45 protein-coding genes and 1 pseudogene are annotated in these 46884 nt (G+C 72.3%); 16 read left to right on the top strand and 30 right to left on the bottom strand.

From position 1 onward, the window contains the following. Positions 1-146: 146 nt before the first annotated feature. Positions 147-545, bottom strand: a complete 399-nt coding sequence (locus ACIRPX_RS41735) for a hypothetical protein (protein WP_404205326.1) — start codon at positions 543-545, stop codon at positions 147-149. Positions 546-726: 181 nt separating this feature from the next. On the opposite strand from ACIRPX_RS41735, the gene ACIRPX_RS41730 reads away from it, so the two are divergent. Next, a complete protein-coding gene (locus ACIRPX_RS41730) occupies positions 727-1971 on the top strand; it encodes a cytochrome P450 (RefSeq protein WP_404205323.1) in 1245 nt (414 codons plus the stop codon). Here the strand turns inward: ACIRPX_RS41730 and ACIRPX_RS41725 are convergent, their stop codons facing one another. Genes ACIRPX_RS41725 through ACIRPX_RS41705 form a run of 5 tightly spaced genes read right to left on the bottom strand, consistent with a single transcriptional unit; the run spans position 1972 to position 6109 of the window. Then, positions 1972-3330 (bottom strand): cytochrome P450, encoded by a 1359-nt coding sequence (locus ACIRPX_RS41725; protein WP_404205322.1) that lies wholly within the window; start codon positions 3328-3330, stop codon positions 1972-1974. It lies immediately after the preceding gene. Next, positions 3327-3965, bottom strand: a complete 639-nt coding sequence (locus ACIRPX_RS41720) for a GTP-binding protein (protein ID WP_404205321.1) — start codon at positions 3963-3965, stop codon at positions 3327-3329. Before ACIRPX_RS41720 ends, ACIRPX_RS41725 begins: the two co-directional genes overlap by 4 nt. Next, entirely contained in the window at positions 3943-4299 is a 357-nt protein-coding gene (locus ACIRPX_RS41715; protein ID WP_404205320.1) for a DUF742 domain-containing protein, read from the bottom strand. Before ACIRPX_RS41715 ends, ACIRPX_RS41720 begins: the two co-directional genes overlap by 23 nt. Next, positions 4296-4709, bottom strand: a complete 414-nt coding sequence (locus ACIRPX_RS41710) for a roadblock/LC7 domain-containing protein (protein ID WP_404205319.1) — start codon at positions 4707-4709, stop codon at positions 4296-4298. Before ACIRPX_RS41710 ends, ACIRPX_RS41715 begins: the two co-directional genes overlap by 4 nt. Further along, positions 4706-6109: an ATP-binding protein gene (locus tag ACIRPX_RS41705; RefSeq protein ID WP_404205318.1), complete on the bottom strand. Its 1404-nt coding sequence runs from the start codon at positions 6107-6109 to the stop codon at positions 4706-4708. Before ACIRPX_RS41705 ends, ACIRPX_RS41710 begins: the two co-directional genes overlap by 4 nt. 278 nt (positions 6110-6387) lie before the next feature. Between ACIRPX_RS41705 and ACIRPX_RS41700 the strand changes: the two genes are divergently transcribed. After that, positions 6388-7344 carry an AraC family transcriptional regulator gene (locus ACIRPX_RS41700; RefSeq protein WP_404205317.1) on the top strand — a complete coding sequence of 319 codons (957 nt, stop codon included), beginning with the start codon at positions 6388-6390 and terminating at the stop codon, positions 7342-7344. 25 nt (positions 7345-7369) lie between these two features. Here the strand turns inward: ACIRPX_RS41700 and ACIRPX_RS41695 are convergent, their stop codons facing one another. The 3 genes from ACIRPX_RS41695 to ACIRPX_RS41685 form a co-directional block, all read right to left on the bottom strand. Beyond that, the gene (locus ACIRPX_RS41695) at positions 7370-8029 is read right to left on the bottom strand and encodes a hypothetical protein (protein ID WP_404205316.1); all 660 of its coding nucleotides are present in this window, start codon (positions 8027-8029) and stop codon (positions 7370-7372) included. Positions 8030-8068: 39 nt separating this feature from the next. Further along, positions 8069-8428, bottom strand: coding sequence for a hypothetical protein (locus ACIRPX_RS41690; RefSeq protein ID WP_404205315.1), 360 nt, complete (start codon positions 8426-8428; stop codon positions 8069-8071). A 194-nt stretch (positions 8429-8622) separates the two neighbouring features. Continuing rightward, positions 8623-8922 carry an Lrp/AsnC family transcriptional regulator gene (locus ACIRPX_RS41685; RefSeq protein WP_404205314.1) on the bottom strand — a complete coding sequence of 100 codons (300 nt, stop codon included), beginning with the start codon at positions 8920-8922 and terminating at the stop codon, positions 8623-8625. 190 nt (positions 8923-9112) lie between these two features. On the opposite strand from ACIRPX_RS41685, the pseudogene ACIRPX_RS41680 reads away from it, so the two are divergent. Continuing rightward, a pseudogene (locus ACIRPX_RS41680) lies at positions 9113-9856 on the top strand (S1C family serine protease); the annotation flags it as partial. 118 nt (positions 9857-9974) lie between these two features. Here ACIRPX_RS41680 and ACIRPX_RS41675 read toward each other — a convergent pair. From ACIRPX_RS41675 to ACIRPX_RS41645, 7 genes are all read right to left on the bottom strand, one after another. Then, positions 9975-10241: a YrhK family protein gene (locus tag ACIRPX_RS41675; protein ID WP_404205313.1), complete on the bottom strand. Its 267-nt coding sequence runs from the start codon at positions 10239-10241 to the stop codon at positions 9975-9977. Between the two features lie 202 nt (positions 10242-10443). Further along, positions 10444-13371 (bottom strand): hypothetical protein, encoded by a 2928-nt coding sequence (locus ACIRPX_RS41670; protein ID WP_404205312.1) that lies wholly within the window; start codon positions 13369-13371, stop codon positions 10444-10446. A gap of 2 nt (positions 13372-13373) precedes the next feature. Continuing rightward, complete coding sequence (locus tag ACIRPX_RS41665) at positions 13374-15212, bottom strand: HSP90 family protein (protein ID WP_404205311.1); 1839 nt, start codon at positions 15210-15212, stop codon at positions 13374-13376. A 73-nt stretch (positions 15213-15285) separates the two neighbouring features. Further along, positions 15286-16269 carry a hypothetical protein gene (locus ACIRPX_RS41660; RefSeq protein ID WP_404205310.1) on the bottom strand — a complete coding sequence of 328 codons (984 nt, stop codon included), beginning with the start codon at positions 16267-16269 and terminating at the stop codon, positions 15286-15288. A gap of 171 nt (positions 16270-16440) precedes the next feature. Then, a complete protein-coding gene (locus ACIRPX_RS41655) occupies positions 16441-17361 on the bottom strand; it encodes an NADP-dependent oxidoreductase (RefSeq protein ID WP_404205325.1) in 921 nt (306 codons plus the stop codon). Positions 17362-17470: 109 nt separating this feature from the next. After that, positions 17471-18943, bottom strand: coding sequence for an MFS transporter (locus tag ACIRPX_RS41650; protein ID WP_404205309.1), 1473 nt, complete (start codon positions 18941-18943; stop codon positions 17471-17473). Between the two features lie 77 nt (positions 18944-19020). Further along, a complete protein-coding gene (locus tag ACIRPX_RS41645; protein WP_404205308.1) occupies positions 19021-20529 on the bottom strand; it encodes an MFS transporter in 1509 nt (502 codons plus the stop codon). Positions 20530-20989: 460 nt separating this feature from the next. On the opposite strand from ACIRPX_RS41645, the gene ACIRPX_RS41640 reads away from it, so the two are divergent. Next, positions 20990-22315: a lipase family protein gene (locus ACIRPX_RS41640; protein ID WP_404205307.1), complete on the top strand. Its 1326-nt coding sequence runs from the start codon at positions 20990-20992 to the stop codon at positions 22313-22315. A gap of 87 nt (positions 22316-22402) precedes the next feature. On the opposite strand, the gene ACIRPX_RS41635 is transcribed toward ACIRPX_RS41640, so the two are convergent. Beyond that, positions 22403-22651, bottom strand: a complete 249-nt coding sequence (locus ACIRPX_RS41635; protein ID WP_404205306.1) for a DUF5133 domain-containing protein — start codon at positions 22649-22651, stop codon at positions 22403-22405. Between the two features lie 414 nt (positions 22652-23065). Beyond that, entirely contained in the window at positions 23066-23671 is a 606-nt protein-coding gene (locus ACIRPX_RS41630; RefSeq protein ID WP_404205305.1) for a helix-turn-helix domain-containing protein, read from the bottom strand. Between the two features lie 115 nt (positions 23672-23786). Here ACIRPX_RS41630 and ACIRPX_RS41625 point away from each other — a divergent pair, with 115 nt between their 5' ends. Further along, positions 23787-25397: an MFS transporter gene (locus tag ACIRPX_RS41625; RefSeq protein ID WP_404205304.1), complete on the top strand. Its 1611-nt coding sequence runs from the start codon at positions 23787-23789 to the stop codon at positions 25395-25397. A gap of 117 nt (positions 25398-25514) precedes the next feature. Here the strand turns inward: ACIRPX_RS41625 and ACIRPX_RS41620 are convergent, their stop codons facing one another. Both ACIRPX_RS41620 and ACIRPX_RS41615 read right to left on the bottom strand, forming a co-directional pair. Continuing rightward, the gene (locus tag ACIRPX_RS41620; RefSeq protein ID WP_404205303.1) at positions 25515-26567 is read right to left on the bottom strand and encodes a DUF6745 domain-containing protein; all 1053 of its coding nucleotides are present in this window, start codon (positions 26565-26567) and stop codon (positions 25515-25517) included. A 42-nt stretch (positions 26568-26609) separates the two neighbouring features. Next, on the bottom strand, positions 26610-26936 hold the full coding sequence (locus ACIRPX_RS41615; RefSeq protein WP_404205302.1) for a hypothetical protein: 327 nt from the start codon (positions 26934-26936) through the stop codon (positions 26610-26612). Positions 26937-27106: 170 nt separating this feature from the next. Between ACIRPX_RS41615 and ACIRPX_RS41610 the strand changes: the two genes are divergently transcribed. The 6 genes from ACIRPX_RS41610 to ACIRPX_RS41585 are packed head-to-tail and all read left to right on the top strand — an operon-like array spanning position 27107 to position 32610. Further along, positions 27107-28066, top strand: a complete 960-nt coding sequence (locus ACIRPX_RS41610) for an STM4015 family protein (protein WP_404205301.1) — start codon at positions 27107-27109, stop codon at positions 28064-28066. Then, entirely contained in the window at positions 28063-29235 is a 1173-nt protein-coding gene (locus ACIRPX_RS41605; RefSeq protein ID WP_404205300.1) for an STM4014 family protein, read from the top strand. The genes ACIRPX_RS41610 and ACIRPX_RS41605 overlap by 4 nt, the downstream gene beginning before the upstream one ends. Further along, a complete protein-coding gene (locus ACIRPX_RS41600) occupies positions 29232-30047 on the top strand; it encodes an STM4013/SEN3800 family hydrolase (protein ID WP_404205324.1) in 816 nt (271 codons plus the stop codon). Before ACIRPX_RS41605 ends, ACIRPX_RS41600 begins: the two co-directional genes overlap by 4 nt. Next, a complete protein-coding gene (locus ACIRPX_RS41595) occupies positions 30044-31381 on the top strand; it encodes an STM4012 family radical SAM protein (protein WP_404205299.1) in 1338 nt (445 codons plus the stop codon). Before ACIRPX_RS41600 ends, ACIRPX_RS41595 begins: the two co-directional genes overlap by 4 nt. Before the next feature lie 10 nt (positions 31382-31391). Next, complete coding sequence (locus tag ACIRPX_RS41590) at positions 31392-32252, top strand: STM4011 family radical SAM protein (RefSeq protein WP_404205298.1); 861 nt, start codon at positions 31392-31394, stop codon at positions 32250-32252. Positions 32253-32256: 4 nt separating this feature from the next. Beyond that, positions 32257-32610 (top strand): VOC family protein, encoded by a 354-nt coding sequence (locus tag ACIRPX_RS41585; RefSeq protein WP_404205297.1) that lies wholly within the window; start codon positions 32257-32259, stop codon positions 32608-32610. Between the two features lie 123 nt (positions 32611-32733). Here ACIRPX_RS41585 and ACIRPX_RS41580 read toward each other — a convergent pair whose 3' ends face one another. The 4 genes from ACIRPX_RS41580 to ACIRPX_RS41565 form a co-directional block, all read right to left on the bottom strand. After that, positions 32734-33717 (bottom strand): Ig-like domain-containing protein, encoded by a 984-nt coding sequence (locus ACIRPX_RS41580; protein WP_404205296.1) that lies wholly within the window; start codon positions 33715-33717, stop codon positions 32734-32736. 139 nt (positions 33718-33856) lie between these two features. Next, the gene (locus ACIRPX_RS41575; protein ID WP_404205295.1) at positions 33857-34675 is read right to left on the bottom strand and encodes a class I SAM-dependent methyltransferase; all 819 of its coding nucleotides are present in this window, start codon (positions 34673-34675) and stop codon (positions 33857-33859) included. A 12-nt stretch (positions 34676-34687) separates the two neighbouring features. After that, positions 34688-34933: a hypothetical protein gene (locus ACIRPX_RS41570; protein WP_404205293.1), complete on the bottom strand. Its 246-nt coding sequence runs from the start codon at positions 34931-34933 to the stop codon at positions 34688-34690. A 111-nt stretch (positions 34934-35044) separates the two neighbouring features. Then, positions 35045-36013: a Dyp-type peroxidase gene (locus tag ACIRPX_RS41565; RefSeq protein WP_404205291.1), complete on the bottom strand. Its 969-nt coding sequence runs from the start codon at positions 36011-36013 to the stop codon at positions 35045-35047. A gap of 149 nt (positions 36014-36162) precedes the next feature. Between ACIRPX_RS41565 and ACIRPX_RS41560 the strand changes: the two genes are divergently transcribed. Further along, positions 36163-36609 (top strand): PfkB family carbohydrate kinase, encoded by a 447-nt coding sequence (locus tag ACIRPX_RS41560; RefSeq protein ID WP_404205289.1) that lies wholly within the window; start codon positions 36163-36165, stop codon positions 36607-36609. Between the two features lie 118 nt (positions 36610-36727). Beyond that, positions 36728-37165 carry a universal stress protein gene (locus ACIRPX_RS41555; protein ID WP_404205287.1) on the top strand — a complete coding sequence of 146 codons (438 nt, stop codon included), beginning with the start codon at positions 36728-36730 and terminating at the stop codon, positions 37163-37165. Between the two features lie 138 nt (positions 37166-37303). Here the strand turns inward: ACIRPX_RS41555 and ACIRPX_RS41550 are convergent, their stop codons facing one another. Beyond that, positions 37304-38737, bottom strand: coding sequence for a cellulose binding domain-containing protein (locus tag ACIRPX_RS41550; RefSeq protein WP_404205285.1), 1434 nt, complete (start codon positions 38735-38737; stop codon positions 37304-37306). A 53-nt stretch (positions 38738-38790) separates the two neighbouring features. Beyond that, on the bottom strand, positions 38791-40317 hold the full coding sequence (locus ACIRPX_RS41545; RefSeq protein WP_404205283.1) for a beta-N-acetylhexosaminidase: 1527 nt from the start codon (positions 40315-40317) through the stop codon (positions 38791-38793). A gap of 283 nt (positions 40318-40600) precedes the next feature. On the opposite strand from ACIRPX_RS41545, the gene ACIRPX_RS41540 reads away from it, so the two are divergent. After that, a complete protein-coding gene (locus tag ACIRPX_RS41540; protein WP_404205280.1) occupies positions 40601-41410 on the top strand; it encodes a GntR family transcriptional regulator in 810 nt (269 codons plus the stop codon). 22 nt (positions 41411-41432) lie between these two features. Here the strand turns inward: ACIRPX_RS41540 and ACIRPX_RS41535 are convergent, their stop codons facing one another. Continuing rightward, positions 41433-42161, bottom strand: a complete 729-nt coding sequence (locus ACIRPX_RS41535) for a TetR/AcrR family transcriptional regulator (protein ID WP_404205278.1) — start codon at positions 42159-42161, stop codon at positions 41433-41435. A 94-nt stretch (positions 42162-42255) separates the two neighbouring features. Between ACIRPX_RS41535 and ACIRPX_RS41530 the strand changes: the two genes are divergently transcribed. Beyond that, positions 42256-43701 carry an MFS transporter gene (locus ACIRPX_RS41530; RefSeq protein WP_404205276.1) on the top strand — a complete coding sequence of 482 codons (1446 nt, stop codon included), beginning with the start codon at positions 42256-42258 and terminating at the stop codon, positions 43699-43701. Between the two features lie 117 nt (positions 43702-43818). Continuing rightward, on the top strand, positions 43819-44517 hold the full coding sequence (locus ACIRPX_RS41525; RefSeq protein WP_404205274.1) for an NAD(P)-dependent oxidoreductase: 699 nt from the start codon (positions 43819-43821) through the stop codon (positions 44515-44517). Positions 44518-44636: 119 nt separating this feature from the next. Here ACIRPX_RS41525 and ACIRPX_RS41520 read toward each other — a convergent pair whose 3' ends face one another. The 3 genes from ACIRPX_RS41520 to ACIRPX_RS41510 form a co-directional block, all read right to left on the bottom strand. After that, positions 44637-45299, bottom strand: a complete 663-nt coding sequence (locus ACIRPX_RS41520) for a fasciclin domain-containing protein (protein ID WP_404205272.1) — start codon at positions 45297-45299, stop codon at positions 44637-44639. A 77-nt stretch (positions 45300-45376) separates the two neighbouring features. Then, positions 45377-45982, bottom strand: coding sequence for a hypothetical protein (locus ACIRPX_RS41515; RefSeq protein ID WP_404205270.1), 606 nt, complete (start codon positions 45980-45982; stop codon positions 45377-45379). A gap of 183 nt (positions 45983-46165) precedes the next feature. Beyond that, positions 46166-46884, bottom strand: a 719-nt coding sequence (locus ACIRPX_RS41510) for an anti-sigma factor domain-containing protein (protein ID WP_404205267.1), incomplete at its 5' end; no start/stop codon positions are given.

Below are 46884 nucleotides of genomic sequence, written 5' to 3'. Positions count from 1 at the left end.
AACGTACTGTGGGCCCTGATCCGTGACGGACGGCGCTACCAAGACGGACTCCCAGTCACATAGGCGGCTTGACAACGTCATTAGGAGGTGCGGGCGGCCGGGGCATACCCTGCCCCGGCTGGGCTCAGGGCAGCCGGGGCAGGTGTTCAGGGGAGGGGACACCGGTCGTGGGACAGGGAGGTGCGCAGGGCCGCGTGCAGGGCGGGCGCGCCGGTGCATTCGTGGCCGCGGGAGGGCGGGACGCGCCAGTGGGGGCCAGGGCCCGAGGTGAGGTGCGGCAGCGGGATCACCACATGGCATCCGGCGCCGAGCACCTGGACGCCGGGGAGCCGCCAGTCGGCCGCGGTGCCGGGCCGGATCAGCCAGTACATGATGCGGCCGTAACCGTCCGTGATGACGGCGCCGGTCTCGTCCCCGAGGTGGCGCATCGCGTGCGATCCGAGGTCGAGCGGTACGCGCACGGCGTCCCACCAGCGGCCGGCGGGCAGCAGTTGCGCTTCCGTACCGTCCGCCCGCATCCAGCGCGGAGACCAGCTGCCCGTCATCGCCCTCACCGGCCCTCCCGTCCGAGGCACCAAGCCTAGGGCGGGGCGGTGAGGCCGAATTGCGTTGACGCGCAAGGAAGTTGCGGCGATACGCAGCGGCCGTCGCGAGATCTCGTCCGGCGACGCTACGGCGAAGTAGCTTTACTGTTCGTATCCGGATTCGTACGACTGGGAGGCTGCGATGGGACACCCCGACCCCTTGGTGATCGACCCGACCGGCCACGACATCCACGGCGAGGCCGCCCGGCTCCGCGACCGCGGGCCGGTCACGCCCGTGGAACTCCCCGACGGAGTCGGGGCGTGGGCCGTCAGCGACCCCGATCTGCTCAGGCGCCTGCTCACCGACCCACGCGTCTCCAAGGACCCGCGCCGCCACTGGACCCGCTGGATCAACGGCGAAATAGCCCCGGAATGGCCGCTGTTCACCTGGGTGGCGGTGCAGAACATGTTCACCGCGTACGGCGGCGAGCACAAACGACTGCGCGCCCTGGTCTCCAAGGCGTTCACCGCACGCCGGACCGCCGCGCTGCGGCCCCGCGTCGAGGAGATCACCAGCGGTCTGCTGGACCGCGTCGAGGAGGCCGGACGTCAGGGGCGGGTCGTCGATCTGCGCGAGGGGTTCTGCTACCCGCTGCCGATCCGGGTGATCAGCGAGCTGTTCGGTCTGCCCGAGGACCAGGGCGCCGAGCTGCGCGCCGTGGTGGACAGCATCTTCCACACCTCCGCGACACCGGAGGAGGTGACCGACACCTACACCCGCTTCTACGCGGCGCTCGCCAAGCTCGTCGCCCTGAAGAGGGAGGCGCCCGGTGACGACCTGACCTCCGCCCTCATCGCGGCCCGCGACGACGAGGACGGCTCCCGTCTCAGCGAGCAGGAACTCCTCGACACCCTGGTGCTCATGGTCAGCGCGGGCCACGAGACCACCGTCAACCTCATCGACAACGCCATCCACGCGCTGCTCACCCACCCGGACCAGCTGGCGCTCGTCCGCGCCGGCCACGCCTCCTGGGGGGATGTGATCGAGGAGGCGCTGCGGGTCGAGGCGCCCGTCGCCAGCCTGCCGCTGCGGTACGCCGTGGAGGACCTGGCGATGGAAGAGTTCGGCGGTCCCGGCGGCGTCGTGATCGGCAAGGGCGAAGCCATCCTGGCCGCGTACGCGGCCGCCGGCCGCCACCCCGGGAGGTACGGCGACGACGCGGACCGCTTCGACATCACCCGCGTCGACAAGGAGCACCTCGCCTTCGGATACGGCGTGCACTTCTGTCTGGGCGCGCCGCTGGGGCGGCTGGAGGCACAGGTCGCGCTGCCGGCGCTCTTCGAGCGCTTCCCGGACCTCCGGCTCGCCGTGCCCCAGGAGGAGCTGAGGCCGGTGGACTCCTTCATCTCCAACGGCCACCGCTCCCTCCCGGCGCACCTTCGCTGATCACTCCCCGCGCCACCACGTCCGCACCCGGTCCCACCAGCCGCGCCGCCCCTGCGCCACGGCCGGGGCCGCGGCCGGCCGGGCCGGCACATCCGTGCGCGTCACGGGCGGTCCGCCGTCCGTGACGCGCCTGTCGACGGCGGCCGGCGGGAACGTCACGGGCAGTGCGGCCAGCGCCCGGTGGAAGGGACCCGGCCGCCACACCAGGTCCTCCACGGGCACGGAGAGTTCGATGTCGGGAAGGCGATCGAGGAGCTTCTCCACCGCCGCGGCCGCGATGAGCCGGGCCGGACTCTGTGCCGGGCAGGTGTGCGGCCCCGCACTCCACGCCAGGTGGGCGCGGTTTCCGGCCCGTTGGTCACTGGTGAGGGTGGGGTCGTTGTTCGCCGCGGCGAGCGAGACCACGATCGGGCGGCCCGGGTGCAGGGCGATCCCCTCGTACACGACGTCGTGCACCGCGTAGTGCACGGCGTAGTTGGCCATGGGCGGGTCGTTCCACAGCACCTCGTCGAGGGCGTCCTCCACCGGCAGGCTGCCGCCCGACAGGTCGCCGGCGAACCGGTCGTCGGACAGCAGCAGCCGCAGACTGTTCGCGATCAGGTTCTGCTGCGGCTCGGTGCCCGCGCCCATGAGCAGGACGAGGTTGTGCACCATCTCCTCGTCGGTGAGCTCGGCCGGGTGGGCCAGCAGCCAGGAGGTCACGTCCTGGCCGGGCTGCCCGCGCTTGAGCGTGACCAGGTCGAACAGGGTCGTGGCGAGCAGCTCGTTCGCCTTCTCGGCGTCGACGCCGTCGAAGATCCCGGACATGCCCTGCACGAGCCGTTCACCGTACTCGGCGGGGCAGCCGAAGAGGTGGTTGAACACCAGCAGGGGCAGCACCTGAGCGTACTCACCGAGGAGATCGGCCTTGCCCGCGGGCGCGAAGCGGTCGATGAGGGTGTCGGCGCTGGTCTCGACGTAGCCGCGCAGCGTGTTCGGCTCCACGCGGGCCAGGCTGTCGGTGATCGCGCCGCGCAGCCGGCGGTGCTCCGCGCCGTCGGTCCACAGGGCGTTCGGCCGGTACATCATCATCGGGACGACGGGGCTGTCGGCGGGGACGATGCCGTCGGACAGGTCCTGCCAGCGGCGGGGGTCCTTGGAGAAGGTCTCGGGGCTGCGCAGGACGTGCAGGGCGGCGTCGTAGCCGACGGCGAGCCAGGCCTGCACACCGGGTGCGAGCTCGACCGGGGCGATCGGGCCGGACCGGCGCAGCCGTGCGTAGACGGCGCCGGGGTCGGCGGCGAACTCGGTTCCGTAGAGGGCCTCGTGGGCGGGACAGCCCGGTGGCGGGCCGGCTGGCCGGGGTGGTTCGGGGGTCACGCGTGCTCCAGTTGGCCGGTGGGAGTTCCGCCGCTCGAGGGGCGGCGGTCGGGCGGGAGGGTCAGGAGGTACTCGACGAGGGCGATCAGCGCGTGGGTGGACGAGACGCGGTCGCGGGCGTCGCAGCGCACGAGGGGGGTCTCGGGCAGCAGGTCGAGGGCCTCGCGGACCTCGTCGAGCTCGTGCCGCGGCGCGTCCTCGAAGTCGTTGAGGGCGACGGCGTAGGGCAGTCCGAGTTCCTCCAGGACGCCCATGACCTCGAAGGACTGGTTCAGCCGCCGGGTGTCGGCCAGCACCAGCGCCCCGAGCGCGCCGCGTGTCATGTCCTGCCAGAGCTGGGTGAAGCGCTGCTGGCCGGGGGTGCCGAAGAGGTACAGGACCAGACGGTCGTTGAGGGTGAGGCGGCCGAAGTCGAGGGCGACGGTGGTGGTGGTCTTGTCCTTCATGCCGGACAGGTCGTCGACGAGGGCGCCCGCCTCGGTCATGACCTCCTCGGTGCGCAGCGGGCGGATCTCGGAGAGCGCGCCGACGTAGGTGGTCTTGCCGACCGCGAAGTGGCCGACGATCAGCAGCTTGACGGCGGTCTGCACGCCGGGCCGCAGATAGCGGTCGTCAGAGGCGGGCGCGGAGCCCATCGAGCACCTCCTGGAGGATTGTGACGTCGGACGGCCGGGCGGCCGGGATCGGTGCGCGGGTGACGATGTGGCCGCTGTCCATCAGGTCGGCGATCAGCACCCTGGCGACGCTGACCGGCAGCGCCAGATGGCCCGCGACCTCGGCGACGGACAGCGCCCCCGGCCGGCACAGCTCCATGAGCCGGCGCTTCTCCGGGCTCAGCCCGGTCAGCGGCAGATCGTCGGCGGCGATCAGCAGGGTGACCAGGTCCAGGGTGTTGCGCGTGGGATGGGCGCGGCCGTCCGTGACGACGTACGACCGCACCAGCCTGTCGGGGCGGCGCCGCGGGGTCATGCCGGGCTGCCGGCGTCCTGCCGCGCGGGGCTGGTCAGCTCCTTGCCGAGCCGGTCGACCAGCTTGTGCATGCGGTACGTGACCGCCTCCATGTCCACGTCCTCGCCGGTGGAGACCGCGAGGTAGGCCCCCTCACCGGCGGCCACGAGGAAGACGTAGCCGTGCGCGAACTCGATCAGGGTCTGCCGCCACGGGGTGTGCGGGCTGCCGCAGAACTCGGCGGTGCTGCGGCTGATCGACTGGACACCGGACAGGCCCGCGGCGAGCCGCTCGGCGTCGTCGCGGCCGATGTCCTGGGAGTGGGCGCGGAGCATGCCGTCGGCGGAGAGCAGGATCGCGTGGCGCGCCTCCGGCACCTTCAGCACCTCGTCCAGCATCCAGCCCAACTCGTTGTTGGTGGGCCCGGTCATTCGTCGCTGTTCCCTTCGTCTTCCTGGGGGGTGTGCTGGGCGGACCGGCCGTGCCGGGTGCCGCGCGCGAAGGCGCCCATGCGCCGGGCGTTCTCCTCGGCCGAGCGTCCGCCGACCTCCTCGGCCGGTACGTCGCTGTGCTCGGCGGTGCTCGGACGGGCGGACCGGCGGCGGCGCCTGGGCAGGCCGCCCGCCGTGGTCGGCCGGGCCTTGGCGCCGGCCTCCGTGTCGGCGCCGGCGTCGGCGGCCGGCGAGGTGCGGGGTGCCGCCTCGGGGGCGGACGCGGTGTGCGGCGTGTTGCCGGCCCGGGTCGCGGGGCCGGGAGCGGTCGCGTGCCCCGGGGTACGGGAGGTCGCGTCGGTGGGGTGCGAGGTCGGTGCGGCGGTGTGCTCCTGGTCCGGGCGTCGGTGCGTGAGCAGGGCGGACGGCAGGAACACCACGGCGCGTACGCCGCCGTACGGGGAGAGCGTGTCGGCGGACACGGTGAAGCCGTAGCGTTCGGCGAGCACCCCGATGACGGCGAAGCCGAACCGGGGCGGGTCGCCGAGCCGGGTGACGTCCACGGGCTGGGTGCCGGACAGCAGTTCGGCGGCGAGCTGCGTCGCCTGGCCGTCCATGCCGACGCCGGCGTCGTCGACCACCACGCAGGCACCGTTGTGCACCGTCTGGACGGTGACCTCGACCTTCGTGTTGGGCTGCGAGTGGCGTGCCGCGTTGTCGAGCAGTTCGGCGATGGTGAGGACCACCGGCTCCACGGCCCTGCTCTCCACCGCGATGTCGACCTCGCCGTTGATGCGGATGCGACGGTAGTCACGGATGCGGGAGGTGGCGCCGCGCACCACCTCGACGAGTGCGGAGGTGGCGCGCTGGCGGCCCGGCCACGAGCCGCAGAGCACGGCGATGGCCTGCGCGCGGCGGCCGAACTGGGCGTTGGTGTGGTCGATCTCGAGCAGGTCGCGCAGCACGTCGGGGTGGTCGTGCCGGTCCTGCATGTCGGAGATGGAGACCTGCTGTTCGTTGGCGAGGGCCTGGATGGAGCGCATGGACGCCTTGAGGGCGGCCTTCGCCGACTGGTCGGCACGTGACTGCGCGTGCTCGACCGCTTGGGAGAAGCGGTCGAGCACCGCGTCGAGGCACTTCGCGAAATCGGTTCCGGCGAGGCGGGACTCCAGCAGTCCGGCCGCCGGGACCGGTTGCGGAGTGACGTCCTCCAGGGCGGGCAGGCGGACCGAGACCAGGTGGCGCAGTTCCTCGTCCCGTGCCCGCAGGCCGTCCGACAGTTCGGCGTTCCGTCGGCGCTGCAGGGCGGTGATGCCGCGCTGCCGCACCAGCAGCACGGTGACGGCGCACAGGCCGAGGCCCAGGCACCAGATCACCGCCTCCGATATCTGATCGGTCATGGAGTCCTCTGTGGCGGGCGTGAGTTGACGGGTCGCTGACGGTAGTGATGCTCACGGTCGCGCACTTGCCCACGCGCGCAGAGAAGTTGTCGGTGGACGCATCGGCACCGGGCGTCACAGGGCGGACTCCGACTTCCCTTTGGCATATGCCGATGTCCTGCCGGAGGTGATGCGCGGCCGCTCCGTTGCACTAGGCTGCTGCGAGGTGACTCTCGGTGGCCCGGCCGGGCCCTGACACGACCGCAGGTTCTTCAGGACACGCCGCGATGGAGGGGACGGTGCCCGCGCGAAGCTATGTCGTGGAGGAGCAGACCACGACAGAGGTGGGCCCGCGCGAACGGGCCGACTTCTGGAGCGAGCACATCGCGTCCTACCAGTCCCGTATGGGGTACCGGTACACGCGACGCGACAACTTCGAGGGGGAGACGGTCCGTCAGCGCACGGGCACGTATCAGCTCGTGCGGTTCCACTCGGACGAGATCGAGTACCGGCGCACCGCCCAGCAGGTACGGCAGGACCCCGACGAGGACTACCGCCTTCTGGTCTCGCTGACCGGACGGCTGGTGCTGCGGCAGGACGAGGAGCAGGCGGAGCTCACGCCGGGGACCGGCGGGCTGGTGAGCTTCGGCGCTCCCTTCCAGTGCCTGCAGGACGCGTCCACCCGGGCGTTCATCCTCACCATCCCCGCGCGCGAGATCGACGGACGGCTGAACCGCACGTCGCCGCTGGCCGCAGGAGTGGACCTGACCCGGGGGCTGGGCCGCGTCGTGAGCTCCTTGCTGAACGATCTCTACGAGCAGCGATACGCCCTGACCGACCCGCAGTTCGACGCGGTGTCGGACCGCCTCGTGGATCTGCTCTGCATGCTCGTGGTCGGGGACGACCGCCCCGACTCCCCGGGCCATCTCGCCGAGGTCGAGGCGATGGTCCGCCGCCATGTGCGCGACCACGCGGCGGACGCCGGCCTCACCGGCACGTCCATGGCCCGCGACCTGGGCTGGTCCCTGCGCCAGATCCAGCTCGCCCTCCAGCGGGCCGGTACCACCCCCCGCGACCTGATCCGCGAGGAACGCCTGCGCCTGGTCCGCGACCGGCTCCAGTGCGACAGTTGCACGCATCTGACGATCACGGAACTCGCGTACGCCTCGGGGTTCTCCTCGGCGAGCGCGCTGAGCACGGCCTTCCGCCGCCGCTTCGGAGTGAGCCCGCGCGAGATGCGTGGGGGAACCCGCTGAGCCGAGGCACCCGGTGCGCCGCGGCTCACCGCAGATGAGCGGTGTCGACGATCGTGGACTCGCTGTCGGAACCGGTCACCAGGATGTAGCCGGGGTTGCCGTCGCGGTCCACGTAGCAGGTGAGCGCTCGCGTGGTGAGCACCGTCTGGCGGATTGGATGCTTGGCCACCGCCTCACGGCAGTCCGCCGCCGACGGGAGCTGCAGCGCGCTCCACTCGGCCAGCTTGCCGTTCGAGGAGACCAGGTAGCCGCCCGAGACGTAGACCGCGTCGGTGCTCGTGCCCGCCTTCGCGGGCGGGGTCCGGGAGAAGTCGTATCCGATCGGCGCACCCTGGCCGTTGTCCTGCAGGTGGAAACCGCGCACCAGGGCGGTCGACACCGAGGGCCGCGGATCCGACAGTGCGGCGTTGGCCGCGAGACCGCCGCCACCGAGGACCGCGAGGGCCGTCACGCCGGCCACCACGGGGTGCGCCGACGACATGGCCAGCAGCGGCCCGATCACGGGCACCGACAACCTCAGGTGCGTGTTCTTCTGGTTGACCGTGGAGTGGTCGCCCGTGGTGACGGTCGCCGAGGGGGCGTAGTCCCTGGAGTGATGTGCGCCTCGCTGCGGCGGGAGGTACGTGTTGTGCTGGACGTTGCCGTCGCCGGCCTGGGCGCCCCTGATCCGGCTGTTCTTCGTCATGTCGGTGCTTTCTTCGGCCCGTTGGGATCGCTCGGATGACTAACCGAATGTGTTGTGCTGGGTGTTGTCGTTCCCGGCCTGCACGCCCTGTGCGTGCCGCAGGTCGATCGGGCCTGCGCCGCGCGTGCCGGTCCCGTCGACGAGGGCCAGCAGGCGCCGCGCGTGCTCCACGACGTGCGGGTCGACCGCCCCGGTCACGGCGAGATCGTGGACCAGGTGCCCGGTCGGTGCTGTCGGCCGGCGCTCCAGGACACGGATGCGTTCGAGTGCTTCGGGGCGGCCCGAGAGCCGTGCCACCAGTGCCCCTCTCAGCGCCTGATAGGAATCCGTCACCGCTGCGGACGCGGCATCGCCGAGACCCGCCGTCGCGCCCGTGACCAGGGCCTGTACCACCAACATCGCCGGATCCACCGCACCTCCGCACCGCTCCCCCGGGATCGTGCGCAGACGATCGACCGGTGTGACAACGGGAGGAAGCTATCCGGGCGGCGCCCGCATCGTCTCGGTTTGAGGTTAACTGCCGGTTGTCGCCGTTTCGGTGGCTGAATGCCGACGCTGTTTGTCGTTTCCGCGTTGCCGAAGAGGCACCGGGCCTACCGCTTCCCGGCGGCACCGCGCAGCGGGTCGCGCCGGCTCCGTGGCGGTTCGACGAGGCGATCACCGGACAGCAGGGTGCCCGCCTGCTTGATGTGCCGCAGTACGGGTGAGACCTCCATGCTCTGCACGCCGGCCAGTGCCCCGATGCGATCCGATGTGCATTCGAACAGCTCGTCGAGGTCCCGGCAGTGCGCGACGGCGTGGAGGTTGCAGGGCCCGGAGACGGCCGCGGCGAAGGCGATCTCGCGTTCCTGCGCCAGCGCGCGGCCGACCTTCTTCACCGCCGAGGGATGCACGCGCAGCCACAGGTTCGCCCGGGCGTGATAGCCCAGAGCGGCCGCGGCGATCTCGACGTCGATGTGGACGACACGGCGCAGCAGCAGGACCTGAAGACGGCGCGAGACGCGTCCCGGGGTGGAGTCCGCCGCGGCGGCGAGGTCGACCAGGCCGGCGCGGCCGTCCGCGGCGAGAGATCGGCAGCACCCCCTCGACGCCCGCCTCGTCGGCAGCTACCCCGCGAACGATCTGGCGGTCATCCGCCTCGACACGCCACCGTCCGCCCTGCACCCGGCCGCCTTCGCCGACAGCGGGAAGGTGCAGGTCGGTCAGATGGTGCTCGCCATGGGCAATCCGCTGGGCCTGTCCAGCAGCGTCACACAGGGCATCGTCTCCGCCGTCGGCCGCACCGTCTCCGAGCCCGCCGAGAACGGCTCCACCGGCGCCACGATCCCGAACATGGTGCAGACCTCCGCCGCGATCAACCCGGGCAACAGCGGCGGCGCGCTGGTCAACCTCTCCAGCCAGGTGGTCGGTATCAACACCCTGGCCGCCGTGGACCGGGAACTGGGCGGCGGCGCCGCTCCGGGCATCGGCTTCGCCATCCCCAGTTCCACGGTCACCCGTATCGCCGACCAGCTCATCAAGAACGGCAAGGTCACCGACAGCGGCCGCGCCGCGCTCGGCGTCACCGTGCGGACCGTGCTCGACGCGAACTCCGCCCCGGCGGGTGTCGGCATCGTCGCCGTCGCCAAGGGCGGCGCCGCGGACAAGGCAGGACTGCGGCCCGGCGACATCATCACCAAGCTGGACGACACCATGATCACCGACACCCAGACCCTCGCCGAGACGCTGGCCACCAAGGCCCCCGGCGACCGGGTGACCCTCGGCTACTCCCGTGACGGGCACGCGCACACGGCCCGGGCCACCCTCGGCGCGCTCGGCGGTTCCTGACCGCCCCGCCCGCGCCCGCCCTCACTCGCCCTCACCCGGCCGGACTCCCCTCCGTACGAGACGAAGACCATCTCCGTACGAGACGGGGACCATCAACTGCCGGACGGGGACGGGCGGTTCACCGTCCGTCGTCGGGCACCGGCCGCCGCTGGGGCACGTCGTCCCGCTGGTAGGACTTCCGCTTGTGCCGGACGAAGGCCTCACCGATGGTGCCCACGAACATGCCGAGCGAGCCGACGACGAACAGCCACAGGGCGACCCGTTCCAGGCTGGGGAACAGGAAGAACACGCTGCCGACCAGGAAGGTCGTGTTGCCGATGCCCCCGATCACCAGATGGATGAACGGGAAGTCCTGCAGCAGGTAACGCTCAAGGCGGGCTGTCAAGCCTGCTCCTCTCCGTACGGCGCCGGTGTCACTGGTGAAGGAGTGGCCTGATGACCGCCGGGCAAACCCGGCCGCGCGCAATCGTCTCCGCGCGAGCGGACCCGGACCCTCCGGCGTGCCCGGACGGCCCGGTCAACCTGCCCGGCGATCCGGGGCGTGGGCCGCAACGGCGGTCCCTTCCGGCTCTGCACGCCTCGGGGCGTCACCGCTCGTCGCGCAGCCGGCTCGCCAGCGACGTCAGCGGCTCGGTCTCCTCGGTGTGGCCCAGAGCCGTGAGGCGGGAGATCGCCGCGTCCAGGCGGGTGAGGGCGGGGGCCGGGCGTTCGAGAGAGAGGCCTTCCACCGCGCCGGCGAGGCGGACGCACTCGGTCCACTCACCCACGCGGTCGTCCTGCGGTCCCGGCTCACCGAGCAGGGTGAGGGCCTTGTCCAGGGCGGCCAGCGCGTCCTCGTACCGGCCGCCGTAGGCGTTGACCCGGCCGTGTTCGTAGGCCAGCGCCGTGTCCAGCGAACGGCCACGGGCCTCGTACGCGGCGACGCGGGCCTCGTCGGCGATCCGGCCCGCGTCCGCGAGGAGGGCGAGGGCGTCGGCGAGACCGTCGGCGCCCCGCTGCTGGGCGTTGAGCCGGGCGAGTTCGCGCAGGGAGCTGCTGAGCTGCTCGTAGCGCGGCGCCTCGGCGTGGGCGGCGATCGCCTGGTCCACGGCCTCGCGGGCCTGGGCGAACTCACCGGACTCACCGAGGAGTACGGCCGTCTCCGCGGCGATCATGGCGTGGCTGCCCGGGTCGTCCTCCCAGCCGGCCGACTCGGCCGCGAGCGCGGCGAACTCCGCCGTCGCGGCCTTGAGGTCGTCGCCCACGTGCAGCGCACGGGCCCGGGTCAGGCGCAGCTGGGCGGTGAGCCGGTCGTCCAACTCCCCGGAGGCCACGTCCGGTTCGGCCAGCAGGGAGTCGAGCAGCGCAATGCAGTCCTCGACGTGGCCGAGGTCGAGGCTGAGCTGGGCCGCGTTGCTGTACGTGCAGAAGGCGTCCGTACGGCTGCCCCTGCGCAGTTCCAGTTCGGCGGAGCGCGTCAGATGCCGCAGTGCCTCCTCGGCGCGGCCCAGGCGGACGCAGGCCTCGGCCAGATCTCCGTGGAGGCGGGCGGCGTCGGTCCCGTCGCCGGGCCATTCGGCGGCCAGGCGGAGTCCTTCGGTCAGCGAGTCGTGGGCGGCCTGCGCCTGCATGAGGCCCAGTTGGAGGCGGCCGCGCAGGGCGAGGGTACGCGGCAGGTGCCAGGCGGGTCCGTCCGCCGTGAGCCCCTCCAGCAGGGCGTCGATCTCGGTGACCGCGGCAGGCAGGTCACCGGAGAGGGCGAAGGTGCTGCACCGAAGCAGCAGGGCGCCGGAGACCTGCCCGGCGATCTCGTGCCGGGTGGCGAACTCGTGCAGCAGGTCCACCTCGGCCGCGACGGGGGCGACATGCTCCTCGGCCCGCGACGCCTGCAGCCGCAGCCCGAGCACGGTCGCTCGCAGCCGCAGCAGCCGGGCCTCCTGGTGCGGCGTGAGACCGGACGTCTCCTCGTGGAGGCGGACCATGGACGCGTACGCGGCGCTCAGCGCCGCCGTCTTCGCCTCGGTCGCGTCGGCGTCGGCGGAAGGGATCTCGGCCGTGGCGAGCAGGGCCGAGGCGCGGGCGAGCGCGGCGTGTCCCGGCTCTCCGGCGTCGTCGTAGAGCCCCGCGGCCTCCTCGTGCAGGGCGGCGGCGACGCCGAACGCGTCCCGCTCCCCCGCCCTGTGCGCCTCCTCGGACAGCAGGTCCGCGCGCAGTCGCGCGAGCGGGCCGACCGCCGGGTCGTCGGGGTGGTCGTAGTCGGGGGCGGCGACCAGCGTGTCCAGCCGCGTCCAGCAGGCCCGGGCGTCCGGGTGTCCCTCGTCGTTCAGCGTCCGTGCCCGGACGACGAGTTCGGGCAGCGACTCGGGGACGGCGCCGGAAGCGGGAGCGGCGGCGGGCACGGCGGCGGGTGCCACGTCGTCGAGGCAGCGCGGACGGAGCGTCAGCTCCAGCGCGTCCAGCAGCGGGGCGCGTTCGAGGCGGGCCCTGCGGCGGTCGCCGTGCACGGAGGTGCCGTTGCGGTCGTCGAAGCGGGCGGCGAGTGCGTCGGCGCGGTCCCCCACCTCGGCGCGCAGCGCGGCCACCGTCCAGGTGCGGCCCGGATGTCCGGCGGCCGGCAGGTCACCGTGGCCGAGGAGTTCGACGCGCCGGAGGAGGACCTCCACCCCGGTGAGGAAGCTGAGCAGGTCCAGCGGCGAGTCGACCTCGCTGAACAGATTGCGGTTCTCGGCGAGCAGTTCCAGGCCGCGCGCCTCGTTGCCGGTCAGGGCGCAGAACTCCAGGTGCCGGCCGACCTCCCCGGACATCGAGGGGTTGCGGCGGCAGCCGCGGTACCCGGCGAGGTGCAGCTGCCGCGCCTGGTCGGTACGGCCGGTGCGCAGCAGCGGCAGCAGTGCGTACGAGACCGTACGGGCGGGCTCCTCCTGGCAGGACTCCTTCCCGGCCAGGACGGGCTCCCAGGCGCGCAGTGCCCTCTCGTCGTCGCCTGCGGCAAGGTGGTACAGCGCCCGCTCGCAGATCTCGCAGGCCTCGCAGTCGCTGAGCCTGGTGCGGGTCCGCCCCGCCCACAGCTCGAAGGCGAGATCGGTGTCCTCGCCGATGTGTGCGGCGAGTTGGTAGGCCTGTCCGTAGTAGGGCTGGAGGCCCAGGCCGGCCTTCTCGTACCGGTCGCGCATCTCCGTCAGCCACTGGCGCAGGCTGGGAAGCGGTATCTCGGGCAGCGCGCGCAGGGCGTTCGCCACCCACTTGAACCGCCAGAACAGCAGGTGGCGCAGTCGCTCGTCGAAGACGTCGGGCTGCTCGTCGAAGAGGGTGAGCAGACGGGCGAAGACGACGGGCGATTTACGGGGTTCGGAGCCGTAGGTGTATGCCTCCTGGAGCTCCAGGAGGGCATGCACGAGCGGGACGGGCTCGGCGAACTGCTCAGCGGCTTCGACGAGTTCCTCGGCGACGACGGTGCGGGTGCGCCCGTAGGGGCGCTGGTCGTTCGCCTCGAGCGCCTGGTACAGCTCGTCGGTGGTCTGGGGTGCGGTCGGCATCGTCAGCTGTCCTTGCGGAGGGCGTGGGCGAGAAGGTCGAGGAAGGAGCGGTTGATGAGGCTCGACTCGGCGGGTCTGAGCGGGCGCCGCGACAGCATCGCGGCCTGCCCGTAGAGGGCTTCGGCGCTGGTGCGGGCCAGTTCGGGCTCGTAGATGGCGACGGCGGTGCGGACCAGCGGGTTGAGCTGGTTGAGGATCAGCTGGGCCCGCGGGGCCTCCTGGCGCAGATGGCCGAGGATGTCGCCCCACAGGCCGCCCTGCTGCTCACGGGCGAGCTGGGACCGGGTGCGCTCGTGCCGTGCCTCGCGGCTGTCGAGGAGCAGCGCGGGGGCCGAGGCGGGCTGGAAGGTGCGCAGCGCGACGTCGCAGTCGAAGACGGCGAGGGCGTCACGGGCCTGGGCGAGGTAGGCCGCGGCGGCCAGTTCCGTCTCCCGGTCGACGGGGTCGAGATGGGCCGTGAGCGTCGCCGGGTCGAGGTCGGCGACGCTGGTCCCGGGTCTGATCTCCGGCAGCCGGTGGACCAGTTCGCGGTCGTAGGTGTAGCCGCCGTTGACGACACCGAGCCCGGCGGCCGAGGCGATCGCCGCGACCTGCCGGAACTCCTCCACGCTGGAGGTCACGAGCACGGTGGGGTGGGTGCGCGCGAACTCGTCCAGGGTGGCGTGTCCGGCGGTGGTCTCGAACGGCAGCCAGGGCAGCAGCATCCGCAGGATCTCGTCGTCGTGCACCGCGAGCGACTTCACGGCCAGGTGGTGGGCCTGCAGGAAGCGGCCGAGCAGGTCGGGGTCGCTGGCGGCGGTGCGGGCGATCCACGCGCGCAGGCGTTCCGCGAGGGCGTCGCGAACGGCGGCGAGGGTGTCGTCCTCGTACAGGGCCTCGCGGGACGCCGTCGGGCGCAGACTCTCGGCGTCGACGACGCAGCGGACGAAGAAGGCCCACTCGGGCAGGATCTCCTCCGCCTGCTCGGACAGCAGCATGCCCTTGACGTGCACCCGGTGGCCGTGCCGGCGCCCGGCCGGTACGGCCTCGGGCAGCACGCACGCGATGCCCTTCAGCCCCACCGCCGGAAGGTCCAGTTCGACGGTGTCCAGCGGGGTGAACCCGAAGACGTCCTCGCCGTACGCGGCCAGCGCCCGGGAACGTGCCCCCGGTGTCGGGTGGTCGCGCGCCCAGGGCGCGGGCTCCGGGTTGACGGGTGCGCCCGTGCCGCCCGTGCCGTCGTCGAAGGTCACCGGGTGACGCAGCAGGGAGCCGAAGTGCCGTGCCAGTGCGTGCACCTGGGCCGGGCGGGTCCACTCGCCGGCGTCGGCGCGCGGTGTCAGGGTGACGGTGGTGCCGGTCCGGGGATGCGCGGAGGCGGGCAGGGTGCGGACGGTGTAGCTGCCGTCGCCGCGTCCGCGCCACTCCACGACGGGTGCGTCGGGGGTGCGGGCGGAGCGGCTCAGGACGTGGATCTCGTCCGCGACCAGGAAGCAGGAGAGCAGGCCGATGCCGAACTGGCCGATGAAGTCGGCGCGTTGTTCGGCGATGCGGTCGGCGCGCTTGCTGCTGCGGCCGATCGTGGCGAGGAAGGTGTGCACGTCGGCCTCGGTGAGTCCGACACCGTCGTCCTCGATGCGGACCGCCGAGCCGTCGGCGTACAGGCGGATGCCGAACGCGCCTGCGGGAGCGGCCGGTTCGAGCCCGTGCCGGGCGGTCAGCGCGTCCACCGCGTTCTGGAGGAGTTCGCGCAGATAGACGCGGGGGCTGGAGTAGAGGTGGTGGGAGAGGAGGTCGACGAGGCCGCGCAGATCCACCTGGAAGGTGCGGTCGGTGCCGGGCGGGGTGTCGGGCAGAGTCACGGGGCAGTCCGGGGTGGGGTGTTCGGGGCGGACGGGCGGGGTGTTCCGGGGAACACGTGAAGTGGCGGCGGGCTCAGGCGTCGCGCCGGGCGCGGGTGTACATCTTTTCCGGCTGCGCCACGTACTCCCAGGGCCACGAGGTGTACGCCCCGCCGAGCTCGCGGAAGACGCGCCGCAGCGCGATGTGCTCGGAGGCCAACGACAAGGCCATGGCGAAGATGTTGAAGTCCTGCTGCCAGCCCGGGCGTCGCTCGTAGGCGGGATGCAGGATGCTGTGCTCGGCCGCCTGCAGCAACTCGTCCTGGATCTCCGCGGTGACGAGGCAGTTCTCGCTCTCCGACTCCACCCAGTCCTCGATGTGGGCCATGGCGATCACGCAGCCGAGAGGGTGGCCCTCGGGCGCGCCGGCGAAGGCCTCGCGGGCGAACGCCAGGGCCTGGCCCGGCTCTCCGTTCCACCGGGGCTGGAGGTAGGACACCCACGCGACGTGGGTCTCCAGGTCCAGCGGCGCGCGGCGCAGGGCGGCGCCGAGCCGGGTCTCGTTGACCGCGGGGCCCAGCGACATGCCGCGGCCGGAGGTGAGGAGACTGCGCCAGGGGGAGACCCATTCGGGCCGCAACTCCGCTGCCTCCAGGAGCTGTTCCTCGGCGATGTGGAGCCGCTCGTGGAAGACGCGCCACTGTTCCCGGGTGACGTTCACGGCGCGGTCGGAGGTGCGCGCCTCCCAGCCCCAGACGATGTGGCGCGCCCCGGACACCAGCAGGGCCGTCGCCCGGTGTTCCTCGTCCTGTGCGACGGCCCGGCCGATCCAGTCCTGCAGACCCTCGACGTGGGCCAGTTCACCGAGGATCTGGTGGTCGCGGCCGAGGTCGAAGGGTGCCGCGGCCGCCTTGACCGCCTCCCAGTCACCCGCTTCCGCCGCCTCCACCAGCGCCAGCACCCGCGTGTCCCCGAGCGCGCGCAGCGGGTACACGCCGTTCCTCCTGACCGGCGCGGGCACGGCGTGCGGATCCGCCTCCGGTCTCTGCCCGCCCCTGCCGAACAGCTTGCCGAACATGCCGCCCCTCCCCTGGTCCCGCTTGATCGTCGGACGCAGCATAAGCGGTCCCACCGACAGCGCTTCCACAGGGTTTTCACGGGGACTTCGCGCGTTCGTCGCATGCCCTGCCCCCGCGCCCCCGCCAGGGCACAGGGGCTCATGTCCGGGCGATGCCCGGCCTCCTCACCGTCAGCCCTCGGCGACCCTGACGATCGTCCTGCCGGGGACGCGCCGCCCTGGGGCGAAGGCGGCGGCCGCCTCGGACAGCGGAAGGACCGCGCCGACGTGCACCTTGAGCCGTCCCTCCCTGACCCGCTGCGCCAGATCGGCCAGGCGGGAGCGGTCGGGTTCCACCACGAAGAACACCGCGCGTCCGTCCTTGGGCCGGACGGTGGGTGGCTGGGCGATCGTGACGAGCGTGCCGCCGGCGCGTACCAGCCCGGCCGACCTGTCGAGGACGTCGCCGCCGATCACGTCGAACACCACGTCGACCTCTCCGGCCTCGTCCAGCCGGCCGGCCTCCAGGTCCAGGAACGCGTGCGCCCCCAGGGCGAGCACGGTCTCCCGGTCGGCGGCCCGTCCGGTGCCGATCACGCGGGCGCCCGCCTCCAGGGCCAGCTGGAGGGCGATCGATCCGACGCCGCCCGCGGCCCCGTGGATCAGGACGGTCTGGCCGCTCATGATCCGCGCGTGGTCGAACAGGCCCTGCCAGGCGGTCAGCCCGGAGATCGGCAGGGCGGCGGCCACCGTGTGGTCGACGTCCGCGGGCAGCGGGGCGAGGTTGCGGGCCTCCACGGCGACGAACTCGGCCAGGGAGCCGTTGCGGGCCCAGTCGGTCGGCCCGAAGACGCGCTGGCCGACCGTGAGGCCGGTGGTGCCGAATCCGAGGTCCGCCACGACGCCCGAGACCTCGTGCCCGGGCACGCTCGGTGTGCGGTCGCGGCCGGCCCGGTCGGTCCAGCTGGCGGGCCAGTCGAGCTCTCCACGGGTGAAGCCCGCGGCGTGCACCCGCACGACGACGTCGTTCTCTGAGGCATGCGGGTACGGCAGATCGGTCAGGGTCAGTCCGGTGACTCCGGCGTCACGGTCCGGTGCGGTGATGGCTCGCATCATTCGTCCTCGGCGATCTTGCTCGGCGATTCTTGCTCGGTGTGGAGCGGCGGTGCGCCTGCTCTCCACAGTGCCGACCGTCCGGTGTTCCCCGCCACCCGGGCGGCGGTCATCCCTGGCGCGAGTGCAGATGGCTGTGCGAGACCTCCGGCGGGCACGACTCGGCGTCGCCGCGGCGGTGGCGCCGCCAGTCGTGGACGGCGAGGGCGAGCGAGCACGCGATGGGGCCGATGCCCAGGCCCACGGCGGTGGCGACGGCGGCGTGGTAGTGGGCTCCGGAGCCCAGTACGACGTAGAAGACGCCGGGCAGGGCGGCCGTGCCGATCGAGCCGCCCAGGCGTTGCCCGGTCTGCAGGGCGCCACCCGCCGCGCCCGCCATGCGCACCGGTACGTCCCTCAGGGTCATGGTGATGTTCGGGGAGATGACGCAGCCGCTGCCCAGGCCGCCGAGGAACAGGACGGGCACGGTGAGCCAGGTGGCCACATGGGCGGGCGCCAGCAGCAGGATCAGGGCGGTGCCGCCCAGGCCGAGTGTGACACCGACCAGGCCGCACACCGTCAGCAGCCTGCCCAGCCGGTCCACGAGCCGGCCCGACACGGCCGCCGCACAGGCCGATCCGATGGCGAATGGCGTCACCGCGAGTCCCGAGCGCAGCGGCGAGTAGCCCAGGCCGTTCTGGAAGAACAGCGCGAACACCAGCCACACACCGCTGAAGCCGACGAAGTACAGCGTGCCGAGGGCGGCGCCGACGGCGTAGCCGCGGGTGGTCGTCACCAGCCGCGGGTCCAGCAGCGGCCCGCCCGCGCGCGCCGCGACGCGGCGCTCCCAGCGGACGAAGCCGTACAGGAAGGCCACACTCACCGGGAAGAGCCACCACAGGCGCCGTACGCCGCCGGACTCGGCCATCACCAGCGGCAGCATCATGGCGAGCACCCCGCACCCGAGAAGGGCGACCCCGCCCAGGTCGAGGCGTTCCCGGCGGCCCGGGCTCGTCCTGGGCAGCAGCCGGAGGCCCAGCAGCAGGGCGACGGCACCGACCGGCACGTTGACGTAGAAGATCCAGCGCCAGCCCTGAGGGCCGTCGGCGACGGCGAGGATGAGGCCGCCCGCGATCGGGCCCACCGCGCTGGAGATGCCCACGACCGCGCCGAACAGGCCGAAGGCGCGGCCGCGTTCGGCTCCGCGGAACATCTGCTGGATGAGGGCGGAGTTCTGCGGGGCCAGGCACCCCGCGGCGACGCCCTGGGCGAGGCGGGCGACCACCAGGAGCGTGATGTCGGGCGCCGCGCCCGCCGCCGCACTGCACAGCACGAAGGCGGCGAGGGCGAGCAGGAAGATACGGCGCCTGCCGACCGCGTCGCCGATCCGGCCGGCGGTCACCAGGACCAGCGCGAAGCTGAGGGCGTAGCCGGTCACCACCCATTGGATTGCGGGTGCCGACGCGTGGAGGTCGCGCTGCATGGACGGGAGCGCGACCGACACGATCGTCACGTCCAGCAGGCTCATGAAGCCGGCCACCAGTGTGACCCACAGCGCCTTCCACCGCCGGGGGTCGGTTCCGTCCTCCGCCTGTGTCGGCACCGTTCCTCCTTCGCCTGACCCCCGGACCTGATTCCATCAGGAATTCGGCCCTTTGTCCGGCTTGCCGCGTGCGCTCGTCAGAACTTCGGCGCCGGTGCCTGGCTCTCCACCATGTGAGCGGCCTCCTCGGGTGTGGCGACGGACGGCGGCGAGCCGTCCAGCGGCCGGCGGGCCGTCTCCCGCGTGCAGGCCACGGCGACCACGCCGACGACGGCCGCGACCATGACGTAGAAGGCCGGCATGAGCTCGTTCCCGGTCGCGGAGATCAGCGCGGTGATGACGAAGGGCGTGGTGCCGCCGAACACGGAGACCGCGATGTTGTAGCCGATGGACAGGGAGCCGTAGCGGACCTGCGTCGGGAACAGCGCCGGCAGCGTCGCGGACATGGTGCCGAGCAGGCACACCAGCGACAGCCCCAGCATCAGCATCGCGACCGACACCGCCACCAGACTGCCCTGCCTGACCAGCAGGAACGCGGGGACGGACAGCACGAGGAAGCCCAGCATGCCGCCCATCAGCAGGGGCTTGCGGCCGAACCTGTCGCTCCACCGGCCCACATGGTTGACGATCAGCATCAGCACCACCATGGTGCCGATCAGCACGAGCAGGCCATGGGTGTCGGAGTAGCCCATCTCGTCCGACAGGTACGTCGGCATGTACGACAGCAGCATGTAGTCGGCGATGTTGTAGGCGCCGACGAGGCAGATGCACAGGATCAGCGTCGGCCAGTAGTCACGGAAGATCTTCGCGACGTCCCCGGTGCCGCTGGTCTCGACCGTGGACGCGGCGTCGGAGGCCCGGTGGAGGGAGCCGTCCTCCAGCTTCCGGAAGGCGGGCGTCTCGTCCAGCCGGAGCCGCAGATACAGGCCGATGAGGCCGATGGGGCCGGCCACCAGGAACGGCACGCGCCAGCCCCACTGCTCCATGGCGCCGCTGTCCAGCGCCGAGGTCAGGATCGTCACCAGGCCGGCCGCGCCGACGTATCCGGCGAGGGTTCCCAGTTCGAGGAAGCTGCCGTAGAAGCCACGGCGCAGGTCGGGCGCGTACTCGGCGATGAAGGTGGAGGCGCCGCCGTACTCGCCGCCGGTGGAGAAACCCTGGACGAGCCGGAAGAGGATCAGCAGGACCGGCGACCAGAAGCCGATGGTGGCGTACGAGGGGAGCAGCCCGATCGCGAAGGTGCCCAGCGCCATCAGGATCATGGTCAGGGCGAGGACCTGCTTACGGCCGATCTTGTCGCCCATCGGGCCGAAGACCACGCCACCCAGGGGGCGGACGAAGAACGCCACCGCGAAGGTCGCGAAGGACGACAGCAGCTGGACGGTGTCGTTGCCGGACGGGAAGAAGACATGGCCGATGGTGACCGCGAGATAGCTGTAGATCCCGAAGTCGAACCATTCCATGGCGTTGCCGAGCGAGGCCGCCTTCACCGCCCTTTTGACGGCCGCCTCGTCGGTGACGGTGATGTCGGTGCGGCGCAGCGGTGGATTCCTGCGCCGCCGGACGGCTCTGAACAGGACGCGATGACGCCTGACCGCCACCGGGTCCGCCTCGGCGGTGAGGAAACCGGACTCGCTGTCGGTCATGGGCGCGCTCCTTTCGGCCGGGCAAGGATTGCCGGAAGATCGTCTGCTCGCCGACGGCTCTCGCAAACCAGGCCGGTGGTGGAGGACGGCCGCGGCGCCGCACCGAGTACCCAGGACGAACGGGCGGGACGCCTTTCATGATCCGGTTTCCTGATCCGGGGACCGGCAGGGGCGGGCTCCGGAACCGCCCGGCCCCGGGCTCCCCGGCCTTGAGCCCGGAGCACGGGTCCGCTCACGCCCCGTCATATTACTGAACCGTAACCTTCCGGGTGCTACCTCCGGTAACACCCTCGCGGGTACCGTCCTGACACTTCGTCTAAGAGCTCCACGGGCGGGGGCACGGTGGGACGACCGTGGCTCCGCTCCGTCGGCCGCTCCCCCACCGGCCTGGCCCCACCAGGCCGTCAGCCGACCGAGCCGCAGGTCGACGGCTCGGCCTCCCCTACCCCGGAGGTCCGTCATGCCCGCATCCGCCCGCATACTGGCCGTCGCCGTCACGACCGCCGCGTGCCTCGGCGGCACGGCGCTGCCCGCGAGCGCGGCGCCGCAGACCGACGCAGTGGTCTCCCGAGGTGTCACGATCCCGGATTTCTACACGCCGCCCGCCGCGCTGCCCGCCGCCGACGGCGCCCTGGTGCGCAGCGAACCGCTCCCCCTGGCGCTGAGCCTGCCGGGCGTCGGCGGTCCGCTGCCCGGCGCCGCGACCCGCCTGATGTACAAGTCCACCGACTCCAACGGTGCGCCGATGGCCGTCACCGGCGCCTACATCGAGCCCGCCGCCACCTGGCACGGACCGGGCGACCGGCCGCTCGTCGCCCTGGCGCCCGGCACCATGGGCCAGGGCGACCAGTGCGCCGCCTCCCTCAACCTGGAACACCCCCTGACCGTCAACGGCCGGACGGTGTCCATCGGTTACGAGGACCTGGCGATCTACCGGCTGCTGGCCAGGGGCATCGCCGTGGTCGTCACCGACTACTCCGGCCTGGGCACGACGGACCGGCTGCACACCTACGTCAACCGGGTGGACGAGGGCCACGCGGTGCTCGACGCCGTCCGTGCCGCGCGCTCGCTCGACGGCACGTCGATCACGCCCGCCTCACGTGTGGGCCTGTTCGGGTACAGCCAGGGGGGCGGCGCCACCGCGTCCGCCGCCGAGCTCCAGCCCGGCTACGCTCCCGACATCACCCTCTCCGGAACCTACTCGGGCGCTCCGCCGGCCGATCTGGTCCAGGTCACCAAGGCCATCGACGGCAGCGAACTGGCGGGCGCCCTGGGCTGGTCGGTCAACGGGTTCCTGGAGTCCGACCCCGCCCTGAGGCCGATCGCCGACGCCCATCTCAACGCGGCGGGCAAGGCAGCGCTCCAGGACCTGTCGACCATGTGCGTGGGCGACGCGCTCTTCTCCTACGGCGGTTCGCACAGCACCGGTTGGACCACCGACGGCCGGACCATCAGCGACATCATCCGGTCCGAGCCCGCCCTCACGGACTTCCTGGCCAAGCAGCGCATCGGCACCATGAAGCCCGCGTCACCGGTACGGCTGGCCACCGGCACCAGCGACAACCTCGTACCGCACGCGCAGGCCCGCCGTCTCGCCGTCGACTGGTGCGCCAAGGGAGCCGACGTGACCTACAAGCCCGTCGCGCTGCCGAGCCTGGGCAGCGCCCTGATCAACCACTTCGCACCGCTGCTCACCGACCAGGGCGACGCCATCTCCTGGCTGGCCGACCGCTTCGAGGCCAAGCCCGCACACTCCAACTGCTCCGCGCTGCCCGGCCTGTCCTGACCGCGGCGGCGGGCCGGCGGGCACGTTCGCCCGCCGGCCCGCCGCCCGGCAGTTCCATGACGACGGCCACGGCGGCCACGGCGGCGGCTACGCGGCCAGGGCCTCGCCCGCATGCGCCGCCACCGCCTCACGGTCGGCGCGGTACTGCTCCATGAGCAGATCCGCCGTACTCAAGGCCTGCTCCACGGTGCGGGAGGCCGTCATGACACACAGCGTGTAGGTCACGTCCTCCAGGACGCGGCTGCTACGGCCGGTGGGACACACGTCGTGCTCGATCCGCGCCTGGGCGAACTGGGCCAGCACCGCACGCAGTTCCTTCTCCGCCGGCACCATCATGGCGATTCCCCTCTCCAGCACAGCACAGCTCGCGCGCGGGCAGACGCCACCGCGAGAATCCAGGGTTCATCAGTGGCGTCATCGTCACTGGGCGACGCCGAGCGGCGTCGGACACACCCCCAACTGCCCCACCGTGCGGGATACATACCTTCACAGGCCAAACATCCACCACATGGCGCAACGACGGCCGCCGTCCACATACCGCGGCCCCGAGGCGATCGAAGCACTCGGGGCCGCGTCTGCGCGTTGCGGGAGTGAAGGGCGGTCGCCTGCGCGGCGAAAGGCGATGCAGGGCTTCAGCCGGACGATCTTCCCTGCACGCGAGAGGTGAGGCCCGGGGACACTGTCCCCTCCACTCCCACGCCGGTGGTAACGCCGCCGCCCGGCCGGGCATTCCCGCCCCCGGGCACGCGGTCACACGCCGGGGCCGTCCGCGTCGGCGTCGCCCCCGGTGCGCCGTGCGTCGCGCTGGTGGCCACGGCGCGCGTCGCGGTCGAAGATGCCCAGGATCTCGCAGGGACCGCCTTCCGTCCCGATCGCGTGCGGCAGCATCGTCGGGAATTCGGCGGCCTGATGGGTCTCGACGCGGTAGCGGCGGTTGCCCAGCATCAGGATCGCGGTGCCGGACAGGACGACGAGCCATTCGCGGCCCGGGTGCGCGCGCATGCGGGCGGGACGGTCCGGCGGCGGTTCCGTCATGCGCTGGCGCACGACGCTCATCCCGGGGTCGGCCTTGATGCTCCAGCGCATCAGCCCGTGCGCGGCGTCGATCACGGGACTGCTGACGACGTAGTCGGACGCGGTCTCCACCAGCTGGTCCAGGGACGTGTCCAGGGCCCGGGCCAGGGTGACCAGCTGGTCCAGGGCCAGGCGCCGCTGCCCGTTCTCGATGCGGGACAGCGTCGACTGACTGACCTTGGCGCGGGCGGCCAGCTCCTCCAGGGACCAGCCCTGCGCCACCCGCAGGGCGCGGATCCGTTTGCGTACGAGGCCGTCCAGCTCGCCATCATCTTGCGTCATGGGCAACATGATATGCCCGATCGGCAACACCGGGCTACCTTCGACCGCACACGCTCAGGCCGTGTCCCCTTCGACAGGCCGTGTCCCGCCGCCCGAGAGGAATCCAGAGGCATCCATGAGTACGAACCAGCCCGCACCCGCGGCCGCCGACCACGCCGACGGCGCACCTGACGCACGCCGGCTGCGCACCATCCTGATCGCCGTCTGCGTCGCCCTGGCGGCGGTCGTCGCGTCGGTGTCCGGACTGAACGTCGCCCAGCCCGACCTGGCCGTCGAGTTCGGCGCCTCGCAGAACACGATCCTGTGGATCATCAACATCTATACGCTCACCCTCTCCGCGCTGCTGCTGCCGCTCGGCGCCGTCGGCGACCGTCTCGGCCGCAAGCCCATGCTGATCACCGGTCTGGTCGTCTTCGGCGTCGCCGGCACGGTGGCCGGACTCGCCCCGTCGGCAGGCGTCATGCTCGGCGCGCGCGTGCTCAGCGGCGTCGGCGCGGCGATGATCATGCCCATCACCCTCGCCGTGATCACGTCCACCTTCCCCGAGCAGGAGCGCGGCAAGGCGATCGGTGTCTGGACCGGGGTCGCCGGGGGCGGCGGCATCCTGGGCATGTTCCTCTCGGCCGCCCTCGTGGACACCGCCGGCTGGCGCTACCTGTTCGTCCTGCCCGTCGTGCTGGTCGTCGTGGCGCTCGCGCTGGCCCTGCGTGCCGTGCCCAACTCCCGCGAGCACCTGGGCCATTCCTTCGACGCCGTCGGAGCACTGGCCTCCGCGCTCGCCGTCGTCGGCCTCATCCTCGTCCTGCAGGAGGGCCCCGAGCGCGGCTGGAGCGCCCCCGTCACGCTGATCAGCCTCGCCGTCGGGATCGTCGCCGCCGGCTGGTTCGTGGCCTGGGAACTGCGCCGCCGGGACGCCTCCTTGCTGGACGTGCGCCTGTTCCGTGAGCGCGGACTGGCCGGCGGATCGATCACACTGCTGGTCGTCTTCGGTGTCCAGGCCGGGATCTTCGTGGTCCTCTTCCCCTTCTTCCAGGCCGTCCTGGGCTGGTCGGGACTGCTGTCCACGCTCGCGCTGATGCCCATGGCCGTGGCGATGATGGCATCCTCCGGGCTGGCCCCCCGGCTCGCCGCGCGCATCCACGCACGCTCAACCATGGCCGTGGGCATCGCGCTGGCGGGGGCCGGCCTGGCCCTGATGGCCCTGGTCGTCTCGGTCGACGGCGGATATCCGTCGATCCTGCCCGGCATGCTCGCCATGGGCGTCGGCATGGGCCTGTCCATGACACCGTCCACCGAGGCCATCACCGGCTCCCTGCCGCGAGAACGCCAGGGTGTCGCCTCCGCCCTCAACGACGTCACCCGCGAGTTCGGCACCGCCCTCGGCGTCGCCCTGCTGGGCTCGCTGCTGTCCGCCGGATATCGCCGCGCCATCGACGGCAGGCTCGACGGCGTCCCCCGGCGCACCGCGGACACCGCACGCGAGGGCGTCGCCAACGCCCTCGAGGCGGCCCCCGGGGCGGGCTCCCACGCACGGCAACTGGTGCGTGCCGCACAGCAGTCCTTCGTCGAGGGCTGGCAGCAGGCCATGTGGGCGGGCGTGGCGGTCATGGGCGCCCTGTTGCTCCTCGTCCTCCTCCGCGGCCCCGAGGACACCGGCCCGGCGACCGCGGCCGACACGGGCACGGACCCGGACGCCGAAGCCGCCGGGGCCCTGTCGACCCACTGACCCGGACACGGCCGGGGGCACTGCCACCTCTCTGCCGCGGACGCCGCCCGCACCCTCCCGCCCCGCCGGCGCCGAGGCAGTGACGCCTCGGCGGCCGGTACTCGGCACGGCACCCTCTCAGGTCTCCCGCTCCGGTGCGTACGCCTCGGCCGACAGCCCGAACGTCCAGGCCACGCCCGCCTTCGCCGTCCGGGTCGAGGGCGGTACCCGCAGCCAGTAGGTGCGCCGGGTCCCGTCCGGTTCCGGGGTGGAGTTGAGCACCTCCACCATCACCACCGGCTCGTCCTCGGCCAGGTCGATCCGCCACAGGGTGCCCGTCTCGTCCTGGTGCACCGGACGGGCGCCCGAGTCGGCGAGATAACGGTCGTAGCCGTAGTACTCCAGCATCACGCGCCGCAGTTCGGCGTTCTCCTCGGAGCGGATCCGCTCCGGTGTGAGCGTGCGCAGTTCGGCGAGGAAGGCCGCCGGCACGGGCATGCCGCGCCAGGCGTGCAGGGCGAAGCCGTCGGGGTAGGCGAGCGCCGGGCCGTCGCCGTGGTCCAGACGTCCGGCCTCGTCGCGGTGCAGCTCCACGGGCCGCTCCGACAGGACCGCGACGCGGGCGAAGGGCCACCACCAGCCGGCGCTGCGGCACACCTGGGCCAGTGCCCCGAGCGGACCCTCGTCCGCCGCGAACGCGGCGAGCCACGGCGCGTCGTGCTGGCCGAGTACGGCGTCCAGGAGGAGCAGGCGGACCTGCGCGGCCTCCTTTCCCGTGTCCCGGCCGGCCAGCTCCTCGATGACGCCGGCGCGTATGCGGTCCACGAGCGCCTGGGTCGACTCCCACAGCCTTCCCGCCGTCGCCGCCCAGTGCGCGGACCAGCCCGCGGCCCCCAACTCGCCGTGCAGTCTGCGTCTTTCAGCCGCCCACGGCGCGCTGCGGACCGCGTCCCGCACGCTCGGGCCCCGGTCCGCCAGTCCGCGGACCAGGCTGACGGCCGCCCGCGGCGAACCCGCCCAGACCACCCGCTCCGGCTCCGCGAGACCCGCCAGCCGGTAGGCCCGCCGGACGCCCTCCTCGGCGGCCGTGCGATCGGCGGGACCGGTCGCGGACGCCCATGCGCGCCACTGTCCCAGCTCGCCCCAGAAGCCGCTGGCCACCGCGGCCGCCTCGATGTCCGTCACACTCATGTGCCCTTCCGTTCCTCGCTGTTCGGTCGGCCGGGATCCGCGTCAGTCCGCCACGATCCGCACGGAGCCGGGCACGTACTCACGCTGCCGGACCACCCGGAACCATCCCTTGGGCAGCGCGATCGCCGCATGCTCCTCGTGCACCACCCGGCCGCCCTGGGGCAGGTGCAGCAGCAGGGGCCCGAACGGTCCCGGCTCCCGCACCAACTCCCCCGGCCCGACGACCGCGTGGGCGTGTCCCGTCACCTCGCCCAGCGCCAGCACCAGCCGGCCCCGCGCGTCGCGCCGCTCCCTCGGGCCGTCCGCCGCACGGGCCGGCACCGCCCCCTCCGCGACCGGCACGATCAGCACGTCTCCCTGTCGGTACATGGCTGTCCCCTCACCGCCGGGTGCGCCACGCACCGGCCTCATGACCACGACCGTAGGGTCCACCACTGACAACGCCTCCATTCCCGCCCCGCCGGGGGGTGTTGTCAGTGGCTGTTGGTAGAACTGCGGACATCACGGACCGCACACTCTTCCTCCTCAGGAGCAGCCGTATGACCATCGGTGACCACCTGCACACGCTGTACCGGCTGCCCGCGCACACGTTTCCGGGACCGGACGGGCGGACCGACGGCCTGCCCGAGGCGGACGCCGTCGCCTGGCGGATCACCAGCGACGTGTACGACGCCGACGAGGAGTGGCCGGAGGCGTTCGCCCGTTTCTGCGCCGCCGTCGAGACCACGCGGGTACGGGCGCTGATCGTCGGGGCCTGGCAGGAGGCCTACGACGCCGGCCCCTCCTCCGTCATCGAGGCCCTGCTCGCCGCCCGGGAGCGTTTCCCCGCCCTGCGCGCGCTCTTCCTCGGCGACATGGTGATGGAGGAGTGCGAGATCTCCTGGATCAACCAAGCCGACGTCACCCCGCTCCTGGCCGGTTTCCCCGCCCTGGAGGAGTTCGGCGTGCGCGGCGGGTCGGGGCTGGGGTTCACCGCGCTGAGCCACGGCGCACTGCGCACCCTCGTGGTGGAGACCGGTGGGCTGCCGGTCGAGGTGGTGCGCGGCATCGGCGCGAGTGACCTGCCCGTCCTGGAACACCTCGACCTGTGGCTCGGCACGCCGGACTACGGCGGCGACAGCGAGGCCGCCGACCTGGAGCCGATCCTGTCGGGAGCGCGGCTGCCGCGCCTGCGTCATCTGGCCCTGCGCAACAGCGAGATGCAGGACGCGGTCGCCGCGGCCGTCGCCGCCGCCCCGGTCGTGAACCGCCTCGACGTGCTCGACCTGTCCATGGGCGTACTGACCGACGAGGGCGCCGCAGCGCTCCTGAGCGGTCAGCCCCTCACCCATCTCAAGAAGCTCGACCTGCACCACCATTACCTCAGCAAGCCGGTCGAGGAGCGCGTGCGGCGGACTCTGGAGCCCGCGGGCGTGGAGGTCGACCTCGACCGCGACGACGCGGAGGAGGACACCGAGGACGACGGCACGGTCTGGCGCTACGTCGCCGTGGGCGAATGATCACCTCCCCCCTGGCTCGACCGGCCTCCCCCGGCGGACCGCGGTTCGCCGTGGTCGGCAATCCGGACAACCGCCGGGTGTCGCTCTTCGCGGACGCGGTGCGCGCGGCCGGCCTGCCCGGACCGCGCGTGGTCGCCTGGACGGACGTCCTGCGCGAGAAGGGGGCCGGCTTCGCGCCGGACGAGATCGTGCGGATCGACTCCCCCGGCGAGAATCGCGAGGTCGACCGGCTGCTGCGGGACACCCCCGATCCCACCCGGGTCGAGGGCTCGGCCCGCTGGTACGCCCGCTTCACCACCGCACTGCGCACGCTGCGCGGCGGCATCCGCCTCGACGACACCGGCGATCTCGCCGTGCTCTTCGACAAACGCGTCTGCCATGCCGTGCTCGACGCGGCGGGCGTCCCGGTGCCCGCCTCGCCCACCTCGGGTCCCGGCGGCGCGCCGGTACGCGGCTGGGACGACGTACGGACGCTGATGCGCGAGCACCGCATGCCGCGGCTGTTCGTCAAGCCGGCCCACGGGTCGTCGGCGTCGGGGGTCCTGGCCGTCGAGGCGGCCGGGGGCGGCCGGATCAGGGCCACCACCTCGGTCGAACGCGCCGCGGACGGCCGCCTGCACAACTCCCTCCGGGTGCGGCGCTACGGCAGTGAGCGGGACATCGCCGCCATCGTCGACGCGCTGGCACCCGACGGACTGCACCTGGAACGCTGGGTGCCCAAGGCCTCCCAGCGGGGCCGGGCCGCCGACCTGCGCGTGGTCGTGGTGGCCGGCCGGGCCACGCACGCCGTGGTCCGCACCAGCCGTACGCCTCTGACCAACCTGCACCTCGGGGGCAGCCGCGGCGACCTCGCCTCCGCCCGCGACGCGGTGGCCGCGGCGGGCGCCCGCTGGCCGGACCTGCTGGAGGTGTGCGAGCGCGCCGCGTCCTGCTTCCCGCGCACCCTGTGCGTCGGCGTGGACCTGCTGCCGGCCGTGGGCTGGCGCAGGTCCTTCGTCGGCGAGGTCAACGCCTTCGGCGACCTGCTGCCCCGGCTGACCGGCCTGCCCGGCAGCGGCGCCGAGGGCCAGGACACGTACGCCGCCCAGGTGACGGCCGCGCTGCGCCGAACCGCCCGGCCCGCTCCACCCGTACAGAACAGGAACACCCCATGCCTGAACCCGACATGAACGAGGTCGTGGGCCACGACGACATCCTTCTGGTCACCCTCGACACGCTGCGCCACGACGTGGCGGCCGAGCTGGCGGCGGCCGGGCGCATCCCGCATCTCGCCCGCCACCTGCCCGGCGGCCGCTGGGAGAAGCGCCACGCGCCGGGCAGCTTCACCTACGCCGCGCACCAGGCGATCTTCGCGGGCTTCCTGCCCACCCCGGCCGAACCCGGGCCGCACCCAAGGCTGTTCGCGGCGCGCTTCGCCGGCAGCGAGACCACCGCCGACGGCACGTTCGTCTACGGCACCCCGGAGTTCGTCTCCGGGCTCGCCGAGGCCGGCTACCGCACCGTCTGCGTCGGAGGCGTGGGCTTCTTCAACAAGCAGGGCCCGCTGGGCACCGTGCTGCCCGGCCTGTTCCAGGAGTCCCACTGGGAGCGGGAGTTCGGCGTCACCTCGCCGCACTCCTTCGAGCACCAGATCGCCCGCGCCGAGCAGGTGGTGGCCGGACTCCCGCCGCGGCAGCGGCTGTTCCTCTTCGTGAACGTCTCCGCGCTGCACCAGCCCAACTGGTTCCACCTGCCCGGCGCGACCCGCGAGGCCGGTGACACCCGCGAGACGCACGCCGCCGCTCTGGAGTACGTCGACCGGCACATCGGCCGGCTCTTCTCCGCCATGAGCTCCCGGCGCCGCTGTTTCGCGATCGTCTGCTCCGACCACGGCACCGCCTACGGCGACGACGGCTACACCGGCCACCGCCTCGGCCACGAGTCCGTGTGGACCGTGCCGTACGCCCACTTCTTCCTCGACCCCGCCGAGGCCGTCCGATGACCACCGCGCAGCTCACCGGCCCGTACCAGCACTACGTGTACGCCTACCCGCACAAGACGGCCTACCGCCGGCTGCCCGACCGGCCCGCGCTGCGGTCCCTGTGGGCGGCGGAGGACAAGAGCGCCCTCTCCCTCTACCTGCACATACCCTTCTGCGAGGTCCGCTGCGGCTTCTGCAACCTCTTCACCCGCATCGGCGCCCCGCAGGGCCTGACGGGCGCCTACCTCGACGCCCTCGAACGGCAGGCGGACGCCGTGCGCGAGGCGCTCGGGGAGACGGGCCCGGTGCGGTTCGCCACCGCCGCGTTCGGCGGCGGCACCCCCACCTTCCTCACCGCGGCCGAGCTGGAACGCCTCTGCGACATCGCCGAACTCCGCATGGGCGCCGGTCTCCGCGCGATCCCGCTCTCCGTCGAGGCCTCGCCCGCCACGGCCACCGCCGACCGCCTCGCCGTGCTGGCCGGGCGCGGCACCACCCGGCTCAGCCTCGGCGTCCAGAGCTTCGTCGACACCGAGGCCAGGGCCGCCGTACGCCCGCAGCGCCGCGCCGACGTCGAGGCCGCGCTGGCCCGGATCAGGGACGCGGCCATCCCGGTCCTCAACATCGACCTGATCTACGGCATCGACGGCCAGACGGAGCAGACCTGGCTCCGCTCCCTGGACGCCGCCCTCGCCTGGCAGCCCGAGGAGCTCTACCTCTACCCGCTCTACGTCCGGCCCCTGACCGGCCTCGACCGCCGCCGCACCGCGCCGGGCCCCGACCCGGCCTGGGACGCCCAGCGGCTGCGCCTGTACCGCGCGGGCCGCGACCACCTCCTCGCACGGGGCTACACCCAGCAGTCGATGCGGATGTTCCGCCGGGCGGACGCCCCGCCGCAGGGAGCGGACGACCACGCCTGCCAGACCGACGGAATGATCGGCCTGGGCTGCGGCGCCCGGTCGTACACCGCCGCGGTGCACTACTCCTTCGACTACGCGGTCGGCATGCACGAGATCCGCGGGATCGTCGACGACTACGTGGCCACCACCGACTTCGCGCACGCCGAGGTCGGCTACCGCATGGACGCGCACGAGGCGCGCCGCCGCCATCTGCTCCAGTCCCTCCTCCAGGCCGAGGGGCTGGCCGTCGACGACTACCGTGCCCGCTTCGGCGCCGAACCCCTCGACGACTTCGGCACCGAACTGCTGCGTCTGGCCGACCGCGGCTGGCTGGACCCCGCCGGCTCCGCGCGCCTGCGGCTCACCCCGCGGGGACTCGCCCACTCCGACGCCATCGGCCCCGAGCTGTTCTCCCCCGCCGTCCGGGCGGCCATGGCCGCCTACGAGAGGAAGTGACCGGCCCGTCATGGATCTGACCGTCCTCTACCGCGGTCCGCTCGCCTCCTGCGACTACGACTGCCCGTACTGCCCGTTCGCCAAGCGACGCGACTCGACCGCCCGACTCCGCGCCGACCGGGCCGCCCTGGAGCGCTTCGCGCGGTGGGCCCGGCACAGCGAGGACCAGCTCTCGCTGCTGTTCACACCATGGGGCGAGGGCCTGGTCCGCTCCTGGTACCGGCGTACCCTCGCGGAGCTGTCGCACCTGCCGCACATCCGCCGGGTCGCCATCCAGACCAACCTCAGCTGCCGCACCGACTGGCTCGCCGAGGCCGACCCCGGCAGCCTCGCCCTGTGGTGCACGTACCACCCGGGCCAGACCCCCTACGACCGCTTCCTCGCCAAGTGCCGCGCGCTCACCGAGCGCGGCATCCGCTTCAGCGTCGGCGTCGTGGGCCTGCCCGAGCACCTGGCGGCGGCCCGCCGGCTCCGCGCCGACCTGCCCGAGCACGTCTACCTGTGGATCAACGCCGCCGAAGGACACACCTACCAGGACACCGAGGCCGGCGCATGGACCGCCCTCGACCCCCTCTTCCCGTACAGCCGCCACCCGCACGCGAGCGGCGGCCTGCCCTGCCGTACCGGCGAGTCCGTGATCTCGGTGGACGGTGACGGCACGGTCCGCCGCTGCCACTTCGTCCGCGCCGAACTGGGCAACCTCTACGACGGCTCGTACCGCGCCGCCCTGCGCCCCCGCGCGTGCCCGCTCACGGTCTGCGACTGCCACATCGGCTACGTCCACCTGGAGACGCTGCCGCTGTACGACGTCTTCGCGGGCGGTGTCCTGGAGCGTGTCCCGGCCCGGCCTGTCAGGGTCCTGGCAGGATGACGGCATGGAACGTGTGCTTGGAATCGGCGGATACTTCCTGCGGGCGGCCGACCCCGCGGCGCTGAGCGCCTGGTACCGGGACTGCCTCGGACTGGACACCGACGACCACGGCCTGTGGCATCAGGAGACCGGGCCGACGGTGTTCGCCGCCTTCGCGTCCGAGACCGACTACTTCGGCTCCCGCGACCAGCAGACCATGCTCAACTTCCGCGTCCGCGACCTGGACGCGATGCTCGCGCAGCTGCGGGCGAAGGGGGCGGACGTGGCGGAGGAGACGCAGGAGATGGACGGCGTCGGGCGGTTCGGCTGGGTCACCGATCCGGAGGGCCGTCGGATCGAGCTGTGGCAACCGGCCTGAGCGCGTCCTCGGTCCGTCCGTCCGTGGTGCGTCCATGGTCCGTCCCGGGCGCGAGCTGAGCATGCCCTGAGCACGGCGAAGGGCCGCGGGAGCCGCGGCCCTTCGCCTCACGAGGGCGGTACGTCAGAGCGTGCCGGTCGTCGACTCCCCGGACGCGCTGCCCGCGAGCCACTCGTCCCAGCTCAGGTTGAACGAGGCGTAGCCGTTGTCGGCCGGGGCCTTGGCCCGGGGCGAGCCGGTGATGGTGATCGGGTCGCCCTGCTTGACCTGGCCGTAGAACCACTTGGCGTCCGACATGGACAGGTGGACGCAGCCGTGCGAGCCGCGGGCGCTGCCGCTGCCCGGGTTCGGGTCACCGGTCGAGTAGTGCACGTACGTCCCGGACTGAGTGAGGTGGACGTCCCAGGGAAGCGTCAGGTCGTAGTAGTTCGGGCTGCCCTTGTCGCAGCTGATGCCGACGCTGCAGGAGGTCATGTGGACCTTCTTCTGCTTGTCGATGACGGCCATGGTGCCGTTCCACGTCGGGTACTGGGCGCTGCCGGCGTTGATCGAAAGGGTGCGCACGGCCTGGCCGTTGCGGGTCACCTTCATGGTGTGGCCGGTCACCGAGACGGCCGCGCGCACGTCGTCGCCGATCTTGAACGTGTGCGTGTATCCGTGCACGCCGTAGCGCCCGTTGCCGTTGCTGACGTCCTTCAGCTGGGCGTCGATCTTCACCGTCGTACCGGTGGGCCAGTACGTCTTCGGGCGCCAGTCGGCCCGCCGGTCGCCGAACCAGTGCCAGGCGCCCGCCACCGGCTGCGAGGCGCTGACCTTCATGTGCTTCTCGACATCGGCCCGGGCCTTGGCCGCGACCGGGTTGGTGAAGATCACCGATATCGGCATGGCCACGCCGACCGTGGTTCCCGTCTGCGGGGTTATCGTCTCCAGCAGCATCGGCGGGCCCTTGGGCTTCGTCGGAGACGGCGAGGCGCTCGCGCTCGGCTTCCCCGTCGGCTTCGCGTCGTCCCCGCTCGCCTTGTCACTGCCGCCGCCGCAGGCACTCGTACCCACCAGCACCGCGACCGTGACCAGTGCGATCCCTATGCCGCCCTTGCGCCCTCGCACGCCCTGCCCCACTCTCTTGCTTGCTCTCCAGCTCGGATGAACCCTGCTTACGGTCAGAGTGCACCACCATGGATGGCAGTTTCCTGAAGCGCGTAAAGCATGCGTCAAATATCGGACTGCGTCGGCCGGGGGCGACCGGTCACGGTGCCGCGTTCCCGGGTTTCCACCCCCACGCGGTGAGCATGCCGGCCGACAGCGCGGCGCACGCGTCCGAATCCAGATAGCGGACCGCCTCGTCGACGGCCGCGTCGTCGACCAGGCCGGTGGCCAGCATCGCCGCCCGGCTCCGCTCCCAGGTGTCCGCCCAGAAGCGGCTGATGGGGCTGCCGGGCAGCAGGGGCGGCACATGGACCTCGGCACCGACGGCCGCGAGCCCGGCCCCGCGCAGCAGCCGCGGATAGGACAGTGCCGAGGTGGCGTCGGTTCCGATCGTGTCCCGCAGCCCCTGCCACATCGCCCGCATCGCCGCGGTGTACGGCGTGGCGGGCGTACGGTCGCTCGTCAGGTCCACCGCGTCACTGATCACCAGCACCCCGCCGGGCGCGACGCGTTCGGCCAGTGCGGTGATCAGTCGTGCGCGCTCGGGCAGATGCATCAGCACGAAGCGCGCGTGGACCAGCCGGAAGGTTCCCTGCACGAAGCCCGGATCGGTGACGTCGGCCTCCAGCACGTCGAGCCGGGGCGTGGGCCGCTCGCTGACGAAACGTACGTCCCGGTCCACGGCGAGCACGCTCGCGGCACCGGCTTCGTCCAGCAGCCGGCGCGCGATCGTGCCCGTGCCCGCCCCCACCTCCAGACAGCGCCACCCCGGCCCGACGCCCAGCGCCCGCAGCCGCGCCCAGGTGATGTCGTCGTAGGCGAGAGCGCCGTAGTCGATGCGTTCGCCCTCGCCCGCCTGCTCGGGGCGGAAGACGGATTCGCCGTAGCGGCCGCCGTCCGCCGTTTCCCTCGGTCGCATCGCCGGCCCCGCTCAGACGCTTCCGCCGCCACCCGTACCGATGAGGCGGCCGACGAAGTCGACGGTGGCGCCGCCGAATTCGAAGAGGCCGCTGCCGACCGTGGCGGCAACCGGGGCGGTGCCGGCGGGAGTCGGTGTGGTCTCCCGTGCGACGGACGGGCGGGACGCGGCTGCGGCGGCCGGGCCGACCGTGGTCACGACGGCCGTGACGGCGACGACGGCAGCGGCCGCGGCCCGGGCCAGGGGCTTGAGGTCCATGGTCAGTTCTCCTCGGAGAGGCACCGGAACGAAGGGCTCTGTGAGGATAGATTGCGTTTTCACCGCATTCCCGGCAACGCGCCCGCACGATCGCATGCGGGCGGGCTCCGCTCAGGCGCCGGTCTCCGCGGCGGGCGGTGCGGGGAGTTCGTCCAGGAAGTCCGCGGTGGGGACGTGGAAGAGGGAGCCCGTGAGCGGGGTGGAGAAGTCCAGGATCCGGTCGTGCGCGGCATCCTGCGTCCCCAGGAACATCTGCTCCAGCATCGCCTCGGTGACCGCCGGCGTGCGGGCGTAGCCGATGAAGTAGGTGCCGAACTCGCCCGTGCCCACGGTGCCGAAGGGCATGTTGTCGCGCAGGATCTGACGCTCCGTGCCGTCGGGCCCGGTGATGCTGGTGAGCGCGACGTGCGAGTCGGCCGGCTTGACCTTGTCGTCGAGCTCGATGTCGTTCAGCTTCTCCCGGCCGATCACACGCTCCTGCGCCTCGACCGGGAGCGCGTTCCACGCCGCGAGGTCGTGGACGTACTTCTGCACGATGACGTAGCTGCCGCCGGCGAAGTCCGGGTCCTCGTCCCCGATCAGCACGGCGGCGCCCGCGGGGGCGCCGACGGGATTCTCGGTGCCGTCGACGAAGCCGAGCAGATCGCGCTTGTCGAAGTACTGGAAGCCGTGCACCTCGTCGCGCACGGTCACCGCCGCACCGAGCCGGGCCATGATCTCCGTGGCGAGCGCGAAGCACAGGTCCAGGCGTGCGGCGCGGATGTGGAAGAGCAGGTCGCCGGGGGTCGACACGGCACGGTGCACCGGCCCGTTCAGCTCGCGGAAGGGGTGCAGCTCCGCCGGGCGGGGACCGGTGAACAGCCGGTCCCATGCCTGTGAGCCGATGCCGGTGACACAGCTGAGCCGCCCTTCGGGCTCGGCACGGAAGCCCACCGCCCGCTGCAGGGAGCTCAGGTCCGACAGCACGTCCCGGGCGACCGCCTCCCCACCGGGGTCGACGGTGACGACGAGGAAGATCGACGCGCTGGTGAGAGGGGACAGGACCGGCTGCGGCGCCGGTACCGACACGTCTTCGGCCATGTGTTCCGCCCTTCCCGGCCATCGGCCGCGCTCGATGCCGACTCTAGGTTGCGGAGCCCACCACCGCAGCCCGATTCGCGGCGCCCCTCCACCCCTCCGCCCGAGAAATCGTTGGCGGACTCTGGACCGCGGCACTTGTTCACGCTCGCGTGGAGCGGCCGGCGCCGGGCGCGGGCGAGCTCGTCCGGGCGGACAAGGACGGCTGCCGCCCGGCCGCTCCCGGGCGACCGCCCGTCCACGTGCCGGGGTTCCCGGTCACCGCCGTCGACTGCAACGGCGCCGGTGACGCCCATGTCGGCGCGTTCCTCGCCCTCCTCGGCCAGGGCCACGCCCCCTGGACGGCCACGCGCGGCGCCAACGCGGCGGCGGGCTGCGCGGTGACACGACGGGGACCCGCCACCGCTCCCGACCGCGGGGACCGACCGCGTTCCTGGCCCAGGACCCCCTCGCGGCGAAGATCTCCGGTTCCCGGCTCCGTCGAGCCCGGACAGGCGCGCGAGCGGCGGCGGACGACCGAGGTGCCGCGGCGCATGCGACGGCATTCCGTGGCCGTTACAGGGACCCGCCGTTCGCGGGGCCTCGGGCCGGTGAGATGATCACGAGGTGGGGGTGGAGGTGCTCGTTCGGCGCCGGACGCGTCGACCCGACACGCCGTGAACAACCGGCGTCCCTGATCAGCGAGTCGACCTTCCGCTCGCTCGGAAGGAAAGTAGAGTGTCCGCCTTTCAGCGCATCCTGGTCGCCGTCGGTCCCAGCCCCGCCCGCCACTCGGCCGTCCGGCTGGCGGGCGAGCTGGCGCGGCTGACGGGCGCCGAGGTCCGCGTCGTCCACGTCGTCCCCTCGTCCGCCTCCGTCGCCGCGATCGTCCCGCTCGAGGACCCCGCCGAGGCCCAGGCCGTTCTCGACGGCGCTCTGACGGCCCTGCGCGACAAGGGAGTCAGGGCCGAGGGCACCCTGGCGAGGGGGCTCACCACCCAGGTGGCGGCCGCCGTCTCCGACACGGCCGAGGAGTTCGGCGCCGACCTCGTCGTCCTCAGCCCGCATCACCGGGGCGCGATCGAGGCCCTGTTCCAGCCCCGTGTCAGCGACGCCGTCGCGCACCGCACGGGCGCGGCGGTGCTGCTGGCCCCCGAGGACGGCGAAGAGGCCTGACCGGGTCGGCAGCCCTGGTGGCCGCCGCGAAGGGCCCGCCCGGATCCACGGGCGGGCCCGGCACGGCCGGCTCGCCCGTGCCGGGTCACCCCTTCAGGAGACGTGACCCGGCACGACGTGGCCCGCGGCGACAGTGGACTAAATTCCGGGGACCGTGTCCTCGAAGGTGGTGCCCGCGGAGCGGTAGGCGCTGATCCTGGCCGAGACCTGGGCCGGGGTCAGGACCTGGTCCTTGACGTGGAGGACGTAGTCGATCTTTTCGTCGTAGGAGCGGGCCGTGGTGCTGGTCTGGCCGGCGAGGTCGATCAGCCACTGGTTGAAGTTGATCGACATGGGCCGCTCGGGCAGGTAGGCGGCCTCGTGCGTGCCGAAGAGCTGCCCGTCGATGTAGTACTTGATGGAGCTGTTGTCGATCGTCAGCAGCAGATCGTGCCAGCCGGCGTAGCTCTGCCGGGACTCCGTGTGCTGGTTGACCGCCTGCCAGGGGTCCGGGTTGTACGTCTCCCAGGACGTCGTGTAGAGGATGTTCGAGGGCTCACCCCAGCCGCCGTTGGGCAGGTACTCGAAGTCGTATTCCGAGTAGTCGTCGGCCATCGGCGCCGTGAGGTCGTTGATGGTGAAGAACGTCTCGACGAGGTGGTCTCCGTCGGGCCCGGACACCGGCGCGTCGGAGAAGTTGACACGCGCGGCGTAGGTGCCGTTCTTGAACTTCATCGCCTTGGTCACCACTTCGGTCTGCTTGGTGCTCTCCGCGGTGCCCGCGGTCGAAGTCCGCAGGTTCATCACGGAGTTGCCGCCCGTGCTGGTGAAGGTGACGTTCTCCGGTGACCAGGTGGCGCCCGGCACGCCGGGCCCGCCCGAGTTGGAGCGGACGTTCCAGCCGTGCGCCGAGATCTTCGGGTCGCCGGAGTTCGCGTAGTCGAAGTCGTCGAACAGGATCTGGCCGCCGGCCGGGGGGTCGGTGGGCGGGTCGGTCGGCGGGTCCGTCGGGTCGTTGCCCTCGGGAGCCACGCCCCACACGGTGCTGCCCGCCACCTGGGCCGTGACCTTCGACCAGTCCGCGTACGACGTCCGGGAGGCCCCGAAGGAGTAGTCGTCGCTCTGCTTGAGGGGCTGCCAGTCGGAGCGGTAGAACCGCAGTTGCATGTCCCCGGTGTCGGCGCCGGGCGCGAGCGCGCCCGCCCCCGCGGTGAATCCGATGTCCAGGTAACGGTCGGCGGTGGCGGTGGGGCTGGCCGGCGTGCCGAAGGTACCGGTGATGTTGGCGCATCCCTTGACCGCCCACGAGCAGGCGAAGCGGTAACTCATGCTGCTGGAGTCGGACTTGAAGTAGTAGCGCACCGTGACGGTGGAGAGCTGGACGCTCGCGGTACCGGTGTTCCTGACCTTGATCCAGGGCTCGGCCTGGTCCGCCGTCGCGCCGGTGGCGCTGGTGCGGTACTGGACGGTCACGGGCTCACCGGCCGCCCCGGCCGTGCCGGTCAGCGCGGCGAGACCGCCGGTGGCGGTGGCCATCGCCACGGCCGCGGCCGCGGCGACGCGCCATCTGCTGGGAGGGGTGTGGGGGTTCATCCCTGTTCCTTCCTTTCCTTCTGGAGGGGTCGGACGTTCGGGGGTGGTGCCGCTCAGGGGTGGCGGCCGACCCCGAGGGCGTCGAGCCGCGCGGTGTGCCCCCGCAGGCGGGCGGTGAAGTCGGCCCACGTGCTGGGGCCGCTCCAGCCGCCGTCGGCCAGCGCGCACAGACGGGGATAGGTGAGGTACTCGATGCGCTCGGGTGTGGCCGCGTACTCGGTCCACAACTGGGCCTGGGTGCCCAGGACATGAGCGGCGGCCCGCGGGGAGGCGCCCTCGGGCACGGGGTCGTGGCCGTGCACGTCCCGCAGGCTCACGACGCCTCCCGGCTGGCCCGCCGGTTCGCCGGCCGCGCCACTCTGCGGGTAGTCGAAGTAGGTGGCGCGGTGATACGAGTTGATCACCTCGTGGCCGCGCTCGGCGGCGGCGAGGGCGTGTGCGGGGTCGCGCCACGCCATCACCGTGAATCCGTCCGGAAGTTCGGTGCCGGTCTCGGCCCAGCCGACGGGCCGCCGCCCGTTGCGGACCAGGAAAGCGCCGACCTGGCCGAGGAACCATCGGTGCAGCTGTGCGGTGCCGGCCAGCCCCGTTTCCCGCAGACGCGCCGCGGCAGCCGGATGCCGGGTCCATTCGGTCAGGGGGCATTCGTCCCCGCCGAGGTGGACGTAGGGCGAGGGGAAGACGTCCATGACGTCCTCCAGCACGGTGCGGCAGAAGTCGAACACCTCGTCGTGCAGCCCGAGGATGGTGTCGCACACGCCCCACCTGGTCCAGACGTCGAGGACGCGGCCGGGGTGGTTGCCCAGGTGCGGGTAGGCGGCCAGCGCGGCTCGCGAGTGGCCGGGCATCTCGATCTCGGGCAGGACGGTGATACCGCGCTCGGCGGCGTAACTCACCAGCCGGGCGAGGTCGGTTCGGGTGTAGGCACCGCCGTGCGGCACACCGTCGTGGATGTCGCCGCTCGGGCCGACCATCGACCGGGGGCGACGGCCTCCGATCTCGGTGAGCTTGGGGAGGGCGGCGACGGGCATGCGCCAGCCCTGGTCGTCCGTCAGATGCAGATGGAAGACATTGATCTTGTGCAGCGCGAGGAGGTCGACATAGCGCAGCAGATACCGCAGGGGCTGGAAGTGGCGGGCCACGTCGAGCATGGCTCCGCGCCAGGGCCGGTGCGGCACGTCCGTGATCTCGGCGCAGGGCAGCGACCAGGTCACGCCGCGCTGCGGTGCCGTCAGCAGGGCGGCCGGCGGCAGGAGTTGGCGGACGGTCTGCACGCCGCGCAGCAGCCCGGCGACCTCCCGGGCCCGGAGCAGGACGGAGTCGCGGCCGATGGTCAGCCCGTATCCCTCGCCGCCCAGTCCGGTCAGGTCGGAGTCGACGGCGAGGGCGAGGGCTCCGTCGGCGGCCGGCTTCAGCGGCAGCCCGGTCGCGGCCGCCAGGGTGGTACGCAGCAGGTCGGCCGCCGGCCCGGCGCCCTCCCCCACCCGCAGGCAGGTCTCGGCGGTGAGGGTGAAGTGGCCCGTCGTGAAGCGGGACCTGGTGGGCCTGGGCACCAGAGTGGTGTGCGGCGGGGAGGTCATCACAGCTGTCTCCGAAGGTCGGGTGCGCGAGCGAGGGGAGGGAGAACTGACCAGTGAGCCAACTGGACAGGTGACCTGTCACTGGTCGATGAAGGTGGCATAGACCAATTGAGGCGTCAACCCCCGGCGTCCGCACCGAATTTGGCGATGATCGCCATCAGGCCGCCTCGCGGGTGTCGAAGCACCCGCTACACTCCGTCTGACCAGTGAGCCTTAGTGGTAAAGGGATGCGGAGACTGGTCAGGTAAAGTTCGCGTACGGCGGAGGGGCGGGAGCGGGCATCATGACGGCTGGCGAGTCGGGAGCGGTCCTCAAGCGGGAACGCGTACGGGACCACATCCTTCAGCTCATCGAGTCACTGAGCCCCGGCGACGCCATCCCCTCCGAGCGCTCCCTCTGCGCCGCCCTACAGGTCTCCCGGCCCACCCTGCGGGCCGCGGTCGACGAACTCGTCGCGGCGGGACTGCTCGTACGCGAACACGGCCGCGGCATGTTCGTCGCACCCGAGAAGATCACCCAGGAACTCGTCTCCGACTCCCGCGGCATGGCCCTTCCGCAGGCGTCCGGCACCTGGTCGAGCCGCCTGCTGGAGTTCACCACCATCGCGGCCGGGGCCCGGGTGGGCCGCAAGCTGAACCTCTCCCCCGCCGCCGACATCGTCTACGCGGCCCGCCTGCGCCTCGTCGACGGCGCCCCGATGGCCATCGAACACCTGCACATCCGGGCGGACTTGGCACCCGCGCTCACCGCGCGCGAGCTGGAGACGGGCGACCTGTACGAGCACCTGCGCGAGCGGCACCGGGTCCGGGTCAGCGACGCGGTGCAGACGATCGAACCCACCGTCGTCAGCCAGGCCGAGGCCAGGCTCCTGGAGGTGCCGCACCTCTCCCCCGCCCTGCTCTTCGAGCGCCTCACGAACGACGCGGACGGCCGGCCCGTGGAGTACGTCCACTCCGTCTACCGGGGTGACCGCTACCGCATCGTCTCCCGCCTCACCCTGACCTCGGCGTCCGCCGACGGGCCGGCCGCCGCGGGCCTGGTCCCGGGCATGGCGCCGGGGACCGTCACCCAGTGGGAGGCGACACCCCGGTGACGCTGGGCGAGGGGCGCGGGTCTCAGCGCGCCCCGGGCAGCCCGTCGACCATCAGGCCGAGGGTGAAGTCGAAGCGGTCGTGGGTGGTGCCCGCGGTGAGCTCGGCGGCGTAGCGCTTGGTGTGGGGGAAGGTGTCGGGCAGCGCGGCGAAACGGCGCAGGAGCTCGTCGCGGCTGACGACCCAGCCGTCGCCCCGGCCGAGCCGGCGGTTCACCAGGGAGACCTCGAGGCTGTAGGCGTTGACGTAGAGCATCAGCGAGTCGATGGCCCAGGCGGCGACCTGCGGGGCGACGCCTCCGGCGAGCAGGATGGCGAGCATTCCCTCGCTGACGCGCAGGGTGTCCCGGTTGGAGGGGGCGGCGGCGAAGGCGGCCCGGGAGATGCCCGGGTAGCGCAGATACTGGTCGCGCAGCCCGGTACAGACGCCGATGATCTGCTCACGCCAGCGGGCGGGGTCCGGTTCGGGCAGCTCGATCCCGGCGCACAGCCGGCCGATGAGCAGCTCGTCGAGATCCTCCTTGTTGACCACGTGGGCGTAGAGCGACGACGGACCCGTCTCCAGCGCGGTGGCCACGCGCCGCATGGTCAGCGCTTCGTACCCCTCCGTCTCCACGATGCCGAACGCGGTGGCGATGATGGCGTCGACCGTGATCGGCTTCTTGCGCCCGGCGGACGGCCCACGCCGGGCCGCGCCCGTGTCCGTGCCGAGCTGATGGCGGGCCGCGCGCCGTTCCTGCGGAGTCGGTGACATACGCGCAGTCTAGCGAATCCACGAACAGTGTTCCACGTCACTACGAACGCTGTTCGCATTGTTCCGAATGGCGATCTGATGTAGAACGGTGTTCGTGTCTACTGACCAGCGCATATCTCAAGCGCCCACCATCACCCCGCTGCCGTTGCGCACCGCGTGGCTCGTCCTGGCCGTCGTGGTCCTGGCCGACATCATGGATCTGATCGACTCCAGCATCGCCAACCTCGCCGGCCCGTCCATCCGCGCCGACCTCGACGGGGGCCAGGTCACGGTGCAGTGGGTGCTGAGCGCCTACACCGCGGCCTTCGCCCTCGGACTGGTCACCTCGGGACGCCTCGGCGACCTGCTCGGCCGCCGACGGCTGTTCCTGCTCGGCATGACCGGGTTCAGCCTCGCCTCACTGGCCTGCGGTCTCGCCCCCGACGTGGTCGTCCTGATCGTCGCCCGCACCCTCCAGGGACTGTGCGGATCGGTCATGATCCCGCAGGGCCTGGCCCTGGTGAAGGTCGTGTTCCCGCCCCAGCACCTGCGCAAGGCGCTCACGCCGGTCGGTCCGCTCATGGGCCTGACCATGGTGGGCGGGCCGATCCTGGCCGGCTGGCTGCTGCACCTGAACCTGTTCGGCAGCCAGTGGCGCTCCATCTTCCTGATCAACGTCCCGCTCGGTGCGATCGCCCTCCTGCTCGGCCGGCGCGTCCTGCCCCGCCACGGCGGAGAGGACCGCTCCGCCCGCCTCGACCTCACCGGCGTCGGCCTGCTCACCGCGGCCTCCGCGCTGCTGATCGTCCCCCTCATCCAGGGACGCGAACTCGGCTGGCCCGCCTGGACCTACGGGATGCTGGCCGCCGCGGTGGCCCTGCTCGCCCTGTTCGTCGCGTCCCAGCGGCGCAGCGCCCACCCGGTCATCACGCCGACGCTGTTCCGCAAGCGCAGCTTCGTCGTCGGCCTGGTGATCGTGGCCGGGTTCTACGCGTCACTCAGCGCGTTCGTCCTCGTCGTCAACCTGCTGCTGCAGCAGGGCCTGCACTGGACGCCGCTGCACACGGGCCTCACGCTCATTCCCTGGGCCCTCGGCACCGCCGTCGCCGTCCTGCTCGCGGGCGCGGTGCTCGCCGAGAAGCTGGGCCGGACCGGCCTGCATCTGGGGCTGTCCATCGCCGTCGTCGGCCTGCTGGCCCTGTGGTGGTCCCTCGCCCACTGGGAGGCCGACGTCACCCTCTGGAAGCTGGCGCCGTCGCTGCTGCTCACCGGATTCGGCTCCGGCCTCGTGTTCGTCCCGCTCGTCGACTTCATCATCGGCGACGCGACCACGGAGGAGGTCGGCACCGGAGCGGGCCTGCTGAACGCGGTCCAGCAGTTCGCCGGCGCGATCGGCGTCGCCGCGCTCGGCACGGTGTTCTTCGCCGCCGTCGGACACCCGTCCACCCACTCCTGGTTCACCGCCGCGGAGTTGGTGCTCGGCATCGCCGCCGCCCTGAACCTGCTGACCTTCGGACTGGTGGGCCTGCTGCCCACGCACGCCCAGCAGGCGCACGGCTAGCCGAACGGCCGGCCGGCCGTCGCGGCTGTTGCCTGCGCCTCTCCCGGGCGCGGAGTGTCACATTCGCCGCCTCGGACTCCTCCCATACGACGACAACCACAGGAGAGGGGAACGCACGTGAAGCTCGTCGTATTCGGGGCGAACGGAGCGACCGGCCGGCAGGTCACCGCGCAGGCCGTCGCCGAAGGACACACGGTCACCGCCGTCACACGACACCCGGAGGACTTCCCGCTGAGCCACCCGCTGCTGCGGGTGACCGGTGCGGACGTACTCGACCCGGCCGCCGTGGAAGGCTGCGTGGCCGGGCAGGAGGCGGTGATCTCGGCGCTCGGGGTCCCGTTCGGCCGTCAACCGGTCACCGTGTACTCGCAGGGCCTCACCCACATCACGCAGGCCATGACGAAGCACGGCGTCCGGCGCCTGGTCTGCGTGACCTCGACCGTGCTCTTCGGCGTACCGGCGCCCGGCGAGACCTATTTCTTCCGGAAGGTGCTCGAACCCCTCATCGCACGCACCGTCGGACGCACCGTGTACGACGACATGCGGCGCATGGAGCGGATCGTCCAGGACAGCGAGCACGCGTGGACGGTCGTCCGGCCCGCCGGCCTGTTCGACGCGGAAGCCGTCAGCGGCTACACGGTCGCCACCTCGCGCCTGCCCGGCCGGTTCACCTCCCGCGCCGATCTGGCGGACGCGCTGCTGCGGGAGGCGACCGGCGACGCTCACCTACGGGCCTTCGTCGACGTCCGCACCTCGCAAGGCGTTCCGAGCCTCCTCGACGTCATCCGGAAGGAGGCCTTCGGCAGCAGGAAGTGACTCCCGGTCAGGGGCCGTGGCCCCGCCGGGTCTCACCTCGCCGTCACTCGACGCGATGCGGGCCGCGGCGTCGTACGCCGGGCACCGTCGGCACGATGCCCTGCGAGGCCGGCGGACGGTCAGCTGCTGGGCATCAGCACGCTGTCGATGATGTACACGTTCGCGTTGGCGGTCTTGACGTTGCCGCAGACGACCTTGGCGGACTTGTTGACGGTGTAGGACTCGCCGGAGCCGGACGTGGTGAGCTTCGACTTCTCCAGGGTGTCGAAGGAGCCGTTCTCCAGGTCCTTGGGCGCGAGCTTCTGGCCGACGACGTGGTAGGTGAGGATCTTCGTCAGCTGGGCCTTGTCGTTGAGGACCTTGTCGAGCGTGGCCTTCGGGATCTTGGCGAAGGCGTCGTTGGTCGGCGCGAACACCGTGATGTTCTGGGCGTTGTTGAGGGTGTCGACCAGCCCGGCCTTCTTCACCGCCGTCACCAGGGTGGACAGGGCCGGGTTGTTGGACGCGGCCGTGGCGACCGGGTCCTTGGCCATCCCGTCGAAGGAACCGGCACCGCTGGTGGGCACGGACGAACAGGCCGGACCGAACGGCTCGTCCATCGGCGACGCGCTGCTGCCCATGCCGTCGTCCGCCGCGGTGGAGGAGGACGTGGACGCCTTCGAGGAGGTGTCGGACTTGGCGGAGTCGCTGCTGTTGTCGCTGCAGGCGCTCAGCGCGAGCGGAAGCACGGCCGCGGCGGCCAGAACGACGGCGGTACGGCGCGTGCGGATGCGGGGGTTCATCGTCTTCTCCTATGGGTTGTCGCAGCGCGAGCTGCTCTTGTACGAGGTCGGGGACGGTGCTGGGGGGCGGTCGGCGGTCACGGCCACGCGGTGGCGGCCGCTCGCGCCGTCGGGGACGCTCCGGGCGCGTCGCACGGTCCGCACCCGGCCGGTGCGGTCCGTGACGCGGACGGTGCGGGCGTGGCCGGCGGGACCGCCGCGGGCGCCGGGAGCACGGGGCCTCGGCGCTGCCCCTCCGGCCCGCGGACGTCCCACGTGGACGGCGTCCGCGGCAGGAGGCGACCGGCGGGGGACCCCGGGGTGGATGCCGCGGCCGCCCCCACGGCGCCGAACAGCAGAAAACCCGCCGCACCGACGTTCGGGAATCGCGGCGCGGCCATGACCGGCGCCGTCACGAAAAGCGTGAGTACGACGAGGACGGCGACGGCGAGGACGGCGATCTGGAGCTTCCATGTGCCGTTCCCGCCGACATTCCCGATCGCCCGGTCCTTCACCTCGGGCGGCGTGCGATCCATCGCCGCACCACCGGCCGTGATGTCGGCACCGGCCTGCGGACGGACCGCCGCCGACTTGAGTCCGGCGACCGCGAGTACGACGCATCCGCGCAGGACACCGCAGTGCGCGCCCCATAGAGGGCGGGCCGGGCTGCGGCGTCCTCGCGGTTGCTTCTCGTCGTCGGTCACGTGGGGAATCCGATTCCGAAAGGCCCCCGGATTGGTCGGCCGCCTGATCGGATGAATCTTTTTCCCGGACCAATCCGCACCCGCATCGGCTACGGATCATCGACTATTGGGGTTATTCACCGCGGGCCGATTCCGGGCAGGCGAATTGCCGCATCGCTCCGCAGGGGAGAGAAATTCGTACGGTCAGGCGGGGAAGCTCATCAGTGCGACCGGAGCCGTCGTGGGACTCTTCGAGCCGCCCGCCGGTTCCACGGTCACACCCATGCCTGACGCACCGTCGACGGCACCGCGCAGCAGGACGGCCTGGTCGCTGCGGCCGGGGTCCATGAGGCCGGCGGACCGCATGGTGCCCCGGTCGTCGAACCACAGTTGGTAGACCTTGCCGCCGGGGGGATGTGCCATCCCGGAGACGGCGAACACGGCCCTGTCCTGGCTCTCGGAGACGACGACGGTGCCGGTGGCGCCGCCGGCCAGTTCGGCGGCCCGGGTGCGGGCGTCCGGGGCGGCCAGCACGGCGGCGATCTCGTCCGTGCCCTGTTCGGCCCGGTGCGCCCGGCTCAGGGCGTCCTCGGCGCGCTGGTGCTGCCACACGGCCGTGCCGCCCAGGGAGGCAGCCGCCGCCAGGCAAGCGGCCAGCGCCCACCGGGACAGCGTCCGCCCACGCAGCCCCGTGTGCCCGGAGCGGATCGGCACCGGCACGCCGGGAGCCTCCTGCCGGACGGTCGTGATCCGGTGCAGCACCTGCTCGCGCAGTGCCGGACGCGGTGGGACGGAGACGGCGAGCGCGAGGCGGGCCGCGGTCGCGCACAGTTCGGCGGTTTCCTGGGCGCACGCCTCGCAGGTCGCGAGGTGGCGTTCGAAGGCGGCGCACTCCTCGTCGGACAGGGCGTGCAGGGCGTAGG

The sequence above is a fragment of the Streptomyces sp. NPDC101225 genome (genome assembly GCF_044767585.1).
Taxonomy (GTDB): domain Bacteria; phylum Actinomycetota; class Actinomycetes; order Streptomycetales; family Streptomycetaceae; genus Streptomyces.
The sequence above is the reverse complement of the archived record's forward strand: the minus strand, read 5'-3'. Positions and strand labels throughout refer to the sequence as shown.

Excerpts from the sequence above, each read along its gene's own strand:
- ACIRPX_RS41585 (WP_404205297.1), top strand. The coding sequence starts at position 32,257 with ATGGAACGTGTGCTTGGAATCGGCGGATACTTCCTGCGGGCGGCCGAC.
- ACIRPX_RS41535 (WP_404205278.1), bottom strand. The coding sequence starts at position 42,161 with ATGTCACCGACTCCGCAGGAACGGCGCGCGGCCCGCCATCAGCTCGGC.
- ACIRPX_RS41620 (WP_404205303.1), bottom strand. The coding sequence starts at position 26,567 with ATGAGTGTGACGGACATCGAGGCGGCCGCGGTGGCCAGCGGCTTCTGG.
- ACIRPX_RS41610 (WP_404205301.1), top strand. The coding sequence starts at position 27,107 with ATGACCATCGGTGACCACCTGCACACGCTGTACCGGCTGCCCGCGCAC.
- ACIRPX_RS41670 (WP_404205312.1), bottom strand. The coding sequence starts at position 13,371 with ATGCCGACCGCACCCCAGACCACCGACGAGCTGTACCAGGCGCTCGAG.
- ACIRPX_RS41570 (WP_404205293.1), bottom strand. The coding sequence starts at position 34,933 with ATGGACCTCAAGCCCCTGGCCCGGGCCGCGGCCGCTGCCGTCGTCGCC.
- ACIRPX_RS41520 (WP_404205272.1), bottom strand. The coding sequence starts at position 45,299 with ATGAACCCCCGCATCCGCACGCGCCGTACCGCCGTCGTTCTGGCCGCC.
- ACIRPX_RS41715 (WP_404205320.1), bottom strand. The coding sequence starts at position 4,299 with ATGACCCCGCGGCGCCGCCCCGACAGGCTGGTGCGGTCGTACGTCGTC.
- ACIRPX_RS41590 (WP_404205298.1), top strand. The coding sequence starts at position 31,392 with ATGGATCTGACCGTCCTCTACCGCGGTCCGCTCGCCTCCTGCGACTAC.
- ACIRPX_RS41705 (WP_404205318.1), bottom strand. The coding sequence starts at position 6,109 with ATGACCGATCAGATATCGGAGGCGGTGATCTGGTGCCTGGGCCTCGGC.
- ACIRPX_RS41615 (WP_404205302.1), bottom strand. The coding sequence starts at position 26,936 with ATGTACCGACAGGGAGACGTGCTGATCGTGCCGGTCGCGGAGGGGGCG.
- ACIRPX_RS41710 (WP_404205319.1), bottom strand. The coding sequence starts at position 4,709 with ATGACCGGGCCCACCAACAACGAGTTGGGCTGGATGCTGGACGAGGTG.
- ACIRPX_RS41550 (WP_404205285.1), bottom strand. The coding sequence starts at position 38,737 with ATGAACCCCCACACCCCTCCCAGCAGATGGCGCGTCGCCGCGGCCGCG.
- ACIRPX_RS41595 (WP_404205299.1), top strand. The coding sequence starts at position 30,044 with ATGACCACCGCGCAGCTCACCGGCCCGTACCAGCACTACGTGTACGCC.
- ACIRPX_RS41635 (WP_404205306.1), bottom strand. The coding sequence starts at position 22,651 with ATGATGGTGCCGGCGGAGAAGGAACTGCGTGCGGTGCTGGCCCAGTTC.
- ACIRPX_RS41695 (WP_404205316.1), bottom strand. The coding sequence starts at position 8,029 with ATGACGAAGAACAGCCGGATCAGGGGCGCCCAGGCCGGCGACGGCAAC.
- ACIRPX_RS41735 (WP_404205326.1), bottom strand. The coding sequence starts at position 545 with ATGACGGGCAGCTGGTCTCCGCGCTGGATGCGGGCGGACGGTACGGAA.
- ACIRPX_RS41720 (WP_404205321.1), bottom strand. The coding sequence starts at position 3,965 with ATGGGCTCCGCGCCCGCCTCTGACGACCGCTATCTGCGGCCCGGCGTG.
- ACIRPX_RS41655 (WP_404205325.1), bottom strand. The coding sequence starts at position 17,361 with ATGCGAGCCATCACCGCACCGGACCGTGACGCCGGAGTCACCGGACTG.
- ACIRPX_RS41625 (WP_404205304.1), top strand. The coding sequence starts at position 23,787 with ATGAGTACGAACCAGCCCGCACCCGCGGCCGCCGACCACGCCGACGGC.
- ACIRPX_RS41645 (WP_404205308.1), bottom strand. The coding sequence starts at position 20,529 with ATGACCGACAGCGAGTCCGGTTTCCTCACCGCCGAGGCGGACCCGGTG.
- ACIRPX_RS41565 (WP_404205291.1), bottom strand. The coding sequence starts at position 36,013 with ATGGCCGAAGACGTGTCGGTACCGGCGCCGCAGCCGGTCCTGTCCCCT.
- ACIRPX_RS41630 (WP_404205305.1), bottom strand. The coding sequence starts at position 23,671 with ATGACGCAAGATGATGGCGAGCTGGACGGCCTCGTACGCAAACGGATC.
- ACIRPX_RS41640 (WP_404205307.1), top strand. The coding sequence starts at position 20,990 with ATGCCCGCATCCGCCCGCATACTGGCCGTCGCCGTCACGACCGCCGCG.
- ACIRPX_RS41575 (WP_404205295.1), bottom strand. The coding sequence starts at position 34,675 with ATGCGACCGAGGGAAACGGCGGACGGCGGCCGCTACGGCGAATCCGTC.
- ACIRPX_RS41605 (WP_404205300.1), top strand. The coding sequence starts at position 28,063 with ATGATCACCTCCCCCCTGGCTCGACCGGCCTCCCCCGGCGGACCGCGG.
- ACIRPX_RS41600 (WP_404205324.1), top strand. The coding sequence starts at position 29,232 with ATGAACGAGGTCGTGGGCCACGACGACATCCTTCTGGTCACCCTCGAC.
- ACIRPX_RS41545 (WP_404205283.1), bottom strand. The coding sequence starts at position 40,317 with ATGACCTCCCCGCCGCACACCACTCTGGTGCCCAGGCCCACCAGGTCC.
- ACIRPX_RS41540 (WP_404205280.1), top strand. The coding sequence starts at position 40,601 with ATGACGGCTGGCGAGTCGGGAGCGGTCCTCAAGCGGGAACGCGTACGG.
- ACIRPX_RS41730 (WP_404205323.1), top strand. The coding sequence starts at position 727 with ATGGGACACCCCGACCCCTTGGTGATCGACCCGACCGGCCACGACATC.
- ACIRPX_RS41660 (WP_404205310.1), bottom strand. The coding sequence starts at position 16,269 with ATGTTCGGCAAGCTGTTCGGCAGGGGCGGGCAGAGACCGGAGGCGGAT.
- ACIRPX_RS41690 (WP_404205315.1), bottom strand. The coding sequence starts at position 8,428 with ATGTTGGTGGTACAGGCCCTGGTCACGGGCGCGACGGCGGGTCTCGGC.